This is a genomic window from Acinetobacter sp. TY2 (genome assembly GCF_046269225.1).
GTDB lineage: Bacteria > Pseudomonadota > Gammaproteobacteria > Pseudomonadales > Moraxellaceae > Acinetobacter.
The window spans coordinates 1-57,525 of sequence record NZ_JBJZOR010000020.1; the positions used below are offsets into that span (position 1 = coordinate 1).

The 57,525-nt window shown below is 36.4% G+C and carries 51 protein-coding genes; 23 read left to right on the forward strand and 28 right to left on the reverse strand.

The window, feature by feature from the left end:
• Nucleotides 1–146 precede the first annotated feature (146 nt).
• A complete protein-coding gene (locus ACK1JC_RS12385; RefSeq protein ID WP_409512179.1) occupies nucleotides 147–449 on the forward strand; it encodes an ankyrin repeat domain-containing protein in 303 nt (100 codons plus the stop codon).
• Between the two features lie 250 nt (nucleotides 450–699).
• Here the strand turns inward: ACK1JC_RS12385 and ACK1JC_RS12390 are convergent, their stop codons facing one another.
• The 5 genes from ACK1JC_RS12390 to ribF all read right to left on the reverse strand — a co-directional run bounded on the left by ACK1JC_RS12390 (nucleotide 700) and on the right by ribF (nucleotide 6,309).
• Complete coding sequence (locus ACK1JC_RS12390; RefSeq protein WP_409512180.1) at nucleotides 700–1,242, reverse strand: NADPH-dependent FMN reductase; 543 nt, start codon at nucleotides 1,240–1,242, stop codon at nucleotides 700–702.
• A gap of 147 nt (nucleotides 1,243–1,389) precedes the next feature.
• On the reverse strand, nucleotides 1,390–1,872 hold the full coding sequence (locus ACK1JC_RS12395) for a peptidylprolyl isomerase (protein ID WP_409512181.1): 483 nt from the start codon (nucleotides 1,870–1,872) through the stop codon (nucleotides 1,390–1,392).
• Complete coding sequence (gene lspA, locus ACK1JC_RS12400; protein ID WP_409512182.1) at nucleotides 1,865–2,404, reverse strand: signal peptidase II; 540 nt, start codon at nucleotides 2,402–2,404, stop codon at nucleotides 1,865–1,867. The genes ACK1JC_RS12395 and lspA overlap by 8 nt, the downstream gene beginning before the upstream one ends.
• On the reverse strand, nucleotides 2,397–5,243 hold the full coding sequence (gene ileS, locus ACK1JC_RS12405) for an isoleucine--tRNA ligase (protein ID WP_409512183.1): 2,847 nt from the start codon (nucleotides 5,241–5,243) through the stop codon (nucleotides 2,397–2,399). Before ileS ends, lspA begins: the two co-directional genes overlap by 8 nt.
• 64 nt (nucleotides 5,244–5,307) lie before the next feature.
• Nucleotides 5,308–6,309 carry a riboflavin biosynthesis protein RibF gene (gene ribF / locus ACK1JC_RS12410; protein ID WP_409512184.1) on the reverse strand — a complete coding sequence of 334 codons (1,002 nt, stop codon included), beginning with the start codon at nucleotides 6,307–6,309 and terminating at the stop codon, nucleotides 5,308–5,310.
• A gap of 203 nt (nucleotides 6,310–6,512) precedes the next feature.
• Here ribF and ACK1JC_RS12415 point away from each other — a divergent pair, with 203 nt between their 5' ends.
• Nucleotides 6,513–7,649, forward strand: coding sequence for a TDT family transporter (locus tag ACK1JC_RS12415; RefSeq protein ID WP_409512185.1), 1,137 nt, complete (start codon nucleotides 6,513–6,515; stop codon nucleotides 7,647–7,649).
• Nucleotides 7,650–7,766: 117 nt separating this feature from the next.
• The gene (locus ACK1JC_RS12420; RefSeq protein ID WP_409512186.1) at nucleotides 7,767–8,330 is read left to right on the forward strand and encodes a 5'-nucleosidase; all 564 of its coding nucleotides are present in this window, start codon (nucleotides 7,767–7,769) and stop codon (nucleotides 8,328–8,330) included.
• A gap of 83 nt (nucleotides 8,331–8,413) precedes the next feature.
• Here the strand turns inward: ACK1JC_RS12420 and ACK1JC_RS12425 are convergent, their stop codons facing one another.
• From ACK1JC_RS12425 to ubiG, 13 genes are all read right to left on the reverse strand, one after another.
• Nucleotides 8,414–9,043: a TetR family transcriptional regulator C-terminal domain-containing protein gene (locus tag ACK1JC_RS12425; protein WP_409512187.1), complete on the reverse strand. Its 630-nt coding sequence runs from the start codon at nucleotides 9,041–9,043 to the stop codon at nucleotides 8,414–8,416.
• Between the two features lie 414 nt (nucleotides 9,044–9,457).
• Nucleotides 9,458–10,297, reverse strand: a complete 840-nt coding sequence (locus ACK1JC_RS12430; protein ID WP_409512188.1) for an ATP-binding cassette domain-containing protein — start codon at nucleotides 10,295–10,297, stop codon at nucleotides 9,458–9,460.
• 26 nt (nucleotides 10,298–10,323) lie between these two features.
• Nucleotides 10,324–11,145, reverse strand: coding sequence for an aliphatic sulfonate ABC transporter permease SsuC (gene ssuC, locus ACK1JC_RS12435; RefSeq protein WP_409512189.1), 822 nt, complete (start codon nucleotides 11,143–11,145; stop codon nucleotides 10,324–10,326).
• The gene (ssuD, locus tag ACK1JC_RS12440) at nucleotides 11,142–12,347 is read right to left on the reverse strand and encodes an FMNH2-dependent alkanesulfonate monooxygenase (RefSeq protein ID WP_409512190.1); all 1,206 of its coding nucleotides are present in this window, start codon (nucleotides 12,345–12,347) and stop codon (nucleotides 11,142–11,144) included. The genes ssuC and ssuD overlap by 4 nt, the downstream gene beginning before the upstream one ends.
• Before the next feature lie 30 nt (nucleotides 12,348–12,377).
• A complete protein-coding gene (locus ACK1JC_RS12445) occupies nucleotides 12,378–13,367 on the reverse strand; it encodes a sulfonate ABC transporter substrate-binding protein (protein WP_409512191.1) in 990 nt (329 codons plus the stop codon).
• 48 nt (nucleotides 13,368–13,415) lie between these two features.
• A complete protein-coding gene (locus tag ACK1JC_RS12450) occupies nucleotides 13,416–14,390 on the reverse strand; it encodes a sulfonate ABC transporter substrate-binding protein (RefSeq protein ID WP_409512192.1) in 975 nt (324 codons plus the stop codon).
• 333 nt (nucleotides 14,391–14,723) lie between these two features.
• Nucleotides 14,724–16,076, reverse strand: a complete 1,353-nt coding sequence (argA, locus tag ACK1JC_RS12455; protein WP_409512193.1) for an amino-acid N-acetyltransferase — start codon at nucleotides 16,074–16,076, stop codon at nucleotides 14,724–14,726.
• A gap of 204 nt (nucleotides 16,077–16,280) precedes the next feature.
• The gene (locus ACK1JC_RS12460) at nucleotides 16,281–16,679 is read right to left on the reverse strand and encodes an RcnB family protein (protein WP_409512194.1); all 399 of its coding nucleotides are present in this window, start codon (nucleotides 16,677–16,679) and stop codon (nucleotides 16,281–16,283) included.
• Nucleotides 16,680–16,871: 192 nt separating this feature from the next.
• The gene (locus ACK1JC_RS12465; RefSeq protein ID WP_409512195.1) at nucleotides 16,872–17,264 is read right to left on the reverse strand and encodes an RcnB family protein; all 393 of its coding nucleotides are present in this window, start codon (nucleotides 17,262–17,264) and stop codon (nucleotides 16,872–16,874) included.
• A gap of 263 nt (nucleotides 17,265–17,527) precedes the next feature.
• The gene (locus tag ACK1JC_RS12470) at nucleotides 17,528–17,683 is read right to left on the reverse strand and encodes a hypothetical protein (RefSeq protein WP_409512196.1); all 156 of its coding nucleotides are present in this window, start codon (nucleotides 17,681–17,683) and stop codon (nucleotides 17,528–17,530) included.
• A 161-nt stretch (nucleotides 17,684–17,844) separates the two neighbouring features.
• On the reverse strand, nucleotides 17,845–18,591 hold the full coding sequence (locus ACK1JC_RS12475; protein WP_409512197.1) for a YciK family oxidoreductase: 747 nt from the start codon (nucleotides 18,589–18,591) through the stop codon (nucleotides 17,845–17,847).
• A gap of 42 nt (nucleotides 18,592–18,633) precedes the next feature.
• The gene (locus tag ACK1JC_RS12480) at nucleotides 18,634–19,320 is read right to left on the reverse strand and encodes an HAD family hydrolase (RefSeq protein WP_409512198.1); all 687 of its coding nucleotides are present in this window, start codon (nucleotides 19,318–19,320) and stop codon (nucleotides 18,634–18,636) included.
• Complete coding sequence (gene ubiG / locus ACK1JC_RS12485; RefSeq protein WP_409512199.1) at nucleotides 19,320–20,033, reverse strand: bifunctional 2-polyprenyl-6-hydroxyphenol methylase/3-demethylubiquinol 3-O-methyltransferase UbiG; 714 nt, start codon at nucleotides 20,031–20,033, stop codon at nucleotides 19,320–19,322. Before ubiG ends, ACK1JC_RS12480 begins: the two co-directional genes overlap by 1 nt.
• 192 nt (nucleotides 20,034–20,225) lie before the next feature.
• Here ubiG and ACK1JC_RS12490 point away from each other — a divergent pair, with 192 nt between their 5' ends.
• Nucleotides 20,226–20,840 carry a thiol:disulfide interchange protein DsbA/DsbL gene (locus ACK1JC_RS12490; RefSeq protein WP_409512200.1) on the forward strand — a complete coding sequence of 205 codons (615 nt, stop codon included), beginning with the start codon at nucleotides 20,226–20,228 and terminating at the stop codon, nucleotides 20,838–20,840.
• Between the two features lie 84 nt (nucleotides 20,841–20,924).
• Here the strand turns inward: ACK1JC_RS12490 and ACK1JC_RS12495 are convergent, their stop codons facing one another.
• Nucleotides 20,925–21,572 carry a TetR family transcriptional regulator gene (locus ACK1JC_RS12495; protein WP_409512201.1) on the reverse strand — a complete coding sequence of 216 codons (648 nt, stop codon included), beginning with the start codon at nucleotides 21,570–21,572 and terminating at the stop codon, nucleotides 20,925–20,927.
• A gap of 190 nt (nucleotides 21,573–21,762) precedes the next feature.
• Between ACK1JC_RS12495 and ACK1JC_RS12500 the strand changes: the two genes are divergently transcribed.
• From ACK1JC_RS12500 to rph, 4 genes are all read left to right on the forward strand, one after another.
• Nucleotides 21,763–22,782 carry a ferredoxin reductase gene (locus ACK1JC_RS12500; protein ID WP_409512202.1) on the forward strand — a complete coding sequence of 340 codons (1,020 nt, stop codon included), beginning with the start codon at nucleotides 21,763–21,765 and terminating at the stop codon, nucleotides 22,780–22,782.
• 137 nt (nucleotides 22,783–22,919) lie between these two features.
• Nucleotides 22,920–24,059, forward strand: coding sequence for a fatty acid desaturase family protein (locus ACK1JC_RS12505; protein WP_409512203.1), 1,140 nt, complete (start codon nucleotides 22,920–22,922; stop codon nucleotides 24,057–24,059).
• 260 nt (nucleotides 24,060–24,319) lie between these two features.
• Nucleotides 24,320–26,473, forward strand: a complete 2,154-nt coding sequence (locus tag ACK1JC_RS12510; RefSeq protein ID WP_409512228.1) for a TonB-dependent receptor — start codon at nucleotides 24,320–24,322, stop codon at nucleotides 26,471–26,473.
• 331 nt (nucleotides 26,474–26,804) lie between these two features.
• Nucleotides 26,805–27,521: a ribonuclease PH gene (rph, locus tag ACK1JC_RS12515; protein ID WP_409512204.1), complete on the forward strand. Its 717-nt coding sequence runs from the start codon at nucleotides 26,805–26,807 to the stop codon at nucleotides 27,519–27,521.
• Nucleotides 27,522–27,605: 84 nt separating this feature from the next.
• Here rph and ACK1JC_RS12520 read toward each other — a convergent pair whose 3' ends face one another.
• From ACK1JC_RS12520 to nadC, 3 genes are all read right to left on the reverse strand, one after another.
• The gene (locus ACK1JC_RS12520) at nucleotides 27,606–29,459 is read right to left on the reverse strand and encodes an LTA synthase family protein (RefSeq protein ID WP_409512205.1); all 1,854 of its coding nucleotides are present in this window, start codon (nucleotides 29,457–29,459) and stop codon (nucleotides 27,606–27,608) included.
• 615 nt (nucleotides 29,460–30,074) lie between these two features.
• On the reverse strand, nucleotides 30,075–31,961 hold the full coding sequence (locus tag ACK1JC_RS12525; RefSeq protein WP_409512206.1) for an LTA synthase family protein: 1,887 nt from the start codon (nucleotides 31,959–31,961) through the stop codon (nucleotides 30,075–30,077).
• Between the two features lie 178 nt (nucleotides 31,962–32,139).
• Complete coding sequence (nadC, locus tag ACK1JC_RS12530) at nucleotides 32,140–32,985, reverse strand: carboxylating nicotinate-nucleotide diphosphorylase (protein WP_409512207.1); 846 nt, start codon at nucleotides 32,983–32,985, stop codon at nucleotides 32,140–32,142.
• 177 nt (nucleotides 32,986–33,162) lie between these two features.
• Between nadC and ampD the strand changes: the two genes are divergently transcribed.
• The gene (gene ampD, locus ACK1JC_RS12535; RefSeq protein ID WP_409512208.1) at nucleotides 33,163–33,735 is read left to right on the forward strand and encodes a 1,6-anhydro-N-acetylmuramyl-L-alanine amidase AmpD; all 573 of its coding nucleotides are present in this window, start codon (nucleotides 33,163–33,165) and stop codon (nucleotides 33,733–33,735) included.
• A 77-nt stretch (nucleotides 33,736–33,812) separates the two neighbouring features.
• Complete coding sequence (gene murJ / locus ACK1JC_RS12540; protein WP_409512229.1) at nucleotides 33,813–35,363, forward strand: murein biosynthesis integral membrane protein MurJ; 1,551 nt, start codon at nucleotides 33,813–33,815, stop codon at nucleotides 35,361–35,363.
• Between the two features lie 79 nt (nucleotides 35,364–35,442).
• On the opposite strand, the gene ACK1JC_RS12545 is transcribed toward murJ, so the two are convergent.
• The 5 genes from ACK1JC_RS12545 to ACK1JC_RS12565 form a co-directional block, all read right to left on the reverse strand.
• The gene (locus tag ACK1JC_RS12545; protein ID WP_409512209.1) at nucleotides 35,443–36,129 is read right to left on the reverse strand and encodes an FKBP-type peptidyl-prolyl cis-trans isomerase; all 687 of its coding nucleotides are present in this window, start codon (nucleotides 36,127–36,129) and stop codon (nucleotides 35,443–35,445) included.
• A gap of 236 nt (nucleotides 36,130–36,365) precedes the next feature.
• Nucleotides 36,366–37,070 carry an FKBP-type peptidyl-prolyl cis-trans isomerase gene (locus ACK1JC_RS12550; protein ID WP_409512210.1) on the reverse strand — a complete coding sequence of 235 codons (705 nt, stop codon included), beginning with the start codon at nucleotides 37,068–37,070 and terminating at the stop codon, nucleotides 36,366–36,368.
• Nucleotides 37,071–37,294: 224 nt separating this feature from the next.
• The gene (locus ACK1JC_RS12555; protein ID WP_409512211.1) at nucleotides 37,295–39,487 is read right to left on the reverse strand and encodes a polysaccharide biosynthesis tyrosine autokinase; all 2,193 of its coding nucleotides are present in this window, start codon (nucleotides 39,485–39,487) and stop codon (nucleotides 37,295–37,297) included.
• Nucleotides 39,488–39,501: 14 nt separating this feature from the next.
• Nucleotides 39,502–39,936: a low molecular weight protein-tyrosine-phosphatase gene (locus ACK1JC_RS12560; RefSeq protein ID WP_409512212.1), complete on the reverse strand. Its 435-nt coding sequence runs from the start codon at nucleotides 39,934–39,936 to the stop codon at nucleotides 39,502–39,504.
• Nucleotides 39,936–41,033, reverse strand: coding sequence for a polysaccharide biosynthesis/export family protein (locus ACK1JC_RS12565; RefSeq protein WP_409512213.1), 1,098 nt, complete (start codon nucleotides 41,031–41,033; stop codon nucleotides 39,936–39,938). The genes ACK1JC_RS12560 and ACK1JC_RS12565 overlap by 1 nt, the downstream gene beginning before the upstream one ends.
• Before the next feature lie 216 nt (nucleotides 41,034–41,249).
• Here ACK1JC_RS12565 and tviB point away from each other — a divergent pair, with 216 nt between their 5' ends.
• From tviB to galE, 12 genes are read left to right on the forward strand one after another with little or no spacing between them, the layout of a single operon-like run.
• Nucleotides 41,250–42,524, forward strand: coding sequence for a Vi polysaccharide biosynthesis UDP-N-acetylglucosamine C-6 dehydrogenase TviB (gene tviB / locus ACK1JC_RS12570; protein ID WP_409512214.1), 1,275 nt, complete (start codon nucleotides 41,250–41,252; stop codon nucleotides 42,522–42,524).
• 3 nt (nucleotides 42,525–42,527) lie between these two features.
• Nucleotides 42,528–43,823 carry a polysaccharide biosynthesis protein gene (locus tag ACK1JC_RS12575; protein ID WP_409512215.1) on the forward strand — a complete coding sequence of 432 codons (1,296 nt, stop codon included), beginning with the start codon at nucleotides 42,528–42,530 and terminating at the stop codon, nucleotides 43,821–43,823.
• Nucleotides 43,816–44,781, forward strand: coding sequence for a glycosyltransferase (locus ACK1JC_RS12580; protein WP_409512216.1), 966 nt, complete (start codon nucleotides 43,816–43,818; stop codon nucleotides 44,779–44,781). Before ACK1JC_RS12575 ends, ACK1JC_RS12580 begins: the two co-directional genes overlap by 8 nt.
• Entirely contained in the window at nucleotides 44,778–45,842 is a 1,065-nt protein-coding gene (locus tag ACK1JC_RS12585) for a glycosyltransferase family 4 protein (protein WP_409512217.1), read from the forward strand. Before ACK1JC_RS12580 ends, ACK1JC_RS12585 begins: the two co-directional genes overlap by 4 nt.
• On the forward strand, nucleotides 45,839–46,870 hold the full coding sequence (locus ACK1JC_RS12590; protein WP_409512218.1) for an EpsG family protein: 1,032 nt from the start codon (nucleotides 45,839–45,841) through the stop codon (nucleotides 46,868–46,870). The genes ACK1JC_RS12585 and ACK1JC_RS12590 overlap by 4 nt, the downstream gene beginning before the upstream one ends.
• On the forward strand, nucleotides 46,867–47,961 hold the full coding sequence (locus ACK1JC_RS12595) for a glycosyltransferase (RefSeq protein WP_409512219.1): 1,095 nt from the start codon (nucleotides 46,867–46,869) through the stop codon (nucleotides 47,959–47,961). Before ACK1JC_RS12590 ends, ACK1JC_RS12595 begins: the two co-directional genes overlap by 4 nt.
• Nucleotides 47,951–49,111 carry a glycosyltransferase family 4 protein gene (locus ACK1JC_RS12600; protein WP_409512220.1) on the forward strand — a complete coding sequence of 387 codons (1,161 nt, stop codon included), beginning with the start codon at nucleotides 47,951–47,953 and terminating at the stop codon, nucleotides 49,109–49,111. The genes ACK1JC_RS12595 and ACK1JC_RS12600 overlap by 11 nt, the downstream gene beginning before the upstream one ends.
• Nucleotides 49,095–49,715, forward strand: a complete 621-nt coding sequence (locus ACK1JC_RS12605) for a sugar transferase (protein ID WP_409512221.1) — start codon at nucleotides 49,095–49,097, stop codon at nucleotides 49,713–49,715. Before ACK1JC_RS12600 ends, ACK1JC_RS12605 begins: the two co-directional genes overlap by 17 nt.
• 30 nt (nucleotides 49,716–49,745) lie before the next feature.
• On the forward strand, nucleotides 49,746–50,621 hold the full coding sequence (galU, locus tag ACK1JC_RS12610) for a UTP--glucose-1-phosphate uridylyltransferase GalU (RefSeq protein WP_409512222.1): 876 nt from the start codon (nucleotides 49,746–49,748) through the stop codon (nucleotides 50,619–50,621).
• A gap of 18 nt (nucleotides 50,622–50,639) precedes the next feature.
• Nucleotides 50,640–51,896 carry a UDP binding domain-containing protein gene (locus ACK1JC_RS12615; RefSeq protein WP_409512223.1) on the forward strand — a complete coding sequence of 419 codons (1,257 nt, stop codon included), beginning with the start codon at nucleotides 50,640–50,642 and terminating at the stop codon, nucleotides 51,894–51,896.
• A complete protein-coding gene (gene pgi / locus ACK1JC_RS12620; RefSeq protein WP_409512224.1) occupies nucleotides 51,893–53,545 on the forward strand; it encodes a glucose-6-phosphate isomerase in 1,653 nt (550 codons plus the stop codon). The genes ACK1JC_RS12615 and pgi overlap by 4 nt, the downstream gene beginning before the upstream one ends.
• Nucleotides 53,546–53,548: 3 nt before the next feature.
• Nucleotides 53,549–54,568: a UDP-glucose 4-epimerase GalE gene (gene galE, locus ACK1JC_RS12625; RefSeq protein WP_409512225.1), complete on the forward strand. Its 1,020-nt coding sequence runs from the start codon at nucleotides 53,549–53,551 to the stop codon at nucleotides 54,566–54,568.
• Nucleotides 54,569–54,644: 76 nt separating this feature from the next.
• Here galE and ACK1JC_RS12630 read toward each other — a convergent pair whose 3' ends face one another.
• Entirely contained in the window at nucleotides 54,645–56,015 is a 1,371-nt protein-coding gene (locus tag ACK1JC_RS12630) for a phosphomannomutase CpsG (RefSeq protein ID WP_409512226.1), read from the reverse strand.
• A gap of 350 nt (nucleotides 56,016–56,365) precedes the next feature.
• Here ACK1JC_RS12630 and ACK1JC_RS12635 point away from each other — a divergent pair.
• The coding region (locus ACK1JC_RS12635; RefSeq protein WP_409512227.1) for an Ig-like domain-containing protein at nucleotides 56,366–57,525 on the forward strand (1,160 nt) is incomplete at its 3' end.

Consider the following 57,525-nt stretch of genomic DNA (forward strand, 5'->3'; position numbering starts at 1 on the left):
AGTAAGTCATCGCCAGCTTTTAAATCTAAAACACCCTCTGTCATAAGACAGAGGGTGTTTTTTATTGTCAGGGGAAAAGTAGATGGGAAATAAATGCTTTTTATCGCTTATAATTAATTTAACGATGAATAACCTTAGAAAATACTATGAAATTCACTCCAATCCCTGAAAATAATGAAGAATTACACCTTCCTCAGCTTGTTTATTGCGCTTCTTTAGGTGAAATTGAACAAGTGAAAGCCTTACTTGAGCAGGGCATTGACCCCAATCAGACCGATGATGAAGGCTATAGTGCATTGCAGGCAGCCGCTGAAAATGGTTATTTCGAGATTGTTCAATTACTTATTCAGCAAGGCGCAGATGCACATTATAAAAGTGAATATACAGCCTTACAGCTCGCTGAAATGGCCGATCAGCAACAGATTGTTGAGTATCTCATGAACTTATAAGGTTCAATTCATAAAAACTGCGTAATAAAAAAAAAGAACCCCATCTTCCTGATGAGGTTCTCTTTATATACATGTATTAGGTAAACTCCTGTTCTACCTTACTTCCTGTTAATCAGACCAATTATTGTTGTTTTTTGTCTGGGAAACTTCCTGTTCCCTATACAAGTAGAATACGATTGATAATGAAGTACGAATAGTTGTTTGTTGCAGCAATACTTGTAGGCTATAGCTTACATTAATAATAAAGTGCTTAGACATTACTATATTGAATCAATTTATTGACCACAGATTTAACTGCTTTATTGTCAAATTCATTTCCTTCAAAGCTTTCTCCATGGGTACGACTGAAAATATCTCGTAATTGAATCACGGCATTTGAGTCAATCATACTTAAACCTGCACATATAAGGCGTATTTGTGCAATCGAACTTGTACCATTGCTACCACCATAGCTAATGAAAGAAGACGGTTTTCCATGCCATTCTTTATAAATATAATCAAGTGCATTTTTAAGTACAGGGCTGTAGCCTTGATTATATTCAGGGCTGATGAAAATAAATGCATCCCCTGAAGCAATTTTATCTGCCCATTCTTGTTGTTTTGGTTGGTCATAAATACCGCTAGCAGGGGAGTGTTTACCTGCAAAAAATGGTAAATCCCATTCTTTTAAGTCTAAAATTTCAACATTTATTGTGCTAAATTCAAGGTTTTGAATTTCTTTTTTCAGCCATTTTGCAACTTTAATTGCAACACGTCCTTCACGGATGCTGCCCACGATAATTTGAATATTCATTTTGAGTCCTAATTGATCTTTAGAATAGGGAAATTTCATTGATTTAAATTAGTCTGATTTTAAATATATTGAAAGTATTGATTTGTTTTAATTAAAAAAGCTCCGAAAGGAGCTTTTTTAATAGATATTTAGCCATTTAAAATGACTTTATAAAATTTTAATACCTTGTTGACCTGCAGGTGTCACTTTGAAAATTTCAACTTCAAAAGTAATATTTTTACCTGCTAATGGATGGTTGAAATCCACTTCAGTAATGTCTTCTCCTACTGTTTTCACCACACCAAATAGGCTTTGTTTTGCTTTGTCTTCAAATTCGATCATGTGACCTTCGACAGGGCGCTGTTCAAACTTTACAGTATCAAATTTTTGTACATTTTCAGCATTCCATGGACCGAAAGCATCTTCAGGAGGAAGGCTTACTGTGCGGCGATCACCGGCACGTAAACCAAAGAGTGCTTTTTCAAAACCTGCGAGTAAACTACCATCACCCATAACAAGGCTGACAGGTTCTTCACGGCTGCGTGTGTTATCAATTTCTACACCATTTTCAATGGCAACAGAAAAATGCAGATCAACTTTAGAGCCTTCTGCAACACGGGTTTCTTCATTTGGATGAATTAAATCAGTCATTTTGCGCTTCCGCACGCTGGATACGTTGCTTTTCTAAAAAGAAGGTATCGATAAGTAATAAAATGGTACCTAAGGTAATGGCGCTATCTGCAATATTAAAGGCAGGGAAGTGGCTGTTATTGTAGTAAAAATGAATAAAATCCACGACATAACCCAAACTTACTCGGTCAATTAGATTACCGACGGCACCACCTAAAATTAAAGCAATGGCAGCAGGTAGAACCATCATTTTTTTTGGCATACGCATTAACCAAAATAAAAAAATGATGGAAACAACACCTGCAAGACCTGTAAAGAAATAACGTTGCCATCCACCAGCATCGGACAAGAAACTAAAGGCTGCGCCATAGTTATGTAATAATGTCCAATTTAAAAAGGGCAATACTGGATTTTGCTGACCATAAATTAGATGTTCAGTGGCAATCCATTTTGTCCATTGATCCAAAATAATTGCGACAATGGATAAACCCACCCACACTAAATTGTGTGGGTAGAATTGGAATAATCCCTTCTTATTTTCTGGATTAGGCATACTTTCTCTCTTCGCCTTGACCTGTAGGAAGGTTAATAATACAACGACAACAAAGACCTGGGTGTGCTAGATGTGTATTTACATCTGGGAGTACATGCCAACAACGTGCACATTTTTCACCTTCAGCTGCTGAAACTTGAACACGTAAACCGTCAAGATCAGAAGCTTCGCCTTGAGTTTCATCAAAAGTATTGACGATCACTTGAGAGGTGATCAAAACAAAACGTAATTCATCGCCTAAACGGTCAAGTACAGTTTTCAATTCTTCATTTGCCCAAAGTTCAACTTTTGCAGATAAATTAGAACCGACAGTTTTTGCTGTACGTGCTGTTTCGATAAATTTATTTACTGCAGATTTTACTGAAATCAAAGTTTGCCATTCAGCTTCAGTCACGACGTTTTCTGTAGATGCAACAGGAATATCATACCATTCTGTTGTGAACACATACTTTTCAGTTTGACCTGGAATCAGTGGCCAAGCCTCTTGTGCTGTAAAGGTCAAGATTGGTGCCATCCAACGGACAAAAGCTTGTACCAAATGATACAACGCAGTTTGTGCAGAACGACGAGCTTGAGAATCTGCTTTAGTCGTGTATTGACGGTCTTTGATGATGTCTAAATAGAAACCACCTAAGTCATTGATACAGAAATTGGTTAAAGCATTGGTCACAAGATGGAAATTCATCTCTTCGTAGGCTTGTTGAATGGTTTTTTGAACTTCAGTTGCACGTTGCAAGATGTATTGATCAAGTGCAATTAAATCATCAATCGCTAAGCAATCATTTGATGGCTCAAAACCATTTAAGTTCGCAAGCAAGAAACGAAGGGTATTACGAATACGACGGTATCCATCTGACGCACGGTTAAAGATCTCTTTACCTGCGGTCATTTCATAACGGTAATCCGCAGATGCGATCCAGAAACGTAAGCCATCTGCACCCATATCTTTAATAATTTCTTGTGGCGTGATCACATTGCCGATGGATTTCGACATTTTACGCCCTTTTTCATCGACTACAAAACCGTGAGTCAATAAGCCTTTGTAAGGCGCACGTTCATTAATTGCAATTGATGTAAGTAATGATGATTGGAACCAACCGCGGTGTTGATCTGAACCTTCAAGGTACAAATCAGCAGGATCAGTCAGTTCTTCACGTTCACGTAATACTGCGTAATGTGTAGTCCCTGAGTCGAACCATACATCAAGCGTGTCACGGATAGCGTTGTAGTATTCAGCATCATCACCGATGAACTCTTTTGCGTCACGGTTGTACCAACCATCAATCCCTTCTTTTTCAATCAATTGAGCAACTTCTTCAATCAATTCAGGTGTACGAGGGTGTAGTTCATTCGTATCTTTATGTACAAAGAATGGAATTGGCACACCCCAAGTACGTTGACGTGAAATACACCAATCAGGACGACCTTCAATCATTGATTGAATTCGGTTTTTACCCCAATCAGGCACGAAGCTGATTTCATTTTCAATCGCATTGAGTGCTTTTTGGCGTAAGCCTTGTGCATCCATGCTGATGAACCATTGCGGTGTTGCACGGAAAATAATCGGTGTTTTATGGCGCCAGCAATGTGGATAGCTGTGTTTAATCACTACATGTGCCCAAAGTTTACTGCACTCAGTCAGTGTCGCAATAATTTTTGGATTGGCTTTATAAATGTGCTCACCTGCAAAAATTGGCGCAGTCGGCAAATATACACCGTTACCACCAACTGGATTATCCACTTTTAAGTTGTAGATTAAGCCAACTTTATAATCGTCCACACCATGACCAGGCGCAGTATGCACAGCACCTGTACCACTCGTTGCAATAACGTGTTCGCCTAAAATCACAGGCACTTGGCGTTCAGCAATTAAAGGATGTTGTAATTGTAAGTTTTCAAGTTTGCTACCGACAAAATCAGCAAGTACTTCAAATGCTTCAAAACCATAGCGTTCAGTTGCAGATTGAACTAAATCTTTAGCAAGAATAAGGTTTTGAGCAACTTTATTTTCACCTGTTGCTTGTACTAATTGGTATTCTATTTCAGCGTGTAGGGCAACCGCTTGGTTAGCTGGAAGCGTCCAAGGCGTCGTTGTCCAAATCACGATGTCAGTTGAATCAGTGACGGTTAGATCTAAACGTGCAGATAAATCAGCAAGATCAACGACAGTGAAACCAACATCAATCGCATCCGATTTTTTATCTTCATATTCAACTTCAGCTTCAGCCAATGACGAACCACAATCTAAACACCAATTGACTGGTTTTAGACCCGGTTCAATATGACCTGCTTTGGCAATTTCACCGACAGAACGAACAATATCAGCTTCTTGTTTGAAGTTCATTGTCAGGTATGGATTGTCCCAATCGCCAAACACGCCCATACGAACAAAGTCTTTTTTCTGTAATTCGACTTGTGTATACGCATATTCACGGCAGGCTTTACGGAAAGTTGAGGCATCGACTTTAACGCCAACTTTACCGACTTTTTCTTCAACTTTAAGTTCGATTGGTAAACCATGACAGTCCCAACCTGGCACGTATGGTGCATCAAAGCCATCCATAATACGGCTTTTGATAATGATATCTTTTAAGACTTTATTGACTGCATGACCCAAATGGATTTGACCATTGGCATAAGGAGGACCGTCATGCAGAACATATTTTTTCTTGCCAATACGCGATGTACGAATCTGCTGATAAATGTTGTCGGCATACCACTCTTCCAACCATTTCGCTTCACGTACTGCAAGATTTGCTTTCATTGCAAATTCAGTACCCGGCAGGTTTAGCGTAGATTTATAATCTACTGCATTTTCAGTAGTTTGCTTATCGCTCATGCAAGTTGTCATCCAATATTATCAGCATCATTGCTGACACGTTTTACAAGAAAAATAGTTAAGTTTATAAAGGGAATTTGGGGGTGTTTTGGCGAAACTCAAGGAGCTTCACGACATCATCATCAATTCCTGCTTGAAGTGCTTCAAGCGAAGGGTAGTTTAACTCGCCATGTAAATAGTCGAGGAAAGTTACCCGCATTAATAGACCATACAGATTAGCAGAAACTTGGGGGAAATGTACTTCCAATCGCCACTCTGGATGTTCCTGCTTAATAGCTGGTCGTGTGCCGACATGCCCTGCACCAAAAAGTGTTTGCGCATGATAGCCTGAAACACCGTGTAATTCAGGGTGCGCAGCACGAACTTTGTCTGCCAATGGTGTGGTTTCACATGCGACTTCCACCGCATAAATGCCATTTAAACAAGGCTTATGACGGTTCATACGTACATTGATGGTTGGGAAATTCAATGTACGACCAATCTGGTCGCCATATTGTACACGACCTGTCATGCTATAAGGACGACCAAGTAATTTGGCTGCAAGGTTTAAATTACCTTGTTGTAGCACTTGGCGAATGCGTGTTGAACTGACTCGCTCACCGTCAAATTCAACAGTCTTAAGATTGGTGACATTAAAGCCATATTGTTTTAAAAATTCGCTATTGCCCTGACGGTCTTTGCCAAAGTGAAAGTCGTCACCCAAGATAAGGCTTTGTGCATTGAGTTTATTTTTGAGTAAGTCGGCAAATGCTTCTGCGCTTAAACTACGGAATTGATTGTCAAATTTAGCAATCGCAACATAATCAACACCAAGCTCAGCTAAATATTCTACTTTTTCACGTAATGAACTGATTCGAGGTGGGGCATCATAACCTTTAAAAAATTCGAGCGGTTGTGGCTCAAAAATCATCACCATTGTCTTTAAATGGCGCTGTTCAGCAAATTGCTGAAGCTGAGAAATCATGGCTTGATGACCCAAATGGACACCGTCAAAATTGCCGATCGTCACTGCGGTTTCGGGCAATTGTAAGTCAGTGGCTAAAGCATTTAAACGTAACAGCTTCATGATTTCAAAATAGGCTTAAATTTGAAAGGATATATATTGCCATATTCTCACAGATTCGTCTTGTTGTTGTGTTTTTACTCAAAATATTTTTTGAATTATTGAGTTTTATATCAATTAAGCTGATTCATTTAATAAATATTAATCAATTTTATTTATTATGGAATGTTTGTAAGATATAAACATCGACTTAAGAGGTTCAGACGATGAAAAAGCCTTTGTATCAACTTAAACAACGACATGATGTAATTCGACAGTTCACACCAAACTGGTTCACTGTCACCATGGGGACGGGTGTTGTGGCATTGATTTTAGCTGAATTTTCTGTTTTCTCACAGTCGATTAATATGTTTGCGACTTTATTATGGCAAATGAATATAGTTTTATTTTCATTATTTAGCGTGCTCTATATATTGAGATGGCTCATTTATCCGCATGAAGCACGACAAATTTTTACTCACTCAAGTATGGCATTGTTTTTGGGCACAATTCCCATGGGAATTGCGACCATTATCAATGGTTTCTTAAAGTTTGGTGTAGTGTTATATGGTGATATTGCTATACAGATTGCACAAATGCTTTGGTATGTCGATGTATTCTTGGCGGTACTGATTGGCGTTTTTGTTCCATTTTTAATGTTTAGTCGCCAAAAACATGAGTTAAAAACCATGACTGCGATGTGGCTACTACCGATTGTTGCATGTGAAGTTACGGCAGCAAGCGGAGGTTTATTGCTTCAACATTTGGCTGTGGGACAGACCACTTTAGGTATTTTATTTGGTAGTTATATGTTGTGGGGCATGTCAGTGTTACCTGCATTTGCGATTTTGACGATTTTATTGTTGCGTTTAGCCTTGCATCAGCTTCCAAGTAAAGAACTTGCGATCAGCAGTTGGTTGGCGCTTGGTCCAATCGGAACAGGAGCATTGGCATTACTCGTTTTAGGCGCACAAGCACCGCATATTTTACAAGCCTATCATTTAAATGGCTTAGCAGATTTTTTACACTATGCAGGTATTGCAAGTAGTTTAATCTTTATTGGCTTTGGTGTGTGGTGGTTTGTTATTGCTGTTCTCACTACATTGAGTCATGTGAAAACAGGTTTACCGTTTAATTTAGGTTGGTGGGGGCTGACATTTCCACTCGGTGTATTTACGCTTGCCATCCTTAATTTAGGGCATCAGTTGCAGGTCAATTTTATCGTAAACTGTGGTTTAGCACTTTCGGTCTTGTTGATTGCTTTATGGGGGATGGTGATGCTGAAAACATTGCGTGGTATGTATCAAGGTTATTTATTCCATTCTCCATGTTTGCAAAATTTACTACAACGTGAGCAGGTTTAAGTATCTGGGTTTAAAGTGACTTTGACAAAGCTCACTATTTATAAAATGCATCAATCGATATTTGCAGATTGGTGCATTTTGCATTTAAATGAGCAAAAATTTTGTGGATCGTATGGTATGAAAGATCAACTCGCTTTAATTATGGCACTACCGAGTGAGTCGAAAGGCTTATTTGAACAAGCTGGTATTAAGGTGCATTACAGTGGTATTGGCAAGGTCAATGCTGCATTTAAAGCTTTTGAGGTCATTCAACAAACAGGCTGTAAAGTTTTACTCAATCTAGGCACAGCAGGTAGTTCACATTTCAATGCACATGAGTTGGTTGAAGTAGTGCAGTTTGTACAACGTGACATGGACGTATCACCGCTTGGATTTGAAGTGGGAGTTACACCCATGGATCAAGATTATCCAGCTGAAATTGAATTTGAACGTTATTTTGAGCAGTTGACACAAGGTGTATGCGGTACAGGGGATAGCTTTGAAACTGGTTTATCTAAAGTATCGTGTAATTTGGTCGATATGGAGGGTTATGCTTTGGCAAAAGTATGTAAAAAACTAGGTGTACGCCTTATTTCTGTCAAATATATTACCGATGGTGCAGGTGATACAGCACATTTAGAGTGGGAAGAGAATTTATTATTAGGGGCTCAGAAATTATTAGAATTATATGAAAGTATCTGAGATTGTATTTTTCAAAATTCGGCGACCATAGGAGAACTATGGTCGTATGCCAAAAATAATTCTAAAGAATTCTTTAGGTCTATTTATGTTTGCGGGTTTTGATCGCGTGGAATCACACCGTATAAAATCATGTGAATGGTATGTTCAATCATACGTTGATACATGCTTTTATTACGTAAAGACTTTCCTGTGACCATTTCAATTTGGGTGTGGAAATCGGCATAATTTTGCGTTAAGCCCCAAATATTTAAAATTAGTAATTCAGCATCAATTCCGGCTGAAATTTTACCTTGTTCTTGCCAATTTGAAATGACTTTAGCTTTGCGTTTAAACAGTTTTTTCAGTGGACCTTTTAAGATTGGCAAAATATGTGGCGCACCTTGAATTACTTCTAAAGCAAATAATCGAGAGGCTTTTGGTTGAGTTTTTGCTGTTTCAATTTTGGTCATCAAATAATGCGTAAGTGCTTCTACAGGCTCAAGCTCTGCTTCAAGTGCTTGCAATGGCGCAAGCCACTTCTGCATAACAGTCGTGAGGACTTCTACATACAATGCTTCTTTATTTTCATAATAATAAAAAATATTGGATTTATGCATTTCTGCAATTTGGGCAATTTCATCGAGGCTCGCACCATTAAAGCCATAGAGTGAAAATACATCCAATGCGGCGGCAAGTAATTGCTGCCTTTTTTGCATACTCTTTTTTTGTTCCATCTCAGCTGTATATCTTCAAAATGATCTTTAAATTGTACGGTAAAATGTCTGATTTGTGCACAAGTGAATGGCTTATTTTTAAATAAAATCGAATAATTTATAGTAAGAATGATGTATTTAATCTATTTCGATGATGTTCGTGTGTAGTTGCACAAAATAAGGGCACAAAATACGTTTAAAAATAATATTTTGAATCATATTTTCATTTTTTTTAATTAAGGTTTTTTGGTAAGAGCGACCTCAAATAAAAGGCGTTATTGGATCATTTTCGGTATATTTCAACCCTTTATTTATTTTCTAAATGGAGTGTGAAATATAATTTTCCCTGTGTATATCTAATGACTTCACCACCCAAACTAAATCGAAAAGCATGAGCGGTATAAAAAATCGATTCAATGCTTGAATAAGTGAATTTTAGGTAGACAAAACAGCATTTAAAACTTGCTGTTCAAGTTTAGTAAATGCCATATTTTTTTGACGAGGGCGAGGTAAATCGACATTAAATTGTTGAGCAATTCGTCCTTTATCGAGCAAAATAATACGGTCTGCCAACTGAACTGCTTCACTGACATCATGCGTGACTAAAATAGTGGTAAAACCCTGTTCAAGCCAAAGCTTTTCAATGAGATTTTGCATGTCTAAGCGGGTGAGGGCATCGAGTGCACCCAAAGGCTCATCAAGTAATAAAATACGAGGGGTGTGCGATAAAGCACGAGCAAGCGCAACACGTTGACGCTGCCCACCTGAAAGCTGTGATGGCCATAGTAAAGCTTTATCTTTTAAACCGACTTTTTCAAGCAGTTGCATCGCCTTAGGGAAATGTGTTTTATTCAAGCCAAGCTGTGCATTGCTGAGAATATTTTTCCATGGCAACAGTCGTGGGTCTTGAAACATGACTCGAATATCACTAGATGTAATACCTTCACGAAAATTCTGCAAAGATTTAAATTTAATTTCGCCATAACTTGGTTGTTCTAAATCTGCAATTAGACGTAGAAGGGTACTTTTACCACAACCGCTTCGCCCAACAATTGCAACAAATTCTCCTGCACCAATATGTAAGTCCAAGTCTTCGAGGACTTTAACATCGCCATAAAACTTATGCAGTTGCTCAATTAGAATCTCTGCACCGACAAGATTTTGCTGTGACGATGGAAGGTTTTGCTCGTCGTGTATTTTCGTTGTTTTTTTTTGCGCAGCGTCATTTGTTGAAGCTGCATCATTGGCATATTGGCTAATACTTAAATCGGTCATGATCTGACTCCTATGATTGAGATTGCCTAGGATTGATAGCCGGGATGCCATCTTAAAAGATATTTTTCGAGTGCTTGTGCAAATACATCGGCAAGTTTGCCAAGTAGGGCATACAGTAAAATACCAACGAGTACGATATCGGTTTGTAAGAACTCTCGTGCATTCATGGTCATGTAACCAATGCCTGCTTGAGCTGAAATAGTTTCTGCAACAATAAGTAAGACCCAAACCAAGCCCAAAGAAAAGCGCAAACCGACTAAAATTGAAGGCATAGCACCTGGTAAAATAATTTCTTTGTATAATTGCCAACGAGTTAAGCCGTAGCTTTTTCCCATTTCGATTAACTGTGGATCAACTGAACGAATACCATGATAGGTATTGATATAAATAGGGAAAAATACACCAATTGCTACGAGAAATAATTTTGCAGATTCATCAATACCGAACCATAAAATCACCAATGGAATAAGTGCTAAAGCCGGAATATTTCGGATCATTTGCAAGGTTGTATCAAGTAAGGTTGATGCTATTTTTGATGAACCATTTAGTAGCCCAAGAATTAGCCCTAAGCCTCCACCGACAAAAAGCCCCATCAATGCACGGCCTGCACTGACTTTAACGTGTTGCCATAACTCACCACTGACGAGTAGTGTCCAAAAAGCGGAGAGGACAGCTGTAGGTGCAGGTAAAATACGACTTTGTAATAATCCTGTTTTAGATGCGATTTGCCAAATAGTCACAAGTAGGATCGGAACAACCCATGGCAGCAAACGCTGCCAAAGTTGCTGTGTTCCACGTGAAACCATGGATTTTTTTTGCTGAGTATTTGGTGGCGTTAAGACATTCATGCAAGCTCCTTCAGCGAATCTTTGTGCTGAGCGACACTTGCTAGCGTTGTCTCATTTTTTGTTGCATTCGGCAGGTAGTTATTTGCCACAATTTCACCAAAAGGTCCGGTTAAATTTGGCTGAGTTAATTTTTTACGGGTTTCGATTGGTAATAGTGGGAAGACCAATTCAGCAAAACGAATAGACTCTTCTAAGTGTGGATAGCCTGAGAAAATAAAAGTACTAATGCCAAGGTCAGCATATTCTTGAATACGGTCAGCAACCGTTTGTGGATCACCGACCAACGCTGTACCTGCACCACCACGAACTAAGCCTACACCTGCCCAAAGGTTCGGTGAAACTTCGAGTTTGCTACGGTCGCCATTGTGTAGTTCAGCCATACGACGTTGTCCAACTGAATCCATCGTTTTAAATTTTGCTTGTGCCGCTGCAATGGTGGCATCATCTACATATTGCAGAAGCTCTTCAGCTGCTTGCCATGCTTGTTCATTTGTTTCACGAACAATCACATGCAGACGAATACCATAATTTAATTGACGTCCTTTAGCATCAGCACGTGCTTTAACCACAGCAATTTTTTCTTTCACTGATGCAGGTGGCTCGCCCCAAGTGAGGTAGGTATCGACTTGTTCTGCTGCGAGTTCAATGGCATCTTCTGAAGATCCACCAAACCAAAGTGGTGGGTAAGGCTGCTGAATGGGTGGGTAAAGAAGTTTTGCATCTTCGACTTGTAGTCGTTCACCATTGAACGTAAAACTTTCGCCTGTATGTGAACGTTTTAAGATTTCACGCCAAATAGTGGTGTATTCGGCTGCGGTTTTATAACGTGTAGCATGATCTTCATAAACACCATCACCTTTGAGTTCTTGTTCATCGCCACCCGTCACTAAATTTAGCAAAACACGACCATTCGATAATCGGTCAAATGTGGCTGCCATGCGTGCTGCAAGTGCAGGTGTAGTGACACCTGGACGTAATGCGACAAGGAATTTTAGATTTTTTGTCGCATCAATCAGACTCGCCGCCGTGATCCATGGGTCTTCGCAAGAACGCCCTGTTGGAATGAGTACACCTTCATAACCCAAATTATCGACAGCAACCGCAATTTGCTTCATATAGGCATGATCAACTTGGCGTGCACCTTTGCTTGTACCTAAATAACGACTGTCACCATGTGTGGGAATAAACCAAAAAATCTTCATTTCTTTCATCCTTAGAAAAATATTTAAATGCTATTTCGCTGCCCAAACAGCTTGTTTAATGTCGATGCTATTTGGAATAATTTTGAGTTCAGTAAAGCGATTTGCGAGCTGTTGTTGGTCAGCAATAACTTTGGCAGACAGTGGCGCAGCACCCGATGGGCGGGGACGACGATCAATAAACGTCTGACTCACTTGGGGTTTTAAGCCTGTGCTTTTTGCAATGGCTTGAGCCGTTGCAATACGATTTGCTTGTACCCATTGATCGGCAACATTGAGTTGTTGAATAATGCCTTTGACTGCTTGAGGATGCTGTTTAACAAATTCAGGGGATGCTAAATAAAATGTATAATTTGGGCTTAACCCCTGTCCTGAAGCTAAAATTTTGGCGTGATCTTCAAGTTGCGCTGAGGCAAAAAATGGATCCCAAATTGCCCAAGCATCAACAGCACCTTTTTGAAAGGCTGCTCGAGCATCAGCTGGGCTGAGCCAAATGGGTTGAATATCTGACCACTGTAAGCCTGCTTTACGTACAGCCTGTACCAATAAGTAATGCGCACTTGAACCTTTTTGTAGAGCAATGCGTTTACCTTTGAGTTGGCTTAACTGAGTTAATTTTGAATTTTGTGGAACTAAAATGGCAGATGCCAACGGTTTAGCCGCTTCATAGGCAATGTAAAACAACGGTTTTTTTGCAGCTTGTGCATAAACAGGCGGTGTATCGCCTGTTACGCCAACATCTATTGAACCGACAGCCAATGCTTCTAAAATTTGCGGTCCTGCAGGAAATTCATTCCAAGAAATTTTTGCGTTTGGAAATTCTTTTTCATAAAGGTTTTGTTGTTTAGCAATCGCAAAGTTAATCGAACTTTTTTGAAAGCCAATTCGTAATTCTTTTACACTCGGATCAACCGCCCAAACAGAAGATGAGCCCAACATTGCACAACCAAGCATAATCGTAGTCAGAGCATGCCCTGTTTTTTTGAACCATGAAGATGAGTGATGCAAAGCAAGTTGAGTCATTGTTATATCCTCTTTTTAGTGCCATTTTATTAAGTGAATTGGTGAATGTTAATTGGCTAAAATTGCTGCCTTAATGTTGATTTTATTGGGAATCAGTTTTTGCTGATAAAATGCATCAGCAACATATTGTTGCTCTTTGGCAACCTCATCTGAAATGGGGTGAACACCAGAGCCCATGCGTTGAATTGAGGTGTTTAACACGCCAAGTGGCAGACCCGTAGGCTTTTCCAAAAGTTTTGCTGCATCTGTTTGATGCTGTGCAACCCACTGTGTTGTCGTATTGAGCTCATTCACTACTGTTTTTAAAATATCAGGGTATTTTTCGGCAAATTTACGATCAGCAAGGTAAAATTGATAATTATTGACTAATTTTTTACCGTCAGCACTTTGACCATTGGCAATTACTTTTGCACCGAGTTGCTGTTCAGCTGCGGCAAAGAAAGGATCCCAAATCACCCAAGCATCTACAGCACCTTTTTCAAAGGCAGCACGGGCATCGGCAGGCGGTAGATAAACCACATCAATATCAGCGAGTGTTAAATGGTTGGCTTCAAGCACTTTTAATAATAAATAGTGAACATTTGAACCTTTGTTTAAAACAACTTTTTTGCCTTTTAAATCTTGAACAGATTTGATGGCTGAATTTTTTGGGACAACCAGCGCTTCAGCAAGTGGGGCACTCGGTTGGTTGGCAACATAAACCAAATTGGCATTGGCTGCTTGTGCAAAAATGGGTGGTGCTTCACCCGCTTCACCAAAAGATACACTTCCTACGTTTAAACCTTCAAGAAGCTGAGGACCGGCAGGGAATTCAACCCATTTCACGTTGACACCTTTTTCTTTTAAGGTTTTATCGAGGTCGCCACGGGCTTTAATAATTGGCAGTAAACCGTATTTTTGATAACCAATATTTAATGTGATTTGTTCTTGTTTTTTGTCACATCCTGAAAGGAGCATCGTGCTTGCAATACCCAAACTAAGTGCAGTGATTTTGAGTAAAGATTTTGAAGTATTGCGAGCCATGAAGATTGTCCGTCAGCAAAGTGGAGAAGATTCACTTATGCTGTCGGGATTTTCATTGCAAAAAAAATAACTTTTCCAACATTATTTATCAGGAAAAAAGATAAAAGATAAAGTGCACAACTTATCTTAAAAAGTGCAATAAAAACATAACATTATTTTTTTTGATTTTTATCTTATTCTGTTGAATTTAAATAAAATAATGGATTCAAATTAAAAATAGGCAGATGTTTAAAACATTTGCCTATTGCCTTCGGTAAGAGAATTTAATTTAAACAATTGAATAAGGTTTGCAAAAATTCTGCTAACACAGCACCGTTATATACAAGATTTGCTTTAAATCATTTTTTTAAAAACCATTGAATTACGCTGATAATTGTAAAGCGCCTGACGTGTCTCAGGAAGATCATCGACTGTTGCAGGTGTAAATCCGTGTTCGATGAACCAATGCGCCGTACGTGTCGTAAGAACAAAGAGTTGTTGAATCTGCAATTGTTGTGCTTTTTCTTCAAGGAAATGTAAAATTTGTGTTCCTCGATTCGATTTTCGATAACTCGGATGAACAGCAACACAGGCAATTTCCGCAGATTTGATCTCAGAATCGGTTGTTGGAATTGGATATAAAGCAGCACATGCAAGTACAGTACCATCACGCTCAATCACGGCAAATTGTTCAATTTCATTTTCTAAGCGTTCACGTGAACGATAGACCAAGATGCCTTCTTCCTCAAGTGGGCGGAGTAGGTTCATCAGCCCGCCGACATCACCAATATTTGCCATACGCACATCTTCATAATGTGCATCGGTAATCATTGTCCCGTGACCATCTCGGGTGAATAATTCCTCAATGAGTGCTCCATCATAAGCATAAGGCAACAAATGAACCCGATGTACACCATTCAAGGAAGCTGTTTTGGCATTGTGTAAATGCAGTGCAATTTCAAAATTGGAATCTTGAAATTTAGTGATGTGTTGATCGAGTTGATGAGGTGTAATTTCACGGAGTAAATGTCCAAACTCGTCGAGTAGACCTTGTTGGTTACCGAGAAAAATCAATTTTTCCGCTTGTAGTCGAATCGCAGTTTGTGTTGCAACTTCTTCTGCTAAAAGATTAAACACTTCACCTGTAGTGGAATATCCTGTTGGTCCAAGAACCACAATATTATGATTATTTAAATGACATTGAATCGCTTCGGTATCAATAGTGCGGACTTCACCTGTAAGTTGATAATCGATCCCATCTCGGATGCCATAAGGTTTTGCGGTAATGAAGTTACCTGAAACGACATCAATGCGTGCACCAAACATCGGTGAATTGGCAAGTCCCATCGACAGTAAAGCTTCAATTTGTAGGCGAATTGAACCAACAGCATCCATAACGCAAGATAGAGATTCGCGTGTTGTGATACGGCGGTTGATATGAATTGGGCTTGCGATGTGCTTAGCTTTTAAATTTGCATTAATTTGTGGACGAGCGCCATGAACTAAAATTAAGCGAATACCGAGTGAGTGCAAAAGGGCAATGTCATGAATAATATGTTGAAAGTTTTCATGCTGAACCGCTTCACCACCAAACATAAGCACAAAGGTTTTGCCACGATGTGCATTGATATAAGGTGCAGAATGACGAAACCAATGCACATAGTTTTGTGTCGTACTTTGAGTTGGTTCAGTCAGATCAGTTTGCATGTTTACCTCGGTATCACCCATTTCTATATAGAGATTCTAAACAAAAAATGAGAAAGAAGAAGAGTGAAAATAAAAAAAGCACTCGAACATGATGTAACGAGTGCTTGTAAGGGGCGTTTTGATCGGCTTAACATTAGAGACAATGAAAAGCCTAAACTAAATTTAGGCTTTGGGGTCGTTTCATTTTATTCAATATTGCAGTCATTAACCCATGATGCGGATAATACGATTACTACGTTCATTGACTAGAACATAATCACCATTCACTTTATACCATTGTTGATATTTTCCAGGTTTATACAAATCACGGTGGCTCTTATGACTCACTGCATAACGTGACGAATTTAATTGACTTGGAAAAATTTGACCTGAACGCCATTCACGGCTTGGATTTACACGAGAATGGTAGCGTGCATATTGCTGATTATAACGATCTTTATTATCGTAATGATCGTGGCGATCATTATAGCGATCTGAATTCCAACCTGGATTTTGTCCATGACGGTCATTCTGATATCTGTCATGATCATATGAGACTGCCATACTTGATGTTGCAAGTAGTGCACCAAGAGAAAATGTAATTGCTGTAAATACTTTATTCATGTCGCTCACCTAAATGTTCGCATCCTTCGATCGTTTTAGATTACGTGTGGATTAGAGATAAATGGTGAGGGAAATTTAGTTGAATTGTGAAGTATATGGAGGCTTTATGGAGATCTGTAACAAGGCTTTAGAAGAAATGATAAAAATAAAAAACTCAGTGCATTGACTGAGTTTTGAATGTATTAAAAAAATTTACATGCCCCGAATATTTACAATACTATTGCTATCTGAATCAACTAAAATATAGTCATTATTAATTTTGTACCATTGTTGATTTCGAGCAGGTTTTGGTAAATTGGTATCTTTATAATCGACTTTATAACTATTACCACGGTAATGTTGCGGCATCACATAACCTGTTTGCCACTTATGTTGCTGTAGACGACGTACACCCCGTTCTTCACGCTCACGGCGTTTTTCACGAAGTTCATCATCATTATCATCTTGTTGATAATCTCGATATTTTTTACCTTGTCCACCACGTTCAGAGCCACGGTCATCGTCCCAATGTGGACCAGCAATGGCGATATGGCTCGCCATTAACGCACTGAAAGAAATAGCCAAAATAGCAATTATCTTTTTCATGTAATGTCCTCGTGGATGATATTTTTGTTGACCCGACTAATGTACTGCCAAAATGCAGAGAAACTGTGAAGAATAAAGAGTAATTCGATTAAAACTACAGAGATAATAAGAACATATTTTCAAATCGCTTGAAAGTATTTCCTGCAAAACCTCACTGTACGGTGTTTTATCACGAACTTTAGAGTGTGACGTAGTTCATTTTAATTTGTAAATATTTATATGAAAAGAGAATATTTTGCAATATAACGTGAAAATACGCTGACTTAATACCACTGTTCATGCATTAAATTTAAATAATCTACGGCTTCAATGACTTGTTTAGCATGGTGAGGATTGTCTAAAGCTTGGATTAAATGTTGAGGTAATTGAAATTGCTCAATTGAACGAATGATTTCAACTTTATGTTTCTGGTCTTTCATAGGATCTACTTAACTCAGTATGTTGTGAATGATAAGTAGAGCATAGAATATTTTATTCAATGTGTTAAATGGATTAAAAATCTAATAATAATTGGGTAAAGCGATTAAAAAACCCGATTTCATAAACAAAATCGGGTAAGATAAAAATGAATCATCAGAGTTTAATCTTGGGCGTCAATACTCTGACCATTCATATGCAAGCTGTCGTCACCCATGAGATATAAATATGCAGGCATGATAGCTTCAGGTGTTGGTAATACTTTTGGGTCTTCTTGTGGATAGGCTTTGGCACGCATTGCCGTTCGTGTGCCACCAGGGTTAACGCAGTTATAACGAATGTTTGGATAAGTATTTTCTTTAGCAAAGATCTGACTGACGGCTTCAATGGCAATTTTTGAAACCGAATATGCACCCCATTCTGCACGTGCTTCACGACCTACACCAGAACTCGCAAAGACAACAGACGCATTTTCAGATTTTTGCAATAAAGGCAAAAGTTCTTGCGTCAGTACAAAAGGTGCGCGTAAGTTAACTGCCATGACATCATCCCAAACCTCTTCAGGATATTGTGCTAAAGGGACACGTTCACCTAAGATGCCAGCATTATGCAAAATTCCATCTAAGCGACCAAATTGTTGTTCGAGTGTATCGACTAATAATTCATAATCTCTTGCAGAAGCGGTAGAAAGTTGTAGCGGTAAAATGGCAGGTTGTGGTGCGCCAAGAGCTTCAATTTCATCATAAATCACTTCTAACTTATTGAGCGTGCGACCATGCAAAACCACCGTTGCGCCGTGTAGGGCATAACTAATTGCAGCAGCACGACCAATTCCATCACCTGCACCCGTGATCAGAATAATTTTATCTTTCAATAAGTCGGGACGAGGTTGATATTCTGAATATTTCATGCGTGACCTCCTGTAATTTTTATGATGCTTGAAAATGCTAAATTACGCTGTTGCCGATGGAATATCTACTAAGTTTTCGATGAGTTGATGTAATTCGACGACATTATTTACGATGGCATCTGCTTGCCATGCAACAAGATCATCTTTGTGTTGCAATGGTAAATAGCCATAAGCTGCTAAAATGGTATACATATTTGCATGACGCCCAGCATCAATATCTCGTGGATGATCACCCACATAGATACATTGTTCAGGCGCGATATTAATCTGCTTTGCTGCTAAATACATTGGTTCAGGATCAGGCTTCGTTTTGCTGACATCTTCAGGGCAAACTAAAACTGCACAACGCTCCGTCAAATTGAGTGCTTCGAGTAATAACTCACTTAAACCACGCGGTTTATTGGTGACAATTCCCCAAGGAATATTATTTTGTTCAAGCTGTTCAAGTAGGGGATACATACCTTCAAAAAGGTCTGTATTTACCGCAATATCTGCACCATATAAATCTAAAAAGTGCTGACGATGTGCAAGAAAAATCGGGTCATCCACTTCTAGTTCAGGATAAACTAATTTCACCATCGCTCGTGCACCTTCTGATACTTGGGTGCGAATCAGATCGGCTTCGACAACAGTACGATCTTCATTACGACACATTTGTTGAATAATGCGAATGAAGTCAGCAGCAGTATCAATTAAGGTTCCATCAAGATCAAAAAGTACGGCTTGCATTACACACCTTCGTTTACGGTATAGACCATATAGTTGACATCAACGTTTGGGGCTAACCAATAGTTTTGAGTCAGTGGGTTAAAATGTAAACCTGTCATATCTTTGAGTTTTAAGCCTGCTCCACGAATGTCATGTGCAAGTTCTGATGGTTTAATAAATTTGTGATAATCATGCGTACCTTTTTTTAGCATACGCAAAACGTATTCTGCACCAATAATCGCCAGTAAATAGGCTTTAGGATTACGGTTAATGGTCGAGAAAAAGACATGACCACCTGGTTTGACGAGTTTTTGGCAGGCTTGAATGATGGATGCTGGATTCGGTACGTGTTCAAGCATTTCCATACAGGTCACAACGTCATATTGTCCTGCTTGTTCTTCGGCAAGTTGCTCTACAGGAACTTGGCGATACTCGATATTATTTACATTTTCTTGTTCTGCATGTAAACGAGCAACATTGAGTGGTGCTGCACCCATGTCGATGCCTAAAACATCTGCACCACGACGCGCCATGCTTTCAGCCAAGATACCACCACCACAGCCGACGTCGAGAATTTTTTTACCACTTAAACCGCCTACGTGTTCATCAACCCAATTTAAACGTAGTGGATTAATTTGATGTAGTGGACGAAACTCAGATTGCTGATCCCACCAAAGTGCCGCAAGGGCTTCAAATTTTGCAATTTCTTGTGGATCAACGTTAAGTTGCGACATGCAAGTCACCTCTAAATCAATTGTTTTCATCAAAAATAAGTTTATGTGCTAGTGTAACCATAATTCTGAAAAAAGCGATGAATCGTATAAAAATCTTCACAGAAGGAAAACGATTTTCCCATATTTGTTTTATAGTTAGCAGATAAGCTAATGACAGCTATATAAGATGATGCATAGAGGACAAAAATTGTAATGAAAAAATTTATTCTTGGCGGTGTAGCCGCTATGGTTATGGCATTTTCTGCAAACACAATGGCAGCAGATTATGTTGCAGGTAAAGATTACACCGTGATTCAGAACCCTGGTAAATCTGCGGTTCCAGGTAAAATCGAAGTTCGTGAATTTTTTTGGTACGGATGTCCTCACTGTATCAAGTTAGAACCACATATGCAGACTTGGCTGAAAAAATTGCCAAAAGATATTTACTTTGTGCGTACACCTGCCGCAATGAATAAAGTTTGGGAACAAGGTGCTCGTGCATATTATGTAACGGAAGCGCTTGGTGTGCGTAAAAATACGCATTTACCAATTTTCCATGCAAATGGAAATGGTCAACAAGTTTTACAAAAAGCAGAGTTTTCTCAGTTTTTAACGCGTTATGGTGTACCTGAAGCAAAATTTAATAGTATGTATGATTCTTTCCCAATTACTGCAAAAGTGGCTGAGTCAAATAAACTTGCACAACAGTACCAACTTTCAGGTGTTCCTGCTGTGGTTGTAAATGGTAAATATGTTGTTACTGGTGAAGATGCTAAAGTAACTCAAGTAGTTGATTATTTAGTTAATTTAGAACGTAAGTCGAAGTAGTTATTAGACTTATAGCGAAAAGCCAATCAATTTTGATTGGCTTTTTTATTTAATGATTAGAAAAATGACGTGCTACATCATTTTTTATACTTCTTTACGACCTTCCCAATTGGAAATACCTTTAAAAATTAAATGAACTTGCGTCACAGCTTGCTTTTTTAGAACCATTTTTTGTAGTTCAAGCTCTATACCTTTGTATTGACGGCAGAGGCTAATCCACGACATTGCCCAAGTAAAAGAAAGATTAATGAGAATATTGGTGAGTCCACGTAAATCAGCAACATCATCAAAATTTTGTACAATCTCAAATTTGGTCAGATCATTAGCAAGATCGTCATTGAGAAACTCAATTTCTCGTGCAATGGAATGACGCACAACTTCTGAACCGCCCCAACGCTCTGCAATCATAAAAATCCACTGTTGTGGATAGACATCAACCGCATGAAAAAAGTGTTCCATGCTGGTTTGAGCTTTAGCATTCGGCTGTGCTAAGCCATGCCCAAGTTGATGCACTACACTTTTTAAATATAGCGCAACTTGATCAACTAACTCTTTGCCAAGTTCATCCATATCTTGGAAATGACGATAAAACGCCGTTGGAACTAAACCAACCTCTCTGGCTACTTCACGCAAACTAATACTGGAAAATGAACGACCTGAAGTGCTTAATGTCAAAGCCGCATCAAGTAAAGCCTGACGACTTTGCTGTTTGCGTTCATCCCGTATTGACATGTGTACACCTGTATTTTTGTGGTGTGATGAGTCTATCAAAAATAGCGATATAAAAATAATGATAAATTAAGCGATGAATGTCAGTGCACACCTGTTGACTCAAATTATAAAAATAAATTATAGTGCACGAGTGTTCACTAAAAGAACATTTGTTCACTCAATAAATAGCAAGCATAAAGAGGAACGTTTTATGAGTAGCCAAATGCAGTATCAGCCACAATGGGTACGTGAAGATTTTGTCGATTTTGTCGCTGAAAAAATCAATCCTGTTTGGGCTTGGAAAAAGGTCAAAGCCAGTATTATTAAAATTCGGAGTTTAAGTACTGATTTTTATCAAATACAGTTACGTCCGAATCGTAATTTTAAACATCAACAGTTTAAAGCAGGGCAAAGTGTTCTCGTCACTGTAGAAATTGCTGGTGTGCGCCAACAGCGTAATTACTCTGTAGTCAAATTTCTAAGTAATGGCGATATTATTCTTGGTGTCAAACAGCAAGGTCTTGTATCTAAAGCTATTACACAAGCTGACTTAGGAAGTATTGTTGAGTTATCTCAACCGCAAGGTAATTTTACACTGCAAGCTGATTTATCTCCGTTGCTATTGCTCGCATCAGGTAGTGGTATTACTGCAATTTATTCATTGTTACAACAAGCTATACAAAAAGGGCATCATATTGATCTCATTTACTTTAGTCGTGATGGTGCTTTTCACGTAGAACTTGAGCAGTTAGCACAACAACATACGGCTTTGAAATATCATCACATCAATACAGCAACGCAGAAACAGCACTTAGATTTAGCATTATTAGAACAATTGATTCCTGATTTTACGCAACGCCAAACGTATGCGTGTGGTGCAAGTACAATGATGCAAAGTTTGAATCAAATTTATAAGCAACATGGTTTACAGCATCAATTACATCAGGAATATTTCAAAATTACGGTTGATGAAAATCTAGCTGTACAGCCTGTGACGTTCTTACGCTCACAGCAAGAGTTTGAAGCACAAAGTAATTTGCTAGAAAGTGCAGAAAAAGCAGGTTTAAGACCAACGCATGGTTGTCGTATGGGAATTTGTAATACTTGCACCTGTACCAAAGTGAGTGGTTCAACTAGAAATGTGCTGACAGGCGAAATTGATCATGGATCAAATACTCAAATAAAGCTGTGTATTAGTCAGGCAATTAGTCCAGTAACGATTAATTTGTAATATAAAAATTTAATTTTTAATCCTTTACGCAATTTCAAGATCAAATCGTTTTCGATTCATTGAATCTAAAGCTCTGGGAAATTGCACATAAAATTTAGTCACAGTCGCTCAAAATGCACTGTGTAGGAGTAGAAAAGATGAATATGTCAGTGAATTTTCCAAGCAGTAAGTCGAAGCATTTAAGTCCTGAACAAACTGAAGAATTTGGTCGCCGTGTTGACCAAATACGCCGTGAAGTAATGGATCGCTTAGGTGAGCAAGATGCGAAATATATTTATAAAATTCGCAATTTTGTTCGGTATAGCGAAATTGCATCTCGTGGCATGTTGATGTTTGGTGGTTGGATTCCACCTGTTTGGGTGATCGGAACAGGTTTATTGGGCATTTCTAAAATTGTAGAAAATATGGAGCTCGGTCATAACGTAATGCATGGTCAGTTTGATTGGCTCAATGATCCGAGTCTAAACGGTGCAAATTATGATTGGGATACGATGTCATCGGGCGATGATTGGAAATATACCCATAATTATCTGCATCATACCTATACCAATATTGTTGGTAAAGATCATGATGTTGGCTATGGTTTACTTCGAGTGAGTGAGTCGCAAAAATGGGAACCTCGTTTTTTATTTAATATTCCTTTAGCAATTCAGTTGATGGTATTTTTTGAATGGTATGTGGGGGTTCAAAATCTACATTTGGAAGATGCTTTAATTTATAAGACTAAAACGTGGAAACAAGTTTGGGCAGATGCGGCTAAATTCCGTAAGAAAGTCCGCCGTCAGGTTTTAAAAGATTATGTATTTTTTCCTGTAATTGCAGGGCCGAATGCTTTACCTGTATTTGTAGGTAATGCGGTTGCCAATGTCATTCGTAGTTTATGGTCTTCAGCTGTAATTTTTAATGGTCATTTTACGGAAGATGCTGAAACTTTTGAAATGGATAATACTGAGAATGAAACGCGTGCTGAATGGTATTTACGTCAAATTCGCGGTTCAAGTAATTTTACAGGAACAGAATGGCTACATATTTTAAGTGGTAATTTGAGCCATCAAATTGAGCATCATTTATTTCCAGATATGCCTGCTAATCGTTATGCAGAAGTTGCCCCAAAAATTAAAGCATTATGTGCTGAATATGAAATTAACTATAACGAAGCGAATTTTTTTCAACAGTTTGGTAGCGTATGGGTACGTTTAGCAAAGCATTCTCTGCCAAATAATATGACAGCTAAAATCACGCAATCTTTGCAAAAAGTGAAAGAAATTTTTGCTTAGTCTCACAAAATAAAATTGTATAAAAATTATTGTTGAAAGATCAATATTCATTCATAAAGTCCAATGTAAGCCATTGGGCTTTCCACATTATGCAAAACTATTTATTCTGTATTTCTAAAGAGTTATGTTTAATTGTGAATAAATTATGAATTTTTTCATGAATATTATTGTGGTCTTGTTGTAAATAATAATATAATTGAGAAATATTATCATTTACTGTTGGTGTGTCTGTGCCTTACGCAAAAAAAACTTTAGCTCTGATGATGTTTTCTACAGGGTATCTTTTTGTATCTTCAGCAGCTTTCGCAAATTCAGAAATGAATGAACAAGTGAAAGTATCGGCGACTTTGCCCACTATTGTGATTGAGGCAATGGCGGAAGGTGACCCAATAAAAACATATGTTGACTATAAGCAAGCAAATGTCACAAGAAATGGATTGGACAAAAAAGATATTCCACAGACTGTAGACACCATTGATGTATCAAAATACAAACTTTATGGGGCAAATGATTTAAGCGTAATGTTACAAGGTACACCAGGTGTATCAACATCTTACGATATGCGTGGCGATGGCATTATGCTACGTGGTTTTAGTGCAGATACTGGTGATATCTATCGAGATGGTGTCCGTGAAAGTGGTCAAGTAAGACGTAGTACAGCCAATGTTGAACGCATTGAGATCTTAAAAGGACCTGCTTCCGTTTTGTATGGTCGGAGTGGAGGTGGTGGTGTCATCAATATGGTGACTAAATTTGCTAACTTTGAATCACCAAGTACTATTGGTGCATATGCTGGTTCTTATGAAAATGTAGGTGGAACCGTTGATATCAATAAGGTCTTAAATGACAACTGGGCTGTACGTTTAGTCGGTGAAAAATCAGATACCAACAGTTTCCGTGATGGTATTGGTTCAAATGAAGAAATGATATCACCAAGCTTTAGCTATCGTAGTGATGATGAAAGATTATTGTGGACAACCGAATTTACCTATGACGATTTAAATCGTGTTCCTGATCGTGGTCCATCTTATGAAAACTTGCCTGATGGAACTTCAATTAAAATGGGCTTTGCACAAAGCGGAGACTATGTTGAAGATGTTTTAAAAACGGCAAGAACAGACGTGAAGTATGAGTTTGCGCCAGGGTGGAAGTTTCATTGGGGCTTAAGCCATCGTGAAGCAGAACAGAACTTTGATCATTTTTATTTAGGGTCAATGTGTGCGGCTGATAAGACTCCAACAGCAAAAGATAAGGGCTGTTATAAAGGTTATATCAATCAAATTTATTATTGGCAACAAACCACAAATAAAACGACTGCAAATACGTGGGATATATCGGGTGAATTCACAACAGGTTCGTTAAAACATAATGTTCTGGTAGGAACAGATTGGACTTATGAGCAACGTGAGCCATTACTGTCAAATAAAAATCAAGATGGTTCATTAATATATGGTTTTGTTAATCCGTTAACAGGTGATCGATTTAGTAATCGTGGTAGTGGTCATGTAGTGACTTCACATAACTATAATGAAGGGACGAATTACGGTCTGTTCCTACAGGATTTGATCAGCTTTAATGACCAAATTAAAATGATGGTAGGGGCAAGATATGATTACTATGAAGCGAAAACAACAAATAAGCTTGAAAGTTCATCAAGCTATGGTCAATCTAAAACTGTAGAAAATGAAACATTAAGTCCGAATATTGGTTTTGTATGGCAACCTGTCCCAGCACAAAGCTTATATGCTTCATATAGTAAAAGCTTTGTTCCTTTTGGTGGGAATATGGGGGTCAATGCAGTATCGGCAACTGAGGATTTAAATGCATTTAATGATGAACCTCAATATCTTGATCAATATGAAGTGGGTATCAAAAGTGAATGGCTAGATTCAAAGCTAAATACTCAGTTTTCAGTATTTCATATTCAAAAGCACAATATACGAGCGCATGAAGATCCAGATGATACGAGTTCACCTTATGTAATTGTCGGTGAAAATGAATCACAAGGTTTAGAATTTAGTTTCATTGGTCAAGCATTCTCGAAAGTATATGTTCGAGGTGGTTATGGTTATACAGATGCGAAGATTACTGAAAACAAATTTAAGCCTGAGTTAGTTGATAATGATTTACGTAATGTTTCTAAACATACGGGGAATCTTTTTGTTCGATATTTACCTACAGAAAAATTCTATGGTGAAATTGGTGCAACGTATATGGGTTCATACTATACGTCAGATGAAAATACAGCCAAAATGCCTGATTGGACACGTCTAGATGCAGCTTTAGGTTATAAAGACAAGAATTGGGGCGCAACTGTTGCAGTAAATAACTTAGCAGATAAGGAATATTGGCGTTCAAGTTCAATGCCTGGAACGCCAAGAAATTATTTATTGAAACTCAACTATTATTTCTAATATAAGGTTTTAATGACAAGGCTTCGGCAAAGAGTTTCGGAACTATTTACAGCATAGTTTTGATATAAAATTTCTTGGTTAGAAATTTATTTAAGTCCTTATATGATCCGTTAATAAAATCTCTAGTTCATGATGGCTTTACGCTCATAAACTAGAGATTTAGATCACAGGATATCTGTCAAAAAAGAGCAACATTTTATAATTTTGTGGTTCACGTATTGTATGAACGATATCGCCAATTTTAAAAACCACCAAGATGTAACAAAACCATCCGACTCGCTTCTGCTATAATGTTGCGCAATTCATTTTCAGTCAAAATTTAGGACAAATTATGCGTATTGACCAACGTGCATTAGACCAATTACGTGATGTTAAAATTACTCGTAATTATACGCGTTATGCGGAAGGTTCAGTATTGGTTGAATTTGGTCATACAAAAGTACTTTGTACTGCAAGTATCGATAATTCTGTACCGCGTTTTTTAAAAGGTAAAGGTCAAGGGTGGGTCACTGCTGAATACGGCATGCTGCCACGTTCTACTCATACACGTAGTGACCGTGAAGCGGCTCGTGGTAAACAATCAGGTCGTACTCAAGAAATTCAACGATTAATTGGTCGTAGCCTACGAGCAATGGTCGATTTGAAAAAGCTTGGTGAAAATACTATTACAATTGACTGCGATGTAATCCAAGCGGATGGTGGTACACGTACAGCAGCCATTACAGGTGCAGCAGTTGCACTCATTGATGCAATGAATGTTCTTTTAGAGAAAAAGAAAATCAAACAAGACCCATTAAAAGGTTTAGTTGCAGCAGTTTCAGTTGGTATTTTCCAAGATGAAGTACTGCTTGATCTTTGCTATGAAGAAGATTCAAACTGCCAAACTGACTTAAATGTGGTGATGACGCAAGCAGGTGAGTTTATTGAAATTCAAGGAACTGCTGAAGAAAAACCATTTACTCGCGCGCAGTCTAATGCAATGCTCGATATGGCTGAAAAAGGTATTGCAGAACTTGTGAAAAAACAGCAAGAAGCATTAGGTTGGTAAGCATTTAATTTATATTTAAAGTTTTGAAAATAAAAAAACGCATCATGAGATGCGTTTTTTATTTGGGCTGACAATGATTTAGGATTAAATTTCAGCTTTTGGTTCTAAGATTTTATAGGTAAAGTTTTTACCATTGAGTACATCCATATTCATGTCTTTATATTGCTGTAAAACTAGATTGGTAGAGGTATCACAGCTCTTTTGTGGCTGAATACCTGTTTGATGTACGGTTTTATAACAGCTATTCACATGTTGAATAAATGAATAATAAGGTGACAATGGAATATTTGCAGCACTTAAAATACGAGGCGCAAGGAAGTGTGCAGGAATAAATGGTTCTTGCAATGTTTTACGTTCAATAGGGAAATTTGCCCATACAGCAAGTGGGGTTTCAAAGAATTTTACATCCTTTTTCTCAGCTTTTTCTTGAGTAGAGGCAAAGAAGCCATATTCATCATAAACTTGTTGCAAGTTTGGTAAATGATCACCAAAGAAAACAATGATCGTTGGACGATCTAACTGCTTCACATCTTCTATCAAGCCTTTAAATTTCTCATCAGCTCGTTGCATACCGGTTAAATAAGTATTTAAAGCCTGTTTTGTTGAATCACTGATGCCTTCTTTAGTAATTTTAAAGTGATCTTTACCAAAACGGTCATCACTGTACATTGGATGGTTTTCTACACTAATGGCATAAATAAACTGCGGTTGGTCGGTATTTTTGAGTTGCTCACGAATACTGTTATACAGTAAGTCATCTGTTGCCCAACCAGCTTGATTGATGTATTTACTACGTTCTTTCAAACTGATCATATTTTCAATAGATATGAAGCGATGGAATCCAAGATTGTGATATACCGTACTGCGGTTATAGAAATACTTACCATTGTTATGCATCGCAGTAGAGTTATAACCAATCGAATTTAAATAACTTGCTAACGAGTAGGTTGGGCGATCTAGTTTTGATGTATACGCTAACTCATTATGATTTAAAAATGTATTTAAACTAGTCAAAACTTCAAATTCGACATTTGCTGTACCTCCACCAAAGCTAGGTGATAGTACAGATGAAACCTGATGTTTGTTGATCGTTGGAGTAATATCCTTCGGAATACTCTGATCTAGCCGAGTCGCATCCCAATGAGACTCGCTCATGACAAAAATAATATTAGGTAGCTCAGGAGGGCTTAAATTGGTAGGCAAATTATTTTTTTCATACAGCGATGATATTTGATGTTCAGTAATATGAGAACTACTTTTTTGAACAAAAAAATTATCGAGACTCTTTGATAAAAAGAAAGTTAAAAAGCCATAAGTTTTTATCGCTTCATGATCTCCGATCCAATTATTTCGTGTTTTAGGGATTGCCGATGCTAATATGCAACTCTTAGAGCTAGTTTCTAATTTCTCACAGTAAGCAGAGAAATTTTCTTGTGAATTCATAAAAATAAATAAAGAAAGAACCACTAAAGGGATAGCTAAATTGAAATAGATACTTTTACTTTTCGTAATAACTTCTTTTTTAGATATGAAATAAATGATACAACCAAAGCTAAAAATACTAATCGCTGTGCTAATTAAGAGAAGAATAGGTGCTGAAATTAACGTTTCTTTAAATAATAAGAAATCTGTGGGAGTAAAACTTGCTGATAGATATTCTTGTTTCTTTATATTCATAAAATTCAATAAGATAAGAATGGAGGTGAAAATAAAGAGTGAGAGCTTTAATTTTCTAACACAAAAATAAATTAGATTAATGAAAGAAAAAACGATTAAAACAGAAATAAAATATTGGATAAAACTGTATAAAAGACTATTTTGAATATTGAACGCAAATGATAAATCATTATTGACTATTCTTGAAAGAAACACTGCAAAAAAAGCAATCATTAAAAATAGTATTTGTTGTTTAATAAAACTTCTTAAAAAATAAGACATATGAGATGAATCCATTATTCTTTAATTTCAACATTTGTATTAAAATTCATGCTTTTTAAATATTTTGCGGTGTATATCATGTTTTAATCGGTATTTAATAACTATAACTAAACAAATATACAAACTAAGTGATAATAAGGCAATTTTTATAGTTTAATTTTAGTTTTTTACTATATAGATAACAGATTATTTAAATTTATTTTAGAAGTGGAAAACATTCTATATAACAATACATAGATTTTCATAGTTCTTATAGAACAGAAGTAAAGACAAAGGATGAATAACTTTTTTAAATAGTTCATCAACGGAGCATTAGCATTCTAATGGTAGTCATAACTGTGAAATTAAGTTGAGAGAGTAACCTGCAATAAATTAGCAATTAACAAAATTATCCGACTTTATTTTAGACCTTCTATGTGAGTTATTAATTGAACAAAATTGAAGTTTACATATGAGGTACTCTCCCTTTTAGAAGATGAGCCGTACTGCTGGGCAAGAGAGGTTTTTTATTCAAACCCGATCATCTTAGTCTTCCGTAAAGGGAGAAGGAACTTTTCATATACGTTTTAATCATAAATTTTCAGTTTTCAACGTTTACAAGAACTCTTTAATATTTCAGTTAATTTTTAGAGTTGATTCATTTTTTTTGGATAAAATTTCATAAGTAAAGTTTTTACCATTGAGTACATCCATATTCATGTCTTTATATTGCTGTAAAACTAGTTCAGTAGGGGTATCACAGCTCTTTTGTGGCTGAATGCCTGTTTGATGTACGGTTTTATAACAGCTATTCACATGTTGAATAAATGAATAATAAGGTGACAATGGAATATTTGCAGCACTCAAAATACGAGGTGCAAGGAAGTGTGCAGGAATAAATGGTTCTTGTAATGTTTTACGTTCAATAGGGAAATTTGCCCATACAGCAAGTGGGGTTTCAAAGAATTTTACATCCTTTTTCTCAGCTTTTTCTTGAGTAGAGGCAAAGAAGCCATATTCATCATAAACTTGTTGCAAGTTTGGTAAATGATCACCAAAGAAAACAATGATCGTTGGACGATCTAACTGCTTCACATCTTCAATCAAGCCTTTAAACTTCTCATCAGCTCGTTGCATACCAGTTAAATAAGTATTTAAAGCACGTTTAGTCGAATCACTGACACCATCTTTGGTAATTTTAAAATGATCTTTACCAAAACGGTCATCACTGTACATCGGATGGTTTTCTACACTAATGGCATAAATAAACTGCGGCTGGTCGGTATTTTTGAGTTGCTCACGAATACCGTTATACAGTAAATCATCGGTTGCCCAACCTGCTTGGTTGATGTATTTACTACGGTCTTGGGTGTTGACCATATTTTCAAGTGAGGTGAAACGATGAAAACCTAAGTTTTGATAAACGGCACTACGATTATAAAAATATTTGCCATTGTTATGCATGGCAGTTGAGTCATAACCTAATAAATTTAAATAGGTCGCAAGCGAATATGTTGGGCGTTTTAATTTAGATACATAAGCCAATTCATTGTGATTTAAATAGACATTCAGACTGGTTAAGACTTCAAACTCAACATTTGCCGTTCCTCCACCGAAACTTGGTGAGAGTACACTAGACACTTGATTTTTATTAATTGTTGGTGTGACATTTTTAGGTATGCTTTTATCTAAACGTGTTGCATCCCAATGTGATTCACTCATGACAAAAATAATATTGGGTAAAATCGTTTCTTTATTTGTATTGACCGTAGATTGTGTTGCTTCAGGAGCAACTTGTACAGGTGTGTTTGGGTATAAAGCCTGAATTTTATCTTCAGGAATATTTTCAGTTTGAAAAATTTTAGTGTTCAAACCATCAACAGACTTTGAAAAAAAGAAGGTAGAGAATCCTAAATATTTTATAGTGAGATGATCACCGATCCAATCGCCACGTGTTGCAGGCAAATACATTGCATATTCACAAAAAGTCCCTTTGATTCGAACAGGACAATTTGCACTAAAATTATTTTTAAAATTTGCGGTGACAAAAAAACCTAAAATCGCAACGCTAAGTACAGTATTGACCCAAAAATTAGGCTTTGAACCAAATTTTTCTTTTTTATATAAAAATATAAAGAGAGCGATAAATGCTGTAATTCCACCAAAAACCGCAAATTTTAAAATCAGGGGGGATGCAATAAACGTTTCTTTAAATAGTAAAAAATCACTAGGTACAAGGCTTGCAGACAAGTACTGTTCTTTTTTGATATTAATAAATGTCAATAAAAAAATAATAAATTGGCTGAAAAATAAACTTGACCACATTTTTCTTAAAAACACATAAAACAAACTAATAAATGCATAATTCATGAGCACTGAAAATGCATATTTATATAAACGAGGTTTTAGATAGATGTCATTTAATTGAAAGAATTTATTGATATCTTCTTGATAGAGAAAAAAAGCAAATACAGATAAGAAAGCTACAAGTAGAAAAAGTACTTGTTGTCCTAATGTCTTCATGCGCTTTTATGCCTAAATATCAATAAATGAGTGGAGCGATATTATAGGCTTCCCAATAGGTTTTTAGAAGAAAATATTTGTATAAAATGTGGTCAACTTTAAGGTGAAACGGCATATCTATTTAAAGAAAAATAGATATGCCGAAGCTGATATAAAATTGTGAGTTAAAGAGCAAGGATTAAGCATTAAAACGCATAGATAAATCAATTGCTTGTACATCTTTGGTCAAGACACCCATGGAAATATAATCCACACCTGTACTTGCAACTTCGCGTAAATTATCGAGGGTAATATTACCTGAGGCTTCCAATTTACAACGTCCTGCAACGTGCTTAACCGCATCAATCATTTGTTGTTGACTGAAATTATCTAACATCACGATATCTGCTTGGGCTTCAAGTGCTTGATTGAGTTCATCCCATGTTTCGACTTCGACTTCGACCAATTTTCCTGGGGCAATTTGATGCGCTTTAGCAATGGCTTGTGCAATGCCACCTGCTGCCATAATGTGATTTTCTTTAATTAAAAATGCATCAAATAAACCTAAACGGTGGTTTTGCCCACCACCAATGGCAACAGCATATTTTTGTGCGATGCGTAAGCCTGGTAAAGTTTTACGTGTATCTAATAATTTAGTATTTGTACCTTCTAAATATTTTAGATACTCCGCAGTTTTAGTAGCAACCGCAGACAGGGTTTGAATAAAGTTTAATGCAGGACGTTCAACAGTCAATAAACTACGTGCAGAACCTTTTAGGGTATATAAAGTTTCATTGGCAGAAACAGCATCACCATCATTTTTAAGCCAAGTGATTTGTACAGAGGGATCATAGGCTTGAATTAAGGCATTGACCCAAGGTTGACCTGCAATCACCATATTTTCACGAGTAATAATGGTCGCGGTCGCTTGCTCATCTTCAGGTGTCAGTAAAGCTGTAATATCGGCATCACCAATATCTTCCTGTAAAGCATGTTGAATGTTGATTTGAATCGCTTGTTCAAGCAGTGCGGCAGGTATGCTCATGGAAATCCCTTATATCCCTCAAAAACTGAGCGATATATTAGCATTGTCCGTATTAGTTTGAGGAAGTTTTTATTTGTATGTGTTCAGAGTACACTGCACAACAATCATTGATTTTTTATGGTCGGATACTCGACTCCATATTGAATCAAAATGTGCAATCAATCTTAGGATGAAATCATGTCTGCAACCGCAAATTTTCAGCTTATTGATGGTCAGCTTCAAGGGGCTCGGCAAATTCCTTCACCTAATTTTAATCAACGCCCTGATCAAACTGAAATTCAATTGATTGTGATTCATAATATTAGTTTGCCACCTTCTCAATTTGGCGGTGGCTACATTGAGCAATTTTTTCAAAATCAGCTCGATTGGTCTGTACATCCTTATTTTCAAACCATTGAAGGCATGCAGGTATCAACACATTTTTTGATTTTACGTACAGGTGAAGTCCTACAGTTTGTCAATTGTCAGGATCGGGCGTGGCATGCAGGTCGTTCGACTTATTTGGCAAAGCAAGAATGTAATGATTATTCAATTGGGATTGAATTAGAGGGCAGTGATGATCTACCTTTTGAAGCTGTACAATATCAAAGCCTTATCGATGTAGTCATCACATTACAAGGTACCTATCCTCAAATTAAGCAACATATTGCAGGACATTCTGATATTGCACCAGGACGTAAAACCGATCCAGGCATGTACTTTGAATGGGCAAAATTCCGTGAAATGTTGGCACAGCAACGTAGTGACTAAAAATAGCCAATCGAATTAAGAATTAACAACGTATTTTTAAGCCAACTTAATTACAATAGCGACATTATTATAATGGGATATATACGATGGCGCTTTGGCGATCGACCTTTATTGTCAGTGCAATGACAATGCTGTCACGAGTTCTAGGATTGGTTCGTGACATCGTGCTAATGAATGTATTTGGCGCAGGTAAAGACTTCGATACCTTTGTAGTTGCATTTCGTATTCCAAATTTTTTCAGGCGATTATTTGCCGAAGGGGCATTTTCTCAGGCATTTATTCCTATTTTAACTGAATATAAAACAACAAAATTGCATACAGAAGTACAAATTCTGATTAGTCGTGTTTTCGGTTGTTTATTACTCGCAATGTCAACGCTGACCTTGATCGCGATGATTGCAGCACCTGCAATTTTGTATCTTTATGCACCAGGTTTTCACAGTGATCCTGTAAAATTTGATCTTGCGGTTGATATGTTCCGTTTGACCATTCCTTACTTGATGTTTATGTCACTGACAGCATTTGCGAGTAGCATTTTAAATAGTTACGGATCATTTGCATCACCTGCATTTTCGCCTGTTTTGCTGAATCTTGCGATGATTGCAGGGGCATGGTTGTTAACGCCATATATGGCTGAGCCGATTATGGCACTCGGCTGGGCAGTGGTCGTCGCAGGTATTTTACAGTTAGCGATTCAGATTCCAGAGTTGTGGAAGAAAAAATTACTGATTCCACCCAAAGTCGATTTTAAACATGAAGGTGTTGATCGTATTTTAAAATTGATGTTGCCTGCGCTTTTTGGTGTATCAGTAACGCAAATAAATTTATTGCTCAATACTATTTGGGCATCATTTATGCAAGATGGCTCAGTGTCATGGTTATATAGTGCAGAACGTATGACTGAATTACCTTTGGGCTTGATTGGTGTAGCGATTGGTACTGTGATTTTGCCATCACTTTCAATGAGTAAGGCAGAAGAAGATCAAGCGAAATTCCGTAGAATGCTCGATTGGGGCGCACGGATTATTGTGCTTGTCGGTGTACCTGCGAGTATTGCACTTTTTATGCTTTCAACCCCAATTATTCAAGCCTTATTTCAGCATGGTGCATTTGATGTGCGCGATACGCAAATGACAGCTATGGCACTGCAATGTATGAGTGGCGGTGTATTGGCATTTATGTTGATTAAAGTTTTTGCACCAGGTTTTTATGCAATTCAAGACACTAAAACGCCTGTCCGTGTGGGCTTAATTGCTGTTGCGACCAATGCAATTTTAAACATTGTTTTTATTGGTATTTTTAAGCTAATTGATTGGCAAGCAGAACATATGGCGCTTGCGATCGCATCATCAGGTTCAGCATTGGTCAATGCAGGTTTATTATATTTTTATTTACATAAGCGTGATATTTTCCGTTTTGGCGCTCATTGGAAAAAACTTTTTATACAATTTGCTGTAGCCAATATCGTTATGATTACAGCGTTGTGGTATGGCTTAACTTGGTATGATGGCAATGCATCACAATGGCTTCGTATAGTCGAAGTGATTGGATTATGTGTACTCGGTGTTGTCGCTTATGCAGTAGGATTATTGGTTACAGGCTTTAGACCTCGCCAATTAAAGCATTAATATTTTAATAATAAGTATAAAAAATCGCACCTTAAATTGTGCGATTTTTTATGTCAAAAATTTATTTTTCAGATCAATTTTATAAAATTTTAATCAGTTCAATATCAAAAATAAGTGTGTTATTCGGTCCAATGGTATCACCTGCACCAATTTCACCATAAGCCAATTTTGCAGGAATAAAGAAACGATATTTAGCACCAGTTTTCATCAGTTGTAAGCCTTCAGTCCAACCTTGAATGACTTGGCTGACTTGAAATTCTACAGGTTGATCACGAGCAATTGAACTGTCAAAAACTGTACCGTTAATTAAACGACCTTCGTAATGCACAAGTACTTTAGATGATGCAGAAGGAGATTTGCCTGTACCTTGTTGTAAAACTTGATATTGCAAACCACTTACTTGAGTGATAACACCTGATTTTTTTGCATTTTCAGCTAAGAACGCATCACCTTCTTTAGCATTTTTGATCGCAAGGCTTTTAAAGTCTTGTAATTGTTTCGCTTCACTTTGTTGTTTGTAATTTGCGAGCGCTTTTGCCATTTCTTCATCGGTTAATGTGGCTTTTTGACCATTAGAACCTTCTTTAATACCTTGTATAAATGCATCTAAATTAATATCTTTTAAGGTTTCAGCATTACTACGACCCATGACATAGCCATAGCTATAGCCTAATTGATCTTGTTGCGTACTTTTTGTGGTGATTGGGGCTGCCGTACTGATGACACTAAGGCTCAGGAGCGAGGTCGCTAAAACCATATTTTTCATATATATTTCCATGATTTAACAAAAGGCTTAATATTTATGCAAGCTCAGAAGGCAAATATTTGTGGATGCTTGTTCGATGCTGTAGATTGCAAAAGTGAATATTTTAGGGGTATAGATATAACATAATTAAGAAAACCAATAATGTATGTTGTCGCTAAAAGATTGAATAAATATTGATTTTAATTTTATGTCACTTAAAAAGGGAGAGCATGCTCTCCCATCTTTTTAATTTTAAATTATTTAACTTTAATGAGCTCTACATCAAAAATGAGAACGCTGTTTGGTGGAATAGAACCCGCTGTTTGTTCACCATAACCTAGGTTAGAAGGGATATATAAAGTCGCTTTACCGCCTTCTTTCATCAGTTGTAAACCTTCAGTCCACCCTGGAATCACTTGATTCAGCTGAAATTCAATTGGTTCACCACGGTCATAAGAGCTATCGAAAACAGTGTTATCAACTAATTGCCCTTTATAATGGACCTTAACCATAGACGTTGCCGTTGGATGAGCGCCCGTACCTTCTTTAGTAATCTTGTACTGTAGACCCGATGCAGTCGTAATTACACCTGGTTTTTTAGCATTTTCAGCAAGGAATTGATCATTCGTTGATACTGTGGTTTTGGCAGCATCTACTTGTTTTTGTTCTAATTCTTTTTGAAGCAATGCAGAAGCAGCTTTAAGCTCTTCATCGGTATAAATACGCTCTTGCTTTGCATGTGCCGCTCGAATGCCAGTAATGAAACCATCAACATTAAGCTCAGGAGGCGTTTGTTGACCAATTTCATAACCCAAAGCATAACTGATTTTATCAATCGGTTTTGCATCTTTAGACATGGTTGCAACGGTAGGTTGAGCAGGATGCTGCGTTGCATAATATACAGGTACAAGTGCAGCACCGCCTAATAAGACAGCGACAGCAATGGGTAAGGCTTTACTCATAGGTTTTCTCAGTTTTTAATCATTACAACACGAAATTAATCGTCATAGTTTAATTGATAAAGCATATCGCTTCTGTATAACAAACGATATCATTTTTGAATAAAATCAATGAAAAATATTGTGTAGGAGCATTTTATTCCTAGATTTAGCATTTGCTTATAGATTGGCTTTTTTATAAAAAAATTAGCTTTAAAAAAGCTGGGTTGGAACCCAGCATTTTTAAATCAGTCTAAATCTTTATGAGCGGTATAGGCATAGGAATAATTGTATGCACTACTGCCTGCCATTTTCTGAATATCATTGAGAATTATACCATGCACTTTACTACCAGCTTGTTCAAAGCGAGTCACTGTTATTTCAAGTTCTTGAATCTGCGTTTTAGCAAAACGAGCAACGATCAAATTCACACCAGCATATTGTGAAATGATAATGCCATCTGTTACTGCAAGTACTGGTGGAGTATCCATAATGATATGGTCATATTGCGTAGACAATTGCTCAAGTAATTCTTTGAATTGCACTGAAGATAGCATTTCAGAAGGATTTCCTGGATTCTTACCACGCGCAATAAAGTCTAGATTTGCAACAGTTGTTTTATGAATGGCTTGTTCCAAAGATATTTTCGAAGCCATTAATTCAGTTAGCCCTGGTGCAGGTTCACGATCAAAATATTTGTGTAAATACCCACGACGCAAATCGGCATCAATCAATAAAACACGTTTATTACTTTGAGCAAAAATTACAGCAAGGTTAGTTGAAATAAAGGATTTACCGACTTCTGGTGCAGGGCCAGAAACTGCAATAATATTATTTTTAGCATTTGCCAAAGCAAAATGAATTGTGGTTCGAATACTGCGTAAGCTTTCGATCGCTACATCTTCCGAATTCTTTACTGCAAGAATAGGAATTGATTTCTTTTTCTTGAGTATTTGAATGCGACTTTCCTGAATAGGAGAACGTGGAACCGTTGCGTATACAGGGAGATCAAGCTCATTTTCAATCTGAGTAGAGTCTTTAATTCCTGAACGTAGCATATTACGCGTTAATGCAATAAGAACGCCAATAAACCCACCAACAAATAGCGATAAAATTAAAATAATGAGTTTACGTGGTTTAACAGGTTTAACAGGCTCTACAGCAGTATCAATAATCCGAACATTACCAATTTCGCCCGCTTTAGCAATCTTCAATTGTTGGTAGCTGTTAAGTAGAGAAGTATAAAGCTCAGTATTAACTTTTACATCACGATAGATTTGTAAGTACAAGCGCTGTGTTTCAGGTAGCTTTTTAATAGATTGGTTAAGTTCAGCCGTCTTTTCATTGAGTGAAGCGACTTGTGCATTGATTTCAGCCATTAATGGATGATCAGGTGTATATTTTGCAGAAAGTTCAGCTTGCTTCTGTTTCAACTCGATTTTCATTTTTTCGAGTTCAATGTTTTGCTTGAGCATAAGCTCAGATTCTTGTGTGACATCAATGGTATTATATTGTTCACGGAATTGGTTGAACTTAATTTCAGACTCTTCGAGTTGTTTTTTTAATTCAGGAAGCTGTTTATCCAAAAAACTAAGCGTTTGTTTAGATTCTAACGATTTACGTTCAATATTTTGTACGGAATAAACATTAAGAATATTATTCAATACTTCTGTAATCGTTGCTTTATTTGTCCCAGAATAATTTAATCCAATTACACCTGTCATTTTACCTTTTTCAGCAACAGTATAGTCAGATGTAACCAATTTCATGGCAGATGGGAGTGATAGTTTTTTCAAAGTGAATGTTTGTTTAAATGGTGTCTTACTATAAATTTGAACATTCCAAAGACCCCTTAAATCAGAAGATTGATTAATTTGATTCAAATTACCTTTGAAAACAATTTCATCTTTATAGCTTAAATTAAATCGATTTTGGTCTATAAAACTTAAAACTAATGGTTTGTCTTCGTAATACGTTGGTACATCGAGTTTTTTGATTAAAAGTGATGATTGATTACGTGTATAAATAACAGCATCAGGTTTGTAGTCAAGGCTAATTTTATCTTGTGAAACTAAGCGGTCAAATAAATTATTTTGGTTGTCTTCAATTCGGATATTGAGATTTAAATTTTGAATGACTTGACCTAAAATTAATCTTGAATTTAGGATTTCAATTTCGGCATCCGCAGGCGATTTTCCACCAACGCTACCAGCAAGTGACCCTAAGTTCCCTAATAAGGCAGCAGATGCGGCACTTTTACCATCTTCTACAAGAATCATTGCATCTGTAGAATAACTAGAAGGTGTAACCCGTAAATAAAGTAAAGCGCAGATTAAGCTGAGTACGACACAAAGAGCAATTACTTTCCATTGTTCAATCAAAGAGAAAAATAACTCTTTTAAATCAATAGTATCTTCGCTAGTTTTTGAGTTCTGATTCATAAGTAAATAACTGATTAAATTTTAAGGTGTGATTGCCAATCTGAAACATAGCTTTGAATATTAATACAAGTTTCGTCAAAAAAAGCCTGATCGTGCTTATAAGGGTCAGGCACGTTTTGACTTTGCCAGTGTCCAAGTCTGAATACTTTACCTTTAGCAAAGGGCCAAGTCTGCTCAATATGTTTCTGCTGATTTGTACTCATAACAAGAATTAAATCAGATTTTTTGATCAGTTCCGAATTGATTTGTTTTGCAACATGACTTCGCATATCGATATTCAAGGTATCCATACACAGAATTGCTTTATCGTCCGCAGAATGTCCAACCATTGCAGATAATCCAGCAGAATCAATCTGTAGTTCAGGGTGGTTGGCTTTGAGCAAGAACTCGCCCATTGGACTGCGGCAAATATTACCAACACAAACAACGAGGATATTTCTAATTTGCATTAATTACCCCCTAATTGATCAAATGAATACAGTGCGCTTGAGAATGGTACAATCTGGTTCATAATGCGCTGCCAGCGAGTCAGACCCGTTGCATCAATATAAACGATATCATTTTTTTGCATGGCAAATTGATTAGCTAAAGAGAAGTTACCGAGGCTACTTAAATTCAAATGATAAATTGTAGAGTGGCGAGTCGTTAAGTCAGTACGCATTACATAAATTTTAGCAGCACTTGCAGAGTAGGGGTTAATACCTTCACTTTCACCCAGAACATCACTGAGAGTCATGCCCTGATCACGTAACGGAAGTGCTTGGCTTTTATTAGACTCACCCATTACATAAAGTTTCTGATTTTGCTTAGTATTTACAAAAATAGTGTCATTAGGCTGAATGAGTAGATTGTGTAAAGATAAGCCTTGTTTCTCTAAAGTCAGTACATTGAGATTGTACGTTTGACCCTGACGAATAAGTTGGATGTTAGTGTTATCACCTGTTTCAGGATTAACACCACCAGCTTGTCCAAGCGCTGTATATATGCTGATGGGTTGATCATTTAAAGTAAACTGCCCACTACGAAGTACTTGCCCATTAACAAAATAGCGACGCCCTTCATAAGACAATACACGAACAACAACATCAGGATGCTTTAAATATTTAGCAAATTGATTGCGGAGCAATTGGTTGGTGTCAGCAAGTGTTTTACCTGCGACTTTAATTTGACCAACTAAAGGCAAGTAGACATTTCCATTTGGATCAATTGGGTAGCCGACAGCTTTAATATTGGTTGCATCTTGTATCGGTGGTGTAATTTCTGGATAAGCCCAGAGCTGAATGGAAAGAACATCACCTGGGCTTAATTTATATATGTTTTGTTGATTTTTAAATAAACCGATAATATTCGTTGTGCTTTGAGTGGTACTAAGTGCGATTTCAGGAAGGCTATTTTGAGTAAGTTGAACTACAGATAGCTCAGCACCTTGATCAGTTTTATAGGATCCTTGATCTGGAAGATCATAGGTTTGTAGACCAGATGTGACTGCACAACCAGAAAAAGACAAAGAAACTGCTAAAAAAAATAATGTGCGTTGGTACTTCACATTCAAGACCCTTAATTTTGTAGTGCTATTTGCGTTTACTTAAAATGTATCCATTATATTTTTTGATTGTATTCTATAATTTATCCAATGGGTATATTTAATGTATTAACCAAGTGTATCAAGCACAGCATACTCAGGTAAAATCTGCTATATTTACGCTTATATAAAGTTTGAGTTTGTTTGTATTAACACTCTTAATTCCTGTTGGATAAAAATATGTTTCAAATAGAACAGCTTAAAATTGCAATTATTGGTCTTGGCTATGTTGGTTTACCTTTGGCTGTTGAATTTGGAAAACATGTTTCAACAGTAGGTTTCGATATTAATACCACACGAATCAATGAATTAAAAAATGGTTTTGACCATACGCTTGAAGTAACTCAGCAAGAGTTGCAAAAGCAAACTTTATTGAGCTATACATCCGACATAGCACAATTGGATCAAAGCAATTTTTATATTGTCACTGTACCAACACCAATTGATGATTTTAAACAACCAGATTTAACACCACTTATTAAAGCATCTGAAAGTATTGCAAAGGTACTTAAAAACGGTGATATCGTAGTCTATGAATCTACAGTATATCCAGGTGCTACAGAAGAAGTCTGTATACCTGTATTAGAGAAAATGTCAGGATTGAGGTTTAATCAAGATTTCTTTGTGGGTTATAGTCCAGAACGTATTAACCCTGGTGATAAGCAACGCCATGTAACCAATATTCTAAAAATTACATCTGGATCTACTGAGCAAGTTGCAGATTATATTGATCAAGTTTATAAGCTAATTATTGAAGCGGGCACTTACAAAGCACCGTCTTTAAAAGTTGCTGAAGCAGCGAAAGTCATTGAAAACACCCAACGCGATGTCAATATTGCTTTAATTAATGAGCTAGCGCTTATTTTTAATAAGATGGGTATTGATACTGAGGAAGTGCTCAAAGCAGCAGGAACTAAATGGAACTTTTTGAATTTCCGACCAGGATTGGTCGGAGGTCATTGTATTGGTGTAGATCCTTATTATCTAACACATAAGGCACAATCAATTGGTTTGCATCCTGAAATTATTCTTGCAGCTCGTCGTTTAAATGACCGTATGGGTGAATATGTTGCAACCCAACTAATTAAAGAAATGGTTAAAAAACGTATTCAGGTTGTTGGCTCAAAAATTCTAATTATGGGGTTAAGTTTTAAAGAAAACTGTCCAGATATTCGAAATACTAAAATTGTAGATATGGTTAAGGCATTAAAAGAATATGATCTTGATTTAGATATTTATGATCCGTGGGTTGATGTGTCTGAAGCCGAAAATGAATATGGGCTTGCTCCTATTTCTGAGCTTGAAAGTCAGTACGATGCAATTGTCATAGCTGTTGCCCATGATGAATTCAAACAAATGTCGATAGATGAATTTAAAAAATTAGGTAAGGACCAATATGTTTTATATGATTTAAAATATGTATTGGATAAAGAACACAGTGATATAAGACTATAATCAATGAGCTTGGTTAAAAAATTAAAAAATAAAGTTTTTACCAACTCTATTTGGATGATGTCTGAAAAGTTAATATCTATTTTTGGTCTAATATTTGTAACCTCTTTTGTTGCAAAATATATAGGACCAGAGAATTTTGGAAAGCTAACATTTGCAAGTTCAATTTTTGCAATTATTCAAACCATAGCGATGTTAGGCTCTGAAAACATTATTTTTCAAAAAACAGCAAAAGACAGAAGGTTAGGCGAATATATTATTGATTCAACGAAAATTATTCGTGATCTTGTTTATGTAAGTTTATCTTTATTAACATTAGTCTATATATATTTATTTGCAGATCAGCTTACTTTTGTTTTTTCGGTAGCGACGAGTATTGCAATATATTTTGCAGTCCATGATGTTTACATTATTTATTTTAATGCAATTCTTCAGTCTAAAATCAATGCCTATTGTAATATTTTTGCATTAGTACTTTCTTTGATTGTCCGTTACTGTATTGCGAAATTTCAACTTGCTGTAGAACTTTTGAGTGTGCCAATCATATTAATTACGATGGTGCCTTTTTTCATACGTAAATATTTGTTTAGTAAAGTTAGAATTGCGCAAGGGGGAGTGACGCAAGAAAAAATTGATCGATATCGTAAATTTATGATTGGAGTTGGTCGTAAACTGGTGTTTTATTCTTTATCTGTTGCAATTTTTACTAAAACCTCTCAGCTTTTTTTAGGTATTAAGTCGCAATATGATCTTGGAATATATACAGTCGCAATGACTCTAGGGAATAGTTTTTATTTTGTTTTAGTTGCAATTATTTCTTCGTATTTTACCCAGATTTATACAGAAAAAAATTTTGAACAAAGTCAAAATATGGTCGCAAAATTAAGTGTGGTCATTGTTGGTATATGTCTGGTTGTGATGGTGTTTTTTGCTGTTAGTGGTGTCTATATTGTCCAGTGGTTGTATGGTACTGAATATACAAGTGTTAATGATATTTTGCTGTTTACAGTCCTTGTTACACTATTTTCAGGTTTATCGACTGTTGCAGAAAAATATCTACTAAAATTTAATGCATATGATTATTTAAAGAAGAAAACATTATACCTTGTTGCATTTAATATTGTTCTAACTGCCCTATTTGTTTATTTATGGGGGTTGAAAGGAGCAATTACTGCAATTTTAATTACAGAAATCATGTCTTTTACCGTATTTAATTATTTTTATAAGAATGGAATAGTTTTCGATACACAAAAACGAATATTCCTTTTGTCAACTTACAGGAAGAATACTTTCAATGATTAAACTAAGTGTGATTATTCCCATATATAAAGTGGAAAACTACATTGTAGAATGTTTAGAAAGCATATGCTGTCAGCTTGTTGAGGGGGTGGAAGTTATTTTGGTAAATGATGGAACACCAGATCGTTCAATGATTATTGCAAAAGAATATATTAATGAAAATTATAGTCAGTATTTAAACCAGTTTGTTTTTATTGATCAAGAGAATCAGGGTTTAAGTGGTGCGCGAAATACGGGAATTCGTCAAGCACAAGGTGAGTATTTAATGTTTCTTGATTCGGATGATGTAGTGAAAAATGGTTTTATGTCACGAATTATTCCAATTGTAGAGAAACAAGAGATCGATATAATCCAATTCAAGGCTTATAGATTTCATGATCATTCCTCTAAAAGTATAAACTTTATGGTTGATAGTCCTGTTGTAGGTAAACACCAGATAGATGATTGTATTTTACAATTTATATTTAACTCTTCAAATTGGTTTGCTTGGCTTAGAATTTATCATAAAAAATTATTTGCAAATCGGGTGTTTCCATTAAGAAAGCTATATGAGGATGCTTATACGACACCTTTTGTTTTTTTAGAAGCAAAGAATATTTATTTTATTAACGAATGTTTATTAGGTTACCGTATAAATAATCAAGGTATTACAGCAAAAATTAATGAAAAAAGTTTGGATGACTTAAAGGGAGTTGCCCAGATCTTTATAGAGAGTCTGCCTCAATGTAATTATTTTGGTTTAAGTCTAATTTCAATTAGTCAATATTATATAAGTCAAAGTTTAAAAGCTGAAGGGTATTTTAAAGCTTTGCTTCGCTGGGCTGAAATAAAGCAGTTGATAAAGAATAGTAATTTTGACAAAAACATACTTAAGAACAAAGGTAATAAATTATTTTATCAATATGGTATTTCATTCTTATTATTCGAACAATTATTGATTAAGTTGAGATTAAGATCATGAGTAATATTTGTTTTCTAATTGGAAATATTAGTCATTCTGGTGGGACAGAGCGAGTTACAACAATTATTGCAAATGAGTTTGCAAAAAAAAATCAACAAGTCCATATATTGTCGTTGAGTGGGACGGGTAGTCCTTTTTTTGAGCAACATGAGAATATTATAAACAGTAGTTTATTCACTACAAATGTTTCTATGCGTCGTCATTTATTGGCTGTAATTGCAAAAATTAGAAAATATTTAATAGAACATCAGATCGATACGCTTGTTGTAGTTGATAGTATTAGTTGTGTATTTACAGTGCCTGCTTGTTTAGGTTTAAAAATAAACCATATTTGTTGGGAGCACTTTAATTTAAAAGTTAATTTAGGCTCGCACTTTCGAAATTTAGGTCGTTGGATGGCGGCAAAATGGTGTACTAGGATTGTTACGTTAACCGACAGAGATAAGACTTTTTGGGATAAGAAGTTTAATTTAACCTCATCTAAAAAAGTTATCGCAATTGCAAATCCTAGTCCATACCCATTACAAAATAATGTGCCAACATTATCAAATAAAAATATTTTATGTGTCGGTCGATTAACACATCAAAAAGGATTTGATTTATTAATTCCTGCTTGGGCAAAAATTGCTGATCAATTGCTTGGTTGGAAAGTAACAATTGTTGGTTCAGGTGAAGATGAACAGATGTTGAAGCAAATGGCGTACAATTTAGGTGTTGCAGAATCAATTATTTTTGCTGGTCAACAAAAGGATATGGACTCTTTTTATAGAAAAGCTTCGTTTTTTTGTATGAGTTCTCGTTTTGAGGGGCTGCCGATGGTTTTATTGGAAGCTCAAAGTTATGGTTTGCCTATTATTTCATTTGATTGTGATACTGGGCCTGCTGAGTTAATAGATGATGGTGTTAATGGTTTTTTAATAGATATAAATATGGATATCTCTTATAAAATTTTAGAAATGTGTAAAGGTGATTTTTTACTAAGTTTTTCAGAGCAGGCGTTTGAAAAGAATAAGAGTTTTCATATAAATCATATTGTTGAGAAATGGAGTGATTTAATATGAAGCTTCCTGAAATAGAAATAAGTTATAAAAATTTATTTTATACATTTTTTATTATATTTATTGGTTTTATATATATTCCATTTATTTCATTTATGCCTAATGATTGGTTTAGGGATCGCGATAACTATATAGTTTATGCACAATCTTCTAATTTAATCATGGATTCTTACCAAGGATTGGCACTTTATTTTAATGAGCCATTATTTTTAGTTTTAAATAATTTTTTAAGTTTATTTTTTAAACCAGAAATAATTCCATATTTTTTTGTAGTATTTTTTGTCACAGTTTTTTTTATTGCATTATCTAAGTATTCAAAAAATTCATTAACTTTTTTATTTGGAATTTTGTTGTCTATAACAATTCCATATATGTTACAAAGCGAATTAGTCGCTTTACGTCAATCGCTAGGAACAGCAATTCTAATTCTTAGTTTTATGTTAACTAAAAATGTTTATAAGAATGCAAGTATTATTTTCATTTGCTGTTTTATACATTCTATTTTTTTTATATTTTTCTTTATTTATTGTTTAAACTTTATTTTATTAAAAAATTTAGACATAAATAAAAAATTATTCATTAATTTTATTATTATGGTTTTTATTTCCATTTTTTCAATTGCTTTGGCAAAATTTTTTGGTCTTAGGCAAGGTGAGGAATATAAGCAAAATATGGCAGTTGGGGGTGGGGGGGCTTTCATTTTATTTGTCTTTATTTTTCTATATTTATTATTTTGGGGAAACAAGGAGAAAAAGGAATTATTTGAATTTTCAATGATCGGGTTGATAATGTTTTTAACTGCTTATTTTTTAACTCCTATTGCTGGTCGATTATTTAACACAGTTGCACCATTCGTCATTTTTTTACTAGTCAGTAAGAGCCGTTTACAGGATCTCGCTATTTTAAGCCTGATGTCTTTAGTTTTTTTAATTTTATTTTTTCTTGGTTCATATGGTGATTTATTGAGCATTTCTAATATGGATGCTATCGAAAATTTTTCCATATATATTATTAATTTTTTTAAATTATGAAAATCCTATATTTAATTACTGGTCTTGGCGGTGGCGGTGCTGAAAAAGTTGTTGCTGATTTGGCAGACCAAATGTTCCAACGTGGTTACCAAGTCAAAATAGCTTATTTAAAGGGCGAGGTCGTTGTACGTCCTGAAAATAGAGAAATTGAGTTAGTGTATTTGGGATTAGAGTCTGTAAAAAATTCAAAAAGTGTTTATAAAAAATATAAGGAACTCTTACAAAAATTTCAGCCTGATGTCGTACATGCACATATGGTACATGCAAATATTTTTGCACGTATCTTACGAATATTTTTCCCAGTTCCAAAGTTAATTTGTACCGCACATAGTAATAATGAAGGTGGAAAGGGGCGGATGTTCGCTTACCGATTAACGCACCATTTATCTGATCTGACAACCAATGTTAGTCAGTCTGCATCTCGAAGTTTTGAAACTTTAGGCGCTGTTCCTAAAAATGGAATAACAACCGTTTATAATGGAATAAACTTAAATCGTTTTCATAGCCCAGAGCAAACGGATCATAATATGCGTTTATCTCTAGGTTTATTAGATAGTGATGTAATGTTATTGGCTGTTGGACGGTTACATGAAGCTAAAGATTATCCGAATTTATTTAATGCTATTGAAATATTATTGAAAAATAATATTGAATATAAGCATCTACATCTGTTTGTGGTAGGAGATGGTGATTTAAAACTGGAATTAGAACAATTAATTATAGATAAAGAACTAAAGAATCAAGTGCATTTACTTGGTAGAAGAAATGATATTCCACAATTGATGTCAGCTGCAGATATATTTATCTTATCATCTTCATTTGAAGGTTTTGGTTTAGTTGTCGCAGAGGCTATGGCATGCGAAACGTATGTTGTTGCTACTGATTGTGGTGGAGTTAAAGAAGTCATGGGGGGATTTGGCACATTAGTTCCCAAAAGTGATTCTAAATTACTTGCCGAAGCTATCGAACACGTATTGCAATTGGATTCTAGTGAAAAAGACAATAATTGTATTGGTGCATTGCAATACGTAAAAAACACCCTTGCATTGGACAACATAGTAGGGCAATGGATCGAAATATATGAGTCATAAAAAAAAGATTGCGTTAATTGGTACTACAGGTGCGAGTTTCTATGGATTCCGTGCAGATTTAATTAAAAAATTAGTGTTGGAAGGACATTATGTATATGCGCTTACATCTGAGTATACAGAGCAATGTATTGATAAAATCAAAGCATTAGGTGCTGAGCCAATTACGTATAACTTAAATAGAGGTGGTCTTAATCCTTTTGCAGATATTGCTTCTTATTTACAGTTAAAGCGTATTTTAAAAGAACTTAAACCAGATATAGTATTTTCATATTTTGCAAAACCTGTGATCTATGGAAGTTTAGCAGCTAAGGCAGCAGGTGTTCCAAGTGTTATTGGTATGCTAGAAGGGTTGGGTTACACATTTACCAATCAACCAGAAGGGCAAAGCAATAAAACCAAATTAGTCAAAAGTGTGCAGGTTATGCTCTATAAAATTGCATTTCCTTGTATAGATAAAATGATTTTTCTTAATAAAGATGATCAACAAGATTTGATGCATGCATATGGTTTAAATGTTCCTGAAGTACATATTTTGGGTGGAATTGGGTTGCATTTAGATCAATATCCTTTTTCAATAGCATCATCAGATCCTATAAAATTTTTATTTATAGGTCGGTTGCTTAAAGAAAAAGGAGTTTTTGAACTTATCGAAGCAATGCGTATTGTAAAGAAAAATTATCCACAAGCACATTTTACAATTTTAGGTGCTATTGATCATCAAAATATGGGGGCTTTAAACCAAGATACCTTAAATCAGTTAATCCAAGAGAAATTATTTGAATATCCAGGTTATGTTACAAATGTACAAAATTGGATAGCTGACAGTAGTGTGTTTGTTCTGCCATCATATAGGGAAGGTGTACCACGTAGCACTCAAGAAGCAATGGCTATTGGGCGAGCAATAATAACTACGGATGTACCTGGTTGCCGTGAAACTGTTGTTGATGGTGTGAACGGCTTTTTAGTTCCCTGCTGGAATCCTGAAGCATTGGCAGAAAAAATGTGTTATTTTATAGAACATCCAGAACAAGTCGGCTTGATGGGGTTTGAAAGTCATAAAATGGCCACAGAGCACTTCGATGCTGATAAGGCAAATAAAAAATTATTTGAAATAATGGGTTTAAAACAGTCAAATGAAAAGATTACTTGATATCATCATAGCATCAATAGCGTTGTTGTTACTTTCCCCTGTTTTTATATTGGTTGCTTTCAAAGTTCGTAAAAATTTGGGTTCTCCAATTTTCTTTTACCAAGAACGACCTGGTAAAAATGGAAAGCTTTTTAAAATGATGAAGTTTCGCTCGATGAAAGATGCGAATGACAGCCAAGGCAATCCATTACCCGATGAACAGCGAATTACACCATTTGGTCAAAAACTTCGTTCAACAAGTTTGGATGAAATGCCACAACTCATCAATGTACTTAAAGGCGATATGAGTGTAGTTGGTCCGCGTCCAATGTTGAAAGAATTTGTTGAACTTTACTCGCCTGAGCAAGCTCGACGTCTTGAAGTTCGTCCAGGTATGACAGGACTTGCACAAATCAGTGGTCGTAACGATCTTGATTATGAAGAGCGCTTCAAATGTGATGTATGGTATGTCGATCATCATAATATATTCGTTGATTTTAAAATTATGTTTAAAACAGTTTCCGTTATGACTAATAAAGAGGGCATTAATGCTCCTGGTCATGTTGGTCCTTCATTGTTTCAAGGCAATGAATCACAAAAAACAAATGATGAAGTTAAATCATAATTTTTTATTTATTTGAGTCAGTATAAGTTAATGATCAAAAAAGCTATTCTTCCAGTTGCAGGTTTGGGTACTCGTTTTTTACCAGCAAGTAAATCTATTCCAAAAGAAATGGTCACCGTTGTCGATCGACCTGCAATTGAGTATGTTGTTAAGGAAGCTGTAGCAGCAGGTATAGAGCAAATTGTACTTGTCACACATTCTTCAAAAGCATCCATTGAAAATTATTTTGATCGTAATTTTGAACTTGAAACGACTCTTGAAAATAAGAAAAAGTTTGATTTACTCAAAGAAATTACTGAAATTTTACCACCAAATGTGTCTGTGATCAGTGTACGCCAGCCTCAGCCTTTGGGTTTAGGTCATGCTGTGCTTTGCGCTAAAGATATTATTGGCGATGAGGATTTTGCTGTACTTTTACCCGATGTATTGGTTAAGAATACTGATGCTGATAATGATTTAAACTTGATGATTCAACGCTTTAGTTTAACCTCAGCAGCACAAATTATGGTTGAAGCTGTGCTCGATGATTTAGTTGATCAGTATGGAATTGTTGATGTTACTCAAGCACCTGCTGAAGGTGAGAGTTCAATCATGCAAGGTATTGTTGAAAAGCCCGCTATAGGCACAGCACCATCGAATTTATCTGTGGTGGGTCGTTATGTTTTACCTGCAAAAATTATGCAGTTATTAGAAAATACGCCTAAAGGTGCGGGAAACGAAATTCAACTCACAGACGCAATTGCAGCGTTACAAAAAATTGAAAATGTTGAAGCTTACCGCATGAAAGGTCAGACTTTTGACTGTGGTAGTAAAATTGGTTATTTGAAAGCAGTCTTGCATTATGGCATTGAACATCCAAAATTGGGTGATGAATTTAAACAGCTTATTCAAGCGTTAAAATTATAATAAAATTTTAGGTGTTGCATGAAAATTAATGTTTTTGGAGCGACCCTGCAAGCGGGTGTACTTGCGGGATTGTTCGCAGAACATGGGCATCAAGTATTTTGGTGTTCAAATGAACTTGGTCATAAGGATCAAGTTCATTATCAAAATGAAGATGTGAATCAGTTGATTCAACAACAACTTATATCAGGGTTTTTACATCTAGGGTCTTTTGATGAATTACCTGTAGACAATGATGTGTATGTTTTTAGTTATGCCGCAACTGAGCAAGATCGTACATTAGCCTTATTGGATCGTATTCATAAGATTACAGTTGAACCAAAGGGTTTATTCATCAATGGGTCAACTTTTGGTTTGCACGGTACTGAAGCACTCAAACAAAAATTAAATACCGAAAACTGGGCTTATTTACCTGATGTTATTCAGGAAGGGAATGCGCTTGGTAGTTTTACCTATGCAAAACAAGTCATTGTGGGTGTGGATCATGATGATGTGAAGTCAATGATGCAAGAGTTGCTCCGTCCATTTTTTCAATTCCAACATCAGTATTTATTTATGCCGATTCTTGATGCGGAATTTACAAAATTGAGTATTTCTGGCATGTTGGCAATGCGTATTGGATATATGAATGATCTTGCATTGGTATCAGAAAAGCTTGGTATTGATATTTTTAATGTACAACAAGGTCTAGCCGCAGATAGTCGAATTGGTTCGGCCTATTTGTCGGCAGGTGCAGGCTTTGGTGGTGAAAATTTTTCACATGATATTTTAACTTTATCGAATACAGTTTCAGATATTGGTGTACGAAGTCAATTGCTTGAACAAGTTTGGCAAAATAATGAACGACAAAAAGAAGTATTATTCCGAAAATTATGGAATCATTTTCAAACTAATTTAAAACATAAAAAAATTGTGATTTGGGGTGCTTCATTTAAAGAAAACACCTCAAGTATTCATAATGCACCCATCCATGCTTTGCTTGAAGCCTTGTGGGCGCAAGGGGCAATCGTACATTTACATGATCCTCAAGCCTTACCTGAAATTCATCAGCACTATGGTGATCGTTCAGATTTAATCTTATTTGAAGATCAATATCAGGCGACTGCTCAGGCCGATGCATTATGTTTGATGACAGCTTGGAAACAATATTTAAGTCCTGATTTTCAAAAATTAAAATCTCAAATGAAGCATTTACTGTTGCTTGATGGGCGTAATGTTTATGATCCAGCTTATGTGAAAGCTCAAGGTTTTACTTATCAAGGGGTTGGTCGTTCATGAGTGATTCAAATCAGATAAAAGATCCGACCTTTTTACAGTTAAAACTATTTTCTGAACAATTTTCAGAACTACATTTAAATGATCTCTTTGATCAAGATAATTTGCGTTTTGAGCAATTGTCTACGCAATTTGAACAATTGGTTTTTGATTATAGTAAGCAGCGTCTACAGCAACCTGTGATGGATGTTTTATTACAATTTGCGATATCAAAGCAATTAAAGTCATGGATTCATCGATTATTTTCAGATGAACAGATTAACTATACAGAGCAACGTGCAGCCATGCATTGGGCTTTGCGTGTGCCTAAACATGTGCAAACTGAGATTAATCATGATGTTCATCAACAACTTGATCGGATGTATCAAGTCGTTGAAAAAATTCATGCTGGACAGTACCGTGGTTATACGGGGGAAGTCATTCGTGATGTCGTGAATATTGGTGTCGGTGGTTCTGATCTTGGACCATTGATGGTCAGTCATGCATTACAAGATTTTAAGGTTCACACAACGCAATCTTTAGATGTACATTTTGTTTCGACCATTGATGGTAGTCAGCTATCAGAATTGTTACATCAACTGCGTCCAGAAACGACTTTATTTATTATTTCATCTAAATCTTTTGGCACCATTGATACGCTTTCTAATGCACATACGGTTCGTCAATGGCTTGAAAAAGCACTAGGGCAAGATACGGGTGTTGTTAAAAGTCACTTTATTGGTGTTTCAACTAAACCTGAAAAGATGACCGAATGGGGGATTCATCCTGATAACCAATTTTTACTTTGGGACTGGGTGGGGGGACGCTATTCTTTATGGTCATGTATTGGTTTCCCAATAGCATTAACTATTGGTGTAGAAGGCTTTAAACAATTTCTTGCAGGTGCTTATGCGATAGATGAGCATTTTCAGAACGAGCCATTTGAGCAAAATATTCCTGTTTTAATGGGAATGTTAGGGGTGTGGAATAATAACTTTCTAAATATTCAGACACATGCGGTATTACCTTATGATGGTCGTTTAAAATATTTTGCGGCATATTTACAGCAGTTAGAAATGGAGTCAAATGGCAAATCCATTCAACGCAATGGACAGTCTGTCGATATGGATACTTGCCCGATTTTATGGGGTGAAGTAGGGCCAAATGCGCAACATGCCTTTTATCAACTATTACATCAAGGGACACATTCAGTACATTGTGATTTTATTGCTCCTGTACATCGTTACAAAGCCAATCAATTTACTTATGCAGAAAATGCAGAAGCATTGATTGAACAGCATCATTTAGCGTTGTCGAATTGTTTGGCACAGTCAAGATTATTGGCGTTTGGTAACAAAGCTTTAAATCAGCAAGAAATTGAATCATTACCCATGTATAAACAATATACTGGTAATCAACCAAGTACGACAATTTTACTCAAAGAACTGAATCCTTATAGCTTGGGTATGTTAATTGCGAGTTATGAACATAAAGTGTTTGTACAGTCAGTGATTTGGAATATCAACCCATTTGATCAATGGGGCGTAGAAAAAGGCAAAGAAATTGCCAACCAGTTGTTACCTATTTTAAATGGTACAGCACATAATTTTGAACATTTAGATGCATCAACTCAGGGGTTGATTAAAGTCCTCTTGAATCAGGAAGAGATTTAAAAAATGGCAAATATTTTAGTAACAGGTGGTGCAGGTTATATTGGTTCACATACTTGTGTCGAATTATTGACGGCAGGGCATGATGTTGTTGTACTAGATAATTTGTCTAATAGTTCAGAAGAATCGCTCAAGCGAGTTCAGGTGTTAGCTAATAAGACCCTAACGTTTATTGAGGGTGATATTCGTGATGCTAAAGCATTGGATCAACTCTTTAGTCTGTATAAGATTGATGCAGTGATTCATTTTGCAGGTTTAAAGGCGGTAGGTGAAAGCCAGCAAATTCCACTTACTTATTTTGATAATAATATTGCGGGTTCAATTAACCTTGTTCAAGCGATGGCTCGAGCAAATGTTTTGAAACTGGTTTTCAGTTCTTCAGCAACAGTTTACGATGAAGCTAATGTTTCACCTTTAAATGAGACGATGCCAACAGGTATGCCAAGCAATAATTATGGTTATACTAAGTTGATTGTAGAGCAATTATTAGAAAAATTATCGATTTCTGATGAGCGTTGGTCAATTGCTTTGTTGCGCTATTTTAATCCCGTTGGTGCACATAAAAGTGGTCAAATTGGTGAAGATCCTCAAGGAATTCCAAATAATTTAATGCCATTTGTCACGCAAGTTGCAGTGGGTCGCCGTGAAGAGCTTTCTATTTATGGTAATGATTACGACACTGTAGATGGTACAGGTGTACGTGATTATATTCATGTGGTTGATTTAGCGAATGCACATTTATGTGCATTGAATAATCGCTTATTTGCAACAGGTTGCCGTGCTTGGAATATTGGAACAGGTAATGGTTCATCTGTTTTAGAAGTGAAAAATGCCTTTGAAAAAGTAAATGGTGTTCCTGTTGCATTTAAATTTGCACCACGTCGTGAGGGTGATGTTGCGATTTCATTTGCCGATAATGCTCGTGCTGTTTCAGAATTAAATTGGACACCAAAATATCAATTGGAAGACATGCTTGCTGATAGCTGGAACTGGCAGAAGCAGAATCCAACAGGCTATAAAAACTGATTGATATAAAGGCAGTTTTATTCAGATTGAAAAAAGGAGTCCATAAGGGCTCCTTTTTCTTTTAATCGACAGAAAATTAACCTTGAATCAATTGGGTCAATTCATTTACATAATCTTGCATTGGTTTTGGATTTTTGTCTGTACGGCTTTCAATATTCAAACGGAGCAACGGCTCTGTATTCGAGGCGCGAATATTTAAACGCCATGCACCGAAATCAAGGCTTACACCATCGGTACGATCAATCGTAGGTTGTTGATCTACATAATTGTCAAAAATTTTCTGAATGGTCTTTTGAGTATCTTCAACTTTAAAGTTAATTTCACCACTACATGGAAATTTAGCAATCATCCCTTCAACTAAAGAGGAAAGAGATTGTTTAGTTTCAGACAATACGGCTATCGCCAATAGCCACGGAATCATACCACTATCACAATAGGCAAAATCACGGAAATAATGATGAGCACTCATTTCACCACCATATACTGCATTTTGTTCACGCATTTTATCTTTAATAAATGAATGACCAGATTGTGATTGAACGGCAATACCTTGATATTTTTCAATGATATCAAGCGTATTCCAAACTAAGCGCGGATCATGAACAATCTTTTCCCCAGCTTGTTTCAATAAGAAAGCCTGTGCTAGTAAACCAACAATATAATAGCCTTCAATGAATTGCCCTTTCTCATCAAATAAGAAGCAACGGTCAAAATCACCATCCCATGCAATACCCATATCTGCTTGATGCTCAAGTACAGCATTTGAGGTACTTGCACGATTCTCAATTAAAATTGGATTGGGAATACCATTTGGAAATGTACCATCAGCATCATTATGAATTTTAATGAATTTAACTGGAATATTGAGCTGCTTAAATTGAGCTTCAATTGCATCAACGACATGACCTGCTGCACCATTGCCAGCATTCATCACGAGTTTTAATGGACGAATTGAAGAAGGATTAATATATCCCATCAAATGCTGAATAAATTCAGGAAGAATATTATATTTTTCTGTTGAGCCTTTTTGATTTACTTCAATGAATTGTTCAGATTCAGCCAAAGTCTGAATCTCTTTTAAACCAGAATCCGCACCAATGGGACGAGCATTTTCACGTACAAGCTTAAGTCCATTGTAATCCATTGGATTATGGCTGGCAGTGATTTCAATACCACCTTGTACATCTAAATGAAATGCACCGAAATAAACTTCTTCCGTACCTGTCAAACCTAGGTCAAGAACATTCACACCCGCATCATTTAAGCCCCGAATCGTGGCTTGTTTTAAAGCTTCACTGGTTAGACGAACATCACATCCGACTACAATTTTTTTTGGTTGATAGATTTGACCATAAGCCCGACCTATTTTATAGGCAATATCTTCATTCAGCTCTGTCCCGAGCTTTCCACGAATATCATAGGCTTTAAAGCAGGTGAGTTTATTCATTCTTCGATCGTTCTTTAGTGTTAGTGACATATATCAAAAGTATAGCTTAAATTGGATTAAATGATCAGATTCTTGTTTGTTGGTCAGAAATGTAAAGCAAAAGTTAAATTTATATATTCCGATAAACTGCCAGATATTTTTATAAATTATTAAAAGATTTAAAAAAACAAATTGTTATGAATATTGATGTGATACGTGAAAATGTTATTGATCGGAAATTTCGGAGGGGGTTGAAAAAAAATTGATCAATTTAAATAAAAATGTTAAAAATGCCTACCAAATCACAGAAATGCAAAAAATATTGCAACATCTATAAAAATTCATGCAACTTTGCTTAAGGTATAAAAAATATGTCTAATCAAGATATTACAAATTTGAACGCAGTCGCTGCAGGTATTCTTCCTTCACCTACTTTCAACGTAGGTCTAAATGGTCTTAACGTGTCTGGACTAGGGGAGATTGGCTTTACAGGTACAGTTACAATTACCAATCAAAAAGGCGAGATTGTCGGTAGTGGTTTATATAATAGCCTTGGCCGCTATTCATTTAATTTAACAAAACCACAGCTAAATGGTGAAAAATTATTTGCAACATTAACAGATGGGAACGGAAATTCTTCATTGCCAGTGGGAGCTACTGCTCCAGATATTACACCACCAGAACCACCGTCTGTTGTGTTTAATGCCGCTGGTAGTAATATTTCAGGGGTGAGTGAACCTGATGCCCGAATTAAAATTGTTGATTCAGCCTCAGGCCGTATCATTGCTACAGCAATTGCAGATAAGGATGGGACGTATTCAGTAACTATAAAACCTGCTTTAATAAATGGTCAAGAGATCGAAGTTACAGCGATGGACTTGAGTGACTTGATATCTGAGCCTGCAGTGGTGAAAGCTCCAGTGGTTATTTTACCAAAGTCACCCACTGATGTTGAAGTTGTCGATGGTGGTACGACTGTTACAGGTAAAGCTGAATCAGGTCAAAAAATTGATATCAAAGATGCAAATGGTAAAGATATTGGAACAGGGATAACTGATTCTAATGGTAATTTTGAAATTAAATTGGATGTTCCACAAAAAAATGGTGAACCAGTTTCTGTAACAGCGACTGATTTAAATACAACATTGGTATCACCACCAACAGAAGTGAATGCTCCAGATTTAACACCACCAAATGCACCAACAGCAACTGTAGATCAAACGACAGGTGAAGTTGTCACAGGTAAAGCAGAGCCGAACAGCGACATCGAAGTTAAAGATGCGACTGGTAAAGTAATTGGTACGGGCAAAACGGATTCAAATGGTGATTATTCTGTGAAACTAGATGTGCCACAGAAAGATGGTGAAACGGTTGCCGTTACAGCATGGGATGCAGGTGGTAAATCACCTGCGACAAATGCACAAGCACCAGATTTAACACCACCGAATGCACCGACAGCAACTGTAGATCAAACGACAGGTGAAGTTGTCACAGGTAAAGCACAGCCGAACAGCGACATCGAAGTTAAAGA

Bases quoted from the DNA above. Each gene is read 5' to 3' on its own strand.
- ACK1JC_RS12615 (WP_409512223.1), top strand. From the start codon at position 50,640: ATGAAAATTAATGTTTTTGGAGCGACCCTGCAAGCGGGTGTACTTGCG.
- ampD (WP_409512208.1), top strand. From the start codon at position 33,163: ATGTCTGCAACCGCAAATTTTCAGCTTATTGATGGTCAGCTTCAAGGG.
- rph (WP_409512204.1), top strand. From the start codon at position 26,805: ATGCGTATTGACCAACGTGCATTAGACCAATTACGTGATGTTAAAATT.
- ACK1JC_RS12500 (WP_409512202.1), top strand. From the start codon at position 21,763: ATGAGTAGCCAAATGCAGTATCAGCCACAATGGGTACGTGAAGATTTT.
- ACK1JC_RS12475 (WP_409512197.1), bottom strand. From the start codon at position 18,591: ATGAAATATTCAGAATATCAACCTCGTCCCGACTTATTGAAAGATAAA.
- ssuD (WP_409512190.1), bottom strand. From the start codon at position 12,347: ATGAAGATTTTTTGGTTTATTCCCACACATGGTGACAGTCGTTATTTA.
- ssuC (WP_409512189.1), bottom strand. From the start codon at position 11,145: ATGAATGTCTTAACGCCACCAAATACTCAGCAAAAAAAATCCATGGTT.
- ACK1JC_RS12630 (WP_409512226.1), bottom strand. From the start codon at position 56,015: ATGAATAAACTCACCTGCTTTAAAGCCTATGATATTCGTGGAAAGCTC.
- galU (WP_409512222.1), top strand. From the start codon at position 49,746: ATGATCAAAAAAGCTATTCTTCCAGTTGCAGGTTTGGGTACTCGTTTT.
- galE (WP_409512225.1), top strand. From the start codon at position 53,549: ATGGCAAATATTTTAGTAACAGGTGGTGCAGGTTATATTGGTTCACAT.
- ACK1JC_RS12550 (WP_409512210.1), bottom strand. From the start codon at position 37,070: ATGAGTAAAGCCTTACCCATTGCTGTCGCTGTCTTATTAGGCGGTGCT.
- ACK1JC_RS12460 (WP_409512194.1), bottom strand. From the start codon at position 16,679: ATGAATAAAGTATTTACAGCAATTACATTTTCTCTTGGTGCACTACTT.
- ACK1JC_RS12525 (WP_409512206.1), bottom strand. From the start codon at position 31,961: ATGAAGACATTAGGACAACAAGTACTTTTTCTACTTGTAGCTTTCTTA.
- ACK1JC_RS12425 (WP_409512187.1), bottom strand. From the start codon at position 9,043: ATGGAACAAAAAAAGAGTATGCAAAAAAGGCAGCAATTACTTGCCGCC.
- ACK1JC_RS12560 (WP_409512212.1), bottom strand. From the start codon at position 39,936: ATGCAAATTAGAAATATCCTCGTTGTTTGTGTTGGTAATATTTGCCGC.
- ACK1JC_RS12480 (WP_409512198.1), bottom strand. From the start codon at position 19,320: ATGCAAGCCGTACTTTTTGATCTTGATGGAACCTTAATTGATACTGCT.
- ACK1JC_RS12390 (WP_409512180.1), bottom strand. From the start codon at position 1,242: ATGAATATTCAAATTATCGTGGGCAGCATCCGTGAAGGACGTGTTGCA.
- ACK1JC_RS12385 (WP_409512179.1), top strand. From the start codon at position 147: ATGAAATTCACTCCAATCCCTGAAAATAATGAAGAATTACACCTTCCT.
- ACK1JC_RS12505 (WP_409512203.1), top strand. From the start codon at position 22,920: ATGAATATGTCAGTGAATTTTCCAAGCAGTAAGTCGAAGCATTTAAGT.
- ACK1JC_RS12470 (WP_409512196.1), bottom strand. From the start codon at position 17,683: ATGAAAGACCAGAAACATAAAGTTGAAATCATTCGTTCAATTGAGCAA.
- ACK1JC_RS12605 (WP_409512221.1), top strand. From the start codon at position 49,095: ATGAAAAGATTACTTGATATCATCATAGCATCAATAGCGTTGTTGTTA.
- ACK1JC_RS12490 (WP_409512200.1), top strand. From the start codon at position 20,226: ATGAAAAAATTTATTCTTGGCGGTGTAGCCGCTATGGTTATGGCATTT.
- ACK1JC_RS12430 (WP_409512188.1), bottom strand. From the start codon at position 10,297: ATGACCGATTTAAGTATTAGCCAATATGCCAATGATGCAGCTTCAACA.
- tviB (WP_409512214.1), top strand. From the start codon at position 41,250: ATGTTTCAAATAGAACAGCTTAAAATTGCAATTATTGGTCTTGGCTAT.
- ACK1JC_RS12510 (WP_409512228.1), top strand. From the start codon at position 24,320: ATGATGTTTTCTACAGGGTATCTTTTTGTATCTTCAGCAGCTTTCGCA.
- ACK1JC_RS12445 (WP_409512191.1), bottom strand. From the start codon at position 13,367: ATGACTCAACTTGCTTTGCATCACTCATCTTCATGGTTCAAAAAAACA.
- ACK1JC_RS12590 (WP_409512218.1), top strand. From the start codon at position 45,839: ATGAAGCTTCCTGAAATAGAAATAAGTTATAAAAATTTATTTTATACA.
- ubiG (WP_409512199.1), bottom strand. From the start codon at position 20,033: ATGTCGCAACTTAACGTTGATCCACAAGAAATTGCAAAATTTGAAGCC.
- nadC (WP_409512207.1), bottom strand. From the start codon at position 32,985: ATGAGCATACCTGCCGCACTGCTTGAACAAGCGATTCAAATCAACATT.
- ACK1JC_RS12545 (WP_409512209.1), bottom strand. From the start codon at position 36,129: ATGAAAAATATGGTTTTAGCGACCTCGCTCCTGAGCCTTAGTGTCATC.
- ribF (WP_409512184.1), bottom strand. From the start codon at position 6,309: ATGAAGCTGTTACGTTTAAATGCTTTAGCCACTGACTTACAATTGCCC.
- ACK1JC_RS12420 (WP_409512186.1), top strand. From the start codon at position 7,767: ATGAAAGATCAACTCGCTTTAATTATGGCACTACCGAGTGAGTCGAAA.
- argA (WP_409512193.1), bottom strand. From the start codon at position 16,076: ATGCAAACTGATCTGACTGAACCAACTCAAAGTACGACACAAAACTAT.
- ACK1JC_RS12415 (WP_409512185.1), top strand. From the start codon at position 6,513: ATGAAAAAGCCTTTGTATCAACTTAAACAACGACATGATGTAATTCGA.
- ACK1JC_RS12600 (WP_409512220.1), top strand. From the start codon at position 47,951: ATGAGTCATAAAAAAAAGATTGCGTTAATTGGTACTACAGGTGCGAGT.
- lspA (WP_409512182.1), bottom strand. From the start codon at position 2,404: ATGCCTAATCCAGAAAATAAGAAGGGATTATTCCAATTCTACCCACAC.
- pgi (WP_409512224.1), top strand. From the start codon at position 51,893: ATGAGTGATTCAAATCAGATAAAAGATCCGACCTTTTTACAGTTAAAA.
- ACK1JC_RS12495 (WP_409512201.1), bottom strand. From the start codon at position 21,572: ATGTCAATACGGGATGAACGCAAACAGCAAAGTCGTCAGGCTTTACTT.
- ACK1JC_RS12575 (WP_409512215.1), top strand. From the start codon at position 42,528: ATGAGCTTGGTTAAAAAATTAAAAAATAAAGTTTTTACCAACTCTATT.
- ACK1JC_RS12465 (WP_409512195.1), bottom strand. From the start codon at position 17,264: ATGAAAAAGATAATTGCTATTTTGGCTATTTCTTTCAGTGCGTTAATG.
- ACK1JC_RS12585 (WP_409512217.1), top strand. From the start codon at position 44,778: ATGAGTAATATTTGTTTTCTAATTGGAAATATTAGTCATTCTGGTGGG.
- ileS (WP_409512183.1), bottom strand. From the start codon at position 5,243: ATGAGCGATAAGCAAACTACTGAAAATGCAGTAGATTATAAATCTACG.
- ACK1JC_RS12555 (WP_409512211.1), bottom strand. From the start codon at position 39,487: ATGAATCAGAACTCAAAAACTAGCGAAGATACTATTGATTTAAAAGAG.
- ACK1JC_RS12580 (WP_409512216.1), top strand. From the start codon at position 43,816: ATGATTAAACTAAGTGTGATTATTCCCATATATAAAGTGGAAAACTAC.
- ACK1JC_RS12595 (WP_409512219.1), top strand. From the start codon at position 46,867: ATGAAAATCCTATATTTAATTACTGGTCTTGGCGGTGGCGGTGCTGAA.
- ACK1JC_RS12520 (WP_409512205.1), bottom strand. From the start codon at position 29,459: ATGTCTTATTTTTTAAGAAGTTTTATTAAACAACAAATACTATTTTTA.
- ACK1JC_RS12450 (WP_409512192.1), bottom strand. From the start codon at position 14,390: ATGGCTCGCAATACTTCAAAATCTTTACTCAAAATCACTGCACTTAGT.
- ACK1JC_RS12395 (WP_409512181.1), bottom strand. From the start codon at position 1,872: ATGACTGATTTAATTCATCCAAATGAAGAAACCCGTGTTGCAGAAGGC.